The following is a 50,416-nucleotide window of genomic DNA, read 5'->3' as shown; positions in this document are numbered from 1 at the left end:
TACAGCGCGTCAAAACATACCTAAAAAGTTTCCGGGCAAGAATTGGAAGTCAAAAAACACTCCGGCTTGTATGTTTCGTTTTCGTTCTGATTCTCGCAACTCGCTTATCCATTCTCCTTTTTGGATATTTAGGTTACGTTTTGCGCAACAACGAACTGCCTGGCATCGTTGCCTCGTCCCGCATCATCTGGGAGCGATGGGATTCCAGCCACTACCTGTGGCTGGCAGAGAACTGGTACACAAACGCCGGTGAAGAGAGACTTTTCATCGTCTTTTTCCCACTCTATCCTCTTCTCATCCGACTTTTTCGCTTCGTTTTTCCAGACTATTTCCTTGCCGGCCTCATGGTCTCCATGGTGAGCCTCATCGTCGCCTGCACCTACCTCTACAAGCTTGTCCAACTCGACTACTCAATCACGGTAGCCAGAAAATGCGTCAAGTGGGTGCTCATTTTTCCCTATACCTTTTTCCTTAGTCTGGTTTTTACTGAGAGCCTGTTTCTGGCCCTGAGTGTCCTGTGCTTTTATGCCATGAGGCAAAAACGATGGGTTATCGCCGGCATTTTCGGACTCTTGGCTTCTCTGACCAGAAATTTTGGTTTTTTCCTCCTCATCCCCTTTTCCATCGAGTACCTGCAAGCCGTAGAGCTCTTCGGCCACGTCCGCAAGAGGACATACCAGGAAATAAAAAAGACCTTCGGGCAGTTTTTAACTGGATTCGGGCTCATCGTGCTGGGTATTTTCCTTTACCTCTTTTTGAACCGTGTGGTCACCGGCAACTGGTTCTGTTTTTTGACCTATCTTCGAGAACACTGGCATCAGGGTTTTGGGTTTTTCGCCGAGAACATCAAAAACCAGGTCATCATGGTCCTTACCTGGAAACCAGTTAATCGCGTGGCCCTATGGATTCCACAACTCTTCGTTCTTTTACTCTCCCTTATTTGTCTCATGGGCTCCCTCTGGCAGATGCGCCTTTCCTATGTGGCCTATATGTTCACCCTCCTTTTTATCTCTTTTTCCGCCACCTGGCTTTTAAGTGCTCCACGATACACGACGACCATGTTCCCCCTTTATATCTTCCTTGCCCAACTTTCCCAGAGAAAGATCTTGGATGAAATATTGACCTTTTTCTCTCTCACCATGCTCTGCCTCTACGTACTTGCTTACACCTGGGGGATGTACGTGATGTAACCCCAAAAGGGGGCTCTCGTACCGAAAAATGATATAATAAAGTAAACAAGAACCAAGGAGGGGATAGAGATGAAGTGTTTTGTTCTTACGTGTACCTTTCTGGTGTTCGCTCTCTCTTTTGGGGCGCTGGCAAACGAAAACCCTAACTTGCTGATTCTTCCTGACTCGACCGTCATCGATACCAAAAAGGAATCCTCGCTATCCATTTTAGGTTCAGGGAATCTTAATTCCGGGGAAACTCGCAGTGGGCTTCCCTCGTTTTCTCGTCCAGGAGAGCCACCTGGACTTCCTCCCATAGGTGGTACGACCACAGAACCATCGCCTGGTCTTCCTTCCCCAGGTGCCACCCCGCAAGCTCCATTGAGTTTACCGGCCTCGGGAGGGTTGCTTCCCAATCTCGGAGGACAGACTCAGCCAGGAGGGATTACCATTACTCCCCCCACCTCAGGTTACTATTCGGTGGAAACAGTTTGACCTGGGACGGGCCTTCGGATATAACCCCCTTATCAGGGGAGTGGTGGAATACCCGGACGGGTGGTTCATCAACGTCGATGTTTTTAATAAGTCTGCAGTATTTGCCGAAGATGCAACGGGGCTTGTGGCTTTGAACGCGTATCTTGCCATCCAAAACCCCATGATAAGAACTGCCGAAGAGTTGGCACAGCAAGTGGTGGGCATACTTTCCCAGAACGTGGAGAATCTTGCCATCCAGAGCCAGGATTTCAAAAGCGACCCCCAGGCAGCAAAATCTGGCCTCAGCATGACTTATGGCCAGGTGGTGTTAAGTGGAAATTATCAGGGAAGAAATATGACCATTGTGCTCCAATCGTACGTGCTATACGTACCCGTAGCGCAGTACTCCTTATCGGGAGCTCTTCTTTGCTATGCACCACAGGAAGTTTTCCAGGAAAAAATGCAAAAGTACTTCAACCACATGATTGCCTCCTTTGAATCCGTAGCGAAAGCGGGGTCAGCAACCGGGGGAAGCGTGCCCCAAATCAATTTGCCACAGTAAAAAGAGGCGTGAACCTTGAAAAAACTTTTTCTTCTTGTGGTCGTATTTTTTTCGGGTGTTGCCCTGGCACAACCCATCGATGGAGTCACCATCATCATTCAATCCGCGCGCATCCCGCCAGAAGAAGTCCCTGACTTTGCGACCACCCTGGAACGGGAGATTGACGGGCTCTACCTTGAGGGGAATTACTCCCAAGCTCTGGAGAAAGCCCGATATTTTATGATTCTCGGGCTTCTCCACAACAACGAATTGCTGCAAGCCCATTACGAACTTTTTTCAGCCCGGGCACTTTCCCGCCAGGGAAAATTTCAGGAAGCATTTATCCACCTTGCACAGGCCTATCCCATCTATACGAAGCTGCATCATGAGCAGTATCAATTTCTAGCCCTCGAAACCCTGGTGCGAGTCGCTACCAATCTCAATTACTGGGAAGAAGCTCAGAACTACCTTACAGAACTGGAAAAACTTGCCCAGCACCTCAAAGGGATGTACCAGGAGATGTACCTCTTCCATCTGGGGGTGATGCATTTCCATGAAAATCGCTTTGGTGAAGCCCGAAAAGACTGGGAAGAAGCCGAAAAGGAAGCGGTATTCTACCCTGAAACCCGGGGACTGACCCTCAACCACATGAGCCGGGTTTTTCTCCAGGAAGAAAACCCGGAAAAAGTCCTGGAATACGCACAAAGAGCGCTATCTTTCAGCACAGGAAGGAATCTGCGCTGGGTAGAGCTTGTGGTTCGCCTCAATCTCGCTCAGATCCTGAGCGAATACCTCGGGGAGGAAGATACCTCGGGGAGGAAGATGAAGCCCTCAAACACCTTCGGGTTGCTTTAGAACATGCTGAGGGAATGGACCTTCCTCAGGAAAAAGTATGGGCGCTCAATAACCAAGCGGTTCTTTTCACCCGATGGGGAGAATATGGCGAAGCCAGAAAAGCCCTGAAAGAAGCTCTGGAAATACAGGAAAGCCACCAAATGTCCGAAGACCTTGGAGTGTTGACCAATCTTGGGGTTCTTTCCTTCTACCTGGGTGATTTCGGGAACGCCGAGCGGTATTTGAAAAAAGCGTATGAGGAAGCATTCGGGCTCAAAGACCAGTACTCTGGTGGAGCGCTTATCCTTGGTAACTTGGGAATGCTCTACAAGGCTATGGGAAAACTCCAAGAAGCCCTTCCTTATTACGAACACGCCTACCGTATACTCAAAGAGCTCGATGCCAAAAGAGATACAGCTAACCTCTTGAACAGCATCGCCAGTCTCCATGTGATGACTAAAAACCTTGAGCGGGCCGAAGAGGTTCTGTATATTGCCCACTCCATTTATGAAGTGCTTGTTGACAAAGAAGGTATGGCTCAGGTGGAAATGAACCTGGGATACGTCAGGATGGAGAACAATGACCTTGATGAAGCACAAAGCCATTTTGAAAGAGCTTTACAGGAGCTCGAAGGGAGTGCCCTCCGGTCATTGCGTTTCTACGCCCTTCTGGGGCTTGGAGAAGTGGAGTTGAAGCGTAATGAGAAGGAGAAGGCCTTCATACATCTCCATGAAGCCATCGAAATCGTGGAGAAAACCCGTAATCGGATGGAGGAAGTGAGTGATCGCATTTGTCTCACCCAGAGCCGGCTTGCGGTATATGAGTTTCTCATGGAAGCGCTCTTCCGTGAGGGAAGAATCGAAGAAGCCTTCAATCTCTCCGAGCGAGTAAAAGCCAGGAGTTTCCTTGATGTGATGGTGGGACAATCGGTACAGGTGAAATCCAAAGACATGGAGGTAATGGAGAAGATCAAGGCCTGGGAACGGGAAAAAGCGCGTCTTGAAGCCAAAAAGGTCGAGGTAAGACAGGACACGATAGCACTCTGGAAAGTTACCGAAGAATTGGCCCAGGTGGAGAAAAAGCTCCATCTCCTCTATGAGGAACTAAAAATCTCTTCCCCGGAACTTCTGTCAATGGTCGCAGTCTCTCCTCTATCGTTTTACGAGATGCAAAAATCAATTCCCGAAGATGTGGTGGTGCTCGATTACTTTGTCCTTCCAGACAAGACCTTCGTCTGGATTATCACCACTTCGACCATCAGTGGCTTTGAACTCCCAGTGGGGGAAAACGTGCTCTACGAAAAAGTTGCTCTTTTGCGAAAGAAACTCGCCAGCCCTACAGAAGAAGACTTTGTCTCTCTTACCAATGCTCTGTGTGAAACACTCTTTGTTCCCCTGGAAGAACACTTCCAAGAGAAAACAAAAATACTCCTTATCCCCCATCGTTCCCTCTCTTTTCTTCCCTTTCAGGCCCTTACCCGAAGAGGGCGGTATCTCCTAGGAGAGTATCTCTTTTTCTACGCTCCCTCCCTCAATACCTACTTCTATTCTCGAAAGAAAGAGGGGAACCCTTCGGGGCGATTTCTGGGTTTTGGAAACCCAAAATTTTCTGATCCCGATATTCCCCCTCTTCCGGGGGCCGAGGAAGAGGTGAGAACGATTGGCCAACTATTCCCAAATCCTCTGCTCCTTTTCGGCGAAGAGGCTACAGAATCTGCCTTTTACCGATTGGTCCAACAAGCCAGCATCGTGCATCTCTCCACACATGGTTCACCAGACGAGCAATCCCCTCTTCAGAGCACGATTCTCCTTGCTCCCGACCGGGAAAACGACGGTTTCCTTCTGGCTGGAGAGATTTTTTTCACCACCTTGCAGACTGACCTCGTGGTTTTAAGTGCCTGCCAGACCGCTTTGGGGCAATACAGTCCTACTGAAGGACTCATTGGATTCACCCGTTCCTTTTTCTACGCTGGGACATCATCGCTCATCGCCAGCCTCTGGAGTGTGAGCGACCGCTCCACCAGAGACCTCTTCGTGAATTTTTATCGCCACATTGTGGAGGGACTTCCCAAAGCGGAAGCCCTCTGGCGAGCCCAGATTGATGTGGCAAACACGTATGAACACCCTTTCCACTGGGCTCCCTTCATTCTGATTGGGAAAGAACAATAAAGGAGGTTGATAATGATGAAAAGAATGGTTTTTCTTATCCTGGTCATCACCCTTTGCTTAGCAATCTTTGTTCAGGAAGCCTTTGGGGAAAGAGGGTTGACTCTGAATATCCCTCCTGGCTGGACACCGGTTGAACCCCTCACCCCGCAACAGAAATTGCGTGCCTTCCTCATCAATGAGCAGGGAATTGCGCAAGCCGAACTCATTTTTGCCACCGAACCGGTACCGGCTTCCCTCACTCTCCAGGACTACTTCCAGCAGGTGAGTCAATCCCTACTGACCCTTTTCTAAAGCTATACCCTTCAGGAAACCACTCCTTTTGAATGGAGCGGTCTTTCGGGCCTGCGTCACGAGTTTCTCTTTCGAGTCCAGGGGAACCCCAATGAACTACAAGGACTGGCGTTTCTTTTCCTCCTTGACAATCAAGTGTATACCCTTCTTTTCGACTGCCTGAGCACCCAATTTTTCCAGCTTGAGCCCCAACTTATTGAGATTACCCGCGGACTCATCGTCGTTGATAGCCTTTCCACAGCAACACCCTACACCCCACCATCATCTACCACAGCTCCATCCCAGGGACTTCCAAGTCTTAGTGTTCCAGAAACTACGAGTTCTGAGTATTGGACGTATCAGAACCCTCAAGGACGATTTCGCATTCCTCTCCCCCAGGGCGCTTCCCTTACCCAGAAACTCGATAATGGCGCGGTGTACGCCACCCCCAATCAGGGACAACTGGTGATTATGGCACTGGAGAACGACGCCGCAGTCCAGGGAATCGTGGCCCAGGCTGTCCAGGGGAAGAATTTTCACGGTGCCTCTCAGTTGCAAAGCTTCACGGGAAATCCCGTTCAGGTGGCCCTCTATAGTTCGAAAAACCCTGAAACCGGCGTGGAGTATGCCACATTGGTAGGGACCCTCTCTGGCAAAACCCTCCTTATCCTCCTTGTTTTACCGACCACCGAATACCAGAACGCTTCCCCATGGATTGAAGTGTTTTTTACCCGGATCGAAGCACAGTAAGGTTGAGGGGGTCAACCCCCTCAACCTGAGGAAAAGGTTACGGTATAATTAAAAGGAAATGCTGAAAAAGGAGGAATGGTAGTGGCGAAAATCAACCTTGAGGAATCGTTCCGGGTCCCGCTTGAGCTTCTGGGAAAAGTTCCAGTGATCCTTGTACCAATTGGAATGACCAGTGTGTTTATCCTGGTCCTTACTCTATCTATGCGAGGAGTTTTTGTCCGCTGGGAAATTTTCGTGATGAGCCTCATTCGTTTCGCAGTGATTCTTTTCGATATGGCCTGGGTGACTCTGCTCCTTGAGCAATACTTCCGAGGGGAAAAGGCCAACCTCCAGGAAACTTGGGTGAAGCTTTCCCAAAAACTGGGAAAGGTCATGATTGCCGTGATTCTTGTCACGGTGATTGTATCCCTGGGATTTTCTTTCTATATTGTGCCAGGAATCATTCTTGCCGCCCTCTTTATGATCACCGTTCCCCAGGTTGTGGTTGAAAAAACCACGTTTGACAAATCCATGGCCTTTATGTCCCGGTTCGTGTTTAGGGACAAAAATTTTCTTCCTCTCCTTCTCTATGTGTTCATTGCCTTTCTGCTTGGTCTCATTCCTACAGTGGGTTTGCTTCTCAACGCCTTTTTCCTCATGCTCTTCTTTCCCCACTTGTATCTTCGTTACGGAAGGGAAGAATCATAAAAATGGAAGGTGGCGAGTCAGGAACCAAGCGGTTTTTTGAAACCTCCAAGCTCATTCGACGTTCTTTCCTTGCAGTGGCCATCAGCTTAGGGAGCGTCCTTTCTGTTTTTCTCTGGATGCACTTCCAGGGCGAACAAACCACCTTGACACTCCGTTTCCCTTTTTACCTCCTGCCGGCTTTCACTTTTGTGTTCTTGTCCTGGTTCACCGACGCTCTACGATTAGTGTTAATCACCCGGGCCTGGCAGAAGGGCATTTCGTTTCGTAACGCCTTGACTGTGGTTTTATCAACCCACTTTTTAGCCGGTGTCACCCCCTCCAATACCGGCGGCGGAGCAGCAGAAATCTACCTGCTCCACAAACTGGGATTTACCTGGGGAGAGGCGGGGAGTCTTTCTTTGAGTTGTGGACTCCTTTACCAAGTGGGATTTCTGGTGCTTTTTCTCTTAGTCCCTGCTGCGGTTCCTTTTTCCCTCTTTTTCAGGACCATGCTTTTCATTTTTCTAGCCTACGGTATCGGTCTTGCCCTCTTTTTTGTCCTTTCTCAGAATCGGAGAATACTCCCGAGCCTCATCGAAAAGATGGTGAAAATCCCCAAACGATACTTTCCCCGCTACGCACGGTATAATGAGAAAATGGCTCTGGAAGCGGCTTTAGATTTTCTGAACGAATTTCGGTCAGGTTTTCAGCTCATCTTCTTTAAGAAACCGTACTACTTTGCTCTGAACATCGGATTTTACACCCTCCACTTCTTTTTTACTTTTGCCATCACGTATTTCATCATTCTCACCATAGGCGGGAACCTCCCTCTTTTTGAAGTGGTGAAACTCCAAATCCCTACCTTCTTCCTCTTCCGCTTGACCCCCACCCCTGGAGGAAGTGGAGGTATTGAATTGGCCCTTACTTCAACCTTCGCTCCCTTTCTGGGAGATACCCACGCTGGAACCCTGGTTTTCCTATGGCGTATTTTCAGCTATTACCTTACCCTGGTGGTGGGAGGTATCACTTTCTTACGGAGTATCCGCAAAGTTTAACTTTACAACGTCTTCCCGCGGTGCTACCATAGAGTAAGTTAAGGGAGGGATAATTATGAAAGTCATTTTTTTTCTTATTCTCCTTTTGGGAATTTTCTGTGCCCTGCCTCTTCTGGCACAGGACTCCTCGGGACCGGTTATCGTTTCCATTGTTCCAGCACCTGATTCGGTTGTACCGCTGAACCTTTCAGAGATAAAGGTGACTTTCTCGGCCGAGATGGTCAAAAGCGAAAACGTGGGAATGGCCCAGGACATCATCCAGGCTCCTTTTCGGATTACTCCCCACCTTCCCGGACAATTCCGGTGGGAAGACCCGAAAACGCTCTTGGTAAAACTTAAGGGGGCCCTGAAGGAAGCCACCATCTACACCTTCCGGTTCAACGACGATTTTGCCGACAAAGAAGGAAGGCTCCTCTCCGGACGGCACGATTTCACCTTCAAAACCGCACCCCTTAAGGTCAAAGAGGCCAAGCAGGTTGACTATAATCCGGACGGGAGCATCGTCATTCAAATCGATTTTTCTCTCCCGGTTTCGCCCCAGAAACTACGGGGGTTTCTCACCTTAAAGAATGAAAAAGGGCAGGAAATCCCGTACCAGCTTCCCCTTGGACCAGCAAGCACCAAGCTCTTTCTCACCACCTCACCCCTCCAAAGCCCAACTGTGTTTTTGGAGATTCTGGCAGGATTAACCAGCGAAAAGGGACCGCTGGGATTAGAAACAAATTACCAAAAGAAACTCGAAGCTACCTACGAGTTTGAAATCACCGGAAGCTACGTCTACTTTACAGGACCAAAGAATGTAACCATCTCTTTCAACACTTCCACACCGCCGGACCCTCGCACCCTTCACAGTTTCATCCAGATTGACCCCTCCACTCCCTTTACCGTGAGAACCACGTATTACGGATTTGAAATCACCGGCAACTTCGCACCTCGCAGCCGCCTGGTGGTGACCCTCAAAAAAGGGCTTAACGCTCAAACCGGGGCGAAACTTCAGAAAGATTTTGTCAAGGCATTCATCATCCCCGATGTGTATCCTTCGATTGCCTTCCCCACCCGGGGCATTTACCTTTCTCCAACCAGGGGTGCCCGTATACCAGTCGAAACGGTGAACGTTAATCGGGTTAAACTCAGTCTCTGGAGAATTTACGAAAACAATCTCCCACTGGCCTTCGCAGAAGTCTACGGTATACCCCCAGATCTTCTTTCAGAGCTCGTCTACGAAGAAGTTCTCTTTAACGACGCCCAGCCTAACACACTCACCCGCAAAGCCATTGATTTAGAAATGCTCACTGGTGGAAAGCGAGGAGCATATCTCCTCACCGCTGAAGACGAAGCCTCAACCTGGATTCGGGCGGAACAAATTGTGATTCTCACCGATATTGCCCCCACCGCCAAACTCTTTCCCCGGGGTATACTCATCTGGGTGAATTCTTTAGAAAAAGGCCAGCCTATTCCTGGTGCTGAAGTCAAGGTGCTTTCTCGTTCCAACCAGATTCTGGCCCAAGGAAAGTGCGACGCTGAAGGCGTACTCTTTTTAGAACGGGAAGAACCCTGGGGTGAAGGAAGTACGGCTCCATACGTGGTGATGGTTTCCCAAAACGGTGATGTTTCCTTTCTGGTTTTGCGCAACGAACTCTTTGCTCTGAGTGGATTTGACGTTACCGGCAAAGAGTATCTTCGTAGAGGGTACGAAACCTTTCTCTACCTCCCCCGGGGAGTTTTCCGACCGGGAGAGAAAGTCGACACTAAAGCTATACTGCGGGGACCATCGCTTGCACCACCATCTCCTTTCCCGCTTCTTTTCACCGTGGTAACCCCGTTTGGAAGAACCCTCATCCAAAAGACGGTACTCCTTTCTGAAGAAGGTGGTGCAGCCTTCGATTTTACTCTTCCCGAGAACGCTCCCACCGGGACATACCGTATCCGTTGCAGCCTCCCGGGAGGCGAAAACCAACCTCTGGGGGAGAAGAGTTTCCTGGTCGAAGAATTCACCCCACCCCGTATGCGTCTTTCCCTCTCCTGCGACAGGGATTTCTTAGGCCCGGGGGCGGAGGTTGACATTCTTCTTGAGGGTGAATACCTTTTTGGAACCAAGGCTTCCGGAATACCGTACACCGGTGAAGTGACTATTGAAGCCGATACCTTCACTCATCCGAACTGGCAGGGATTTCAATTTGGTAATCCGGAGATTACCTTCGCCACCCTGAAACTCCCTCTGGGAGAAGGCATACTGGATGAGCATGGAAGAACTTCCGTGCGTTTCCTTACCCCGGCTGACTTGATCGCTCCTCCCTCCCTGCGAGCCAGATTCACATTCACCCTGAACGACCCAGCCGGACGAGGGGTGAGCCAGCATCTTGTACTTCCCTTTTATCTCTACCCTTACTTTCTGGGTATCAAGTATTTCCAGAAAGACCAGGAACCTGGACAACCGGTTGATTTTCAGGTTGCAGTCGTTAAACCAGACGGGAACGTGGAAGAACGTATCACCACGCTCACTGCCCGGATCTACCAGGTCATTCGTCACTACGTCCTTACCGAAAGCGAAGGAAAAATGAGGTATAAGGCAGAAGAAGAACTCTCTCTGCAAAAAGAAGAGGCTATTTCACTTTCAAGAGGAATGGGGAAATACACTTTCACCCCCTCCAATTACGGTGAATACCTTCTGGAAGTGAGTGACCCTGAATCCGGCAACACCTCCACGCAACGTTTCTCTGTCTACGGGAAATACGGATTTCTCCCCGAAGGGGAAGCTCTGTTTGACCGGATTACCATGCAAAGTGACCAAAAGATCTATTACCCCGGTGAAGAAGCGCTCATCACCTATCAGGCACCATTTGCTGGGAAAGCACTCATCACCGTGGAAACCGATCGCATCCTCTTTCAAAAGGTGATTGACGTCGAGAGTGGAAAAGGCACCATCACAATTCCTGTCACCGAGGCCATGAGTCCCAATGCTTATTGCTCCATGACCATGGTGCGGAAAGCCGATGCGGAAGAACCGCTTCCTCGTCGGGCCCTGGGAACCATTCCCGTATTTCTTAACCGCATACCGACGCATCTTGTCATCACCATCGACGCCCCAAACACCATTCGACCCAAAACCACGCTTCCGGTACAAATCACCGTTCGGGATATATTTGGAAATCCGGTTCATGGAGTAGAACTTTCACTGGCACTCGTTGACGTAGGACTCCTACAGCTCACCGCAGAAAAAACTCCCGACCCCTGGACGTTCTTTAATGAAAAACGACAGCTCACGGTGGGAACCTTTGATCCTTACAACGACCTCATTGCTCCAGAACTCGCCACTACGCCACTCCTTCACCCAGCTGGAGGGGAAGCCGCAAAATTTCTGGCCGACGAATTTGCCCCCCTGCGACCCCGGGCATTCAAGATCGTTTCGTTCTTCCTGCCCACCCTCAAAACCGATGCGCAAGGGAAGGCCAGCGCCGAGTTTGAAATTCCGGACTTTGATGGGCGCTTAAAGCTTGTGGCCGTAGCCATGAAAGGAGAACGGTTTGGTTCCGGAGAAAAGGAGGTCTTAAGCACAGACAAGGTGGTCACCGAAGTGGTGGCCCCCAAAGCCGTCGCCCCAGGTGATGCCTTTGAAGTCGCCCTCTCCATCTTTTCGCATTCCGAATATACCGAAACGGTGGAAGTGGTAATGAGCGAAAATGGCCTGGTAGAAATTGAGGGTCCCAAGGAACTACGCGTGGAAATTACGCCGGGTGGGCGAATTATAGAGTTCATCACTATGAAAGTAAAAGACCTCTTGGGAGAAGGCATCCTCACCGTGAAAACCATCTTTTCTGGTGGTACCCGGGAAGACCGGGTTTCGTTCCTCATCCGACCAATCACCCCGAGAATCACCCTTGCCGGGGGCGGAAAAATCGAACCATCGGAACGAAAGCGGGTTGACCTTCCAACTGCCTGGCTTCCGGGAAGCATCAGGGGGTATTGCACCATTGCTCCATCACCCAGGGTGGACTTGACGCGCCTCGGATCATTCCTCTTTGAGTACCCCTATGGATGCGTGGAACAGACCGTTTCCTCAGCCTGGGGACTTCTGCTCCTCCCTGACCTTTTACGGGATGTTGACCCACTCCTGGTTAACGAAAGCGAAATTAGGAATGCCATGGAAAAGCGTATTCGACGCATTCTCTCCATGCAGACCTACGAAGGAGGTTTCAGCCCCTGGCCAGGTGGGTCGCAGAGCAGTTTCTGGGACTCAGCCTATGCGACTCATTTCTTGCAGGAAGCCCAAAAGAGAGGATGGCCTATTCCTCAGGAGACCCTTCAAGATGCCCGGAATTTTCTCCTCACCCTTTTGACTCTCCAGCCCTATTCTGAAGAGGAATGGTACCTGCGCAACCTCTTTTCATCCCAGGCTTATGCCGCCTATGTCCTTACCCTTCAGGGCGAAGCGCCTTTAGCCTGGATGGAACACCTTCGGGAAAAACGTTCGCTTCTCCATGAATCAGGACTTTTACTGTTAGCCCTTGCCTACGCTGAAGCTGGACAAAAAGACGTGGCTTTAGAGCTGGCTGGAGGGTATACACCAACTTTCGAAACAGCACCTCAAACCGGAGAGATTTACGAATCATCGCTGCGGAAACTGGCCCTGCAACTCCTCCTTACCCTCCGACTTGACCCATCTTCAGCCCAGGCTACCACCATCGTCAACCGCATCCGCGAGCTCCTCCCCCAAAGTGAATACCTCACCACCCAGGAAAGCGCCTTCTTGGTTCTGGCTCTCAGTGAGTACTTCGCAGGACAAACCTTCCTCCCCTATATTACTTTCACCATGTATGATACCACTGGCCGGGAAATCCAGCAGTTTGTGAACCAAGAAAAGGTAACCCTTTCCACGGAGACTCTTCCCTCCTCCTTCCAGATTGAGAACCAGGTCTCAGGAAGACTCTTTTATCTCTGGAATATCAGCGGATTCCCAATCACTCCCCAAAAACCATGGCAACATGGAATAGAAATCAAACGGACCTATCTCAATACTACTGGCAATCCCCAGAACCTTCAGAATGTGAAACGAGGAGAGATACTCGAAGTGCTCCTCCAGGTCGCCACAGCCCAGCCTTTAGAAAACGTGGTGATCGTTGATCCACTTCCTGGGGGACTGGAGGTGGAAAATCCACGCCTGGCCACAAGCGTCAGTTACGAGGGGGAAGAAGAGAGCTCCCCGCTCCATCTTGAAATCCGGGATGATCGGCTGATCCTCTTTATACCCAACCTTCATGGAACCTTTGAATACCGTTACACGGTACGGGCCATTACCGCGGGAAGGTTCGCCATCCCTCAGGTCAAGGCAGAGTGCATGTACAATCCAGCCATCTCAGCACTTGGCGAAGAGGGGAGCGTGGTGGTACGGAGAGAGTAAAAGGACAGAAGGATAAGTGGGGTTTCCTCTTTTTTGCCCCACTTATCCTTCTCGTGTTTCTTTTCCAGAGTATCTCGGTCAATCCAGAGCGAATCCTTTCCTACTCCTCTTCACCCCTGATCCTGAGTCAGGAAGGGAAAATCCTCCGGGTTTTTCGTTCTGTAGAGGACGAGTGGTGTATTCCGGTAGAGCTCGACGCCATGGGGAAGTGGCTTCCGCTCCTTGCAGTCGAAATCGAGGATCGCCGTTTTTTCCGCCACCGGGGCTTTGATTTTCTATCCCTGGGGAGAGCCTTGTTCCATAATTTTCGGGAACGACGTATCGTTTCCGGTGCTTCCACCATAACGACTCAGCTCATCCGCATGACCCATCCTGGGGAAAGGAGTATCTTCCAGAAAACGAAAGAAGTCGTGATGGCCCTGAAATTGGAACGGCGTCTTTCCAAAGAAAAAATCCTCGAAACCTATCTAAACCGGGTCCCCTTAGGCAAGAATATCCGGGGGGTGGAAGCAGCTTCCCTTTTCTATTTTGGGAAAAATGCCCGTAACCTTTCCCTCGGAGAAGCTGCAATCCTCATCGGCATGCTTCCCGAGCCAGAACGGCTCCGACCCGATAAATACCCGGAACGGGCAAAGAGGAAACGCCTTATCATCCTTGATATCCTCTATCGGCGTGGGGTTATTACCACAATCGAGTACGCCATGGCTACCAAAGAATCCCTTCCCCCAAAACCAGCCGGATTCCCCCGGTATGCTTACCATGCAACCGAATTCCTCCGCACCCTCTTCCCTTCCCCGGTTTTTTCCTCTCTTTCCTTTGAACTCCAAATCTGGCTTGAAAAAGCGATGAAAGAAGCCGTTGCCACTCTTCCCAAAGAAGTGACCGCCTGTGCCCTGATCGTGGAGAATAAAACCGGACAGGTTCTCGCCTATGTGGGAAATGCCCGATTCGAAGAAGAGGGAGACTGGGTAGACTGTGTGCAGGCCCCTCGTTCACCGGGTTCAGCACTCAAACCTTTTGCGTATGCTCTCGCTTTTGAGGAGGGTCGCTACACCCCTTCATCACTTCTTGCTGATACTCCACTGGGTCTGCGAGGGTATATCCCGCGTAACTTCGACGAGCGGTACCGAGGTCCGGTGAACTGCCGTACCGCCCTCTCCTATTCTCTCAACGTTCCAGCGGTACGGGTTATGCGTGCGGTGGGTGTTTCACTTTTTCTTTCCACCCTGCAACAGCTCGGTTTCACCTATATCAACAAAAACCCGGAATACTACGGTGATGCTCTGATTCTGGGAGGGTGCGAAACGACCCCACTGGAGATGGCTCGAGCCTATCTTACCTTAGCTCGTGAAGGAGAAGCCATCGAGCTGAGTTTTCTCCGCGATGCACCACCGAAAAATGGAAAACGTATATTTTCACCGGCTACCTCCTACCTCATCGCCGACATTCTGGCCGATCGCACCAGATTTTCCCCTCTTTACCACAAAGAAGGGGGCTCAATCCCCCTTTTTGCCTTTAAAACCGGTACCTCCTATGGCTTACGGGATGCCTGGACTATAGCCTACAATCCCGATTACACCGTAGTGGTCTGGTATGGGGATCCCTCCGGGAAACCCCACCAGGAACTGGTGGGACTGCAAACCGCTACCCCCCTCGCAGTCAAAATTATGCAAAAGCTCAGCCAAGGAAAAAGTACCTGGTACACTCCCCCCGATACCATCGAATGGCGAGAAGTGTGTTCCATTTCCGGCAAGCTTCCCTCTCCAGCTTGTCAGAACCGCAGCAAAGCTCCCTTTATCAAAGGAGTGTCGAGATTGGAAATTTGTAACCTGCACCGCTTCGACAATGGACAGGTGGTCACTCTCTGGCCCAAAGAATTGAGCCTCTATCTGGAAGATCAAAAACGCTCTTCACCCATCACAAGTCCGACAATCTCGCTCACCATTGCTTCCCCAGCGGACGGGAAACGATACCTTCCCAACCCCCTTACCCGGGGTCTACGCCTTCCCCTTCGAGCTGAGACCAAGGAAAACGAAGTGTACTGGTTCGTGAATGGAGAATTTGTGGGAAAAAGTAAGAGAGGTGCTTCTCTCTTTGTCACCCTCTCTCCGGGAACCCACACCATCACGGCTTCTTCGCCCTCTGGAAATACCGATACCGTGACCATCGAAGTGGGGTACCCATCGTTGACCCTCAAAGGCGAAGCGTTATTTTAACGTCTTTCAGCACGCGTTCACCAGTGGGATAAAAAATATCCCATTTCCCGGCGCTTCCCGAAGAAAGTACCTCAAAGCTCCGTTCCCCATGGTATAACCATTTTTTCGCTATCCCTTTGGTGCATCCCCGAACCATCACCGCGATTCCTTCCCTGATTCGCCCTTTCTTTTCCCGGACCGGCGATTCGTTATCCAAACTAAAGTAGCGTAAATCACTCGTTACGCACCACAACGGTAGCCTCCATTCTCCAGATTAACATCGATGTCATCGATCACACTCATCCTTTCTTTCCCTAAAAAACCCACGGTCTGCTACAATAGGATAGGAAAAAGAAGGGGGTGAACGTATGGATTACACCTATGTGGAAATCAAAAGACAACCTCAGAGCTTTCGCGAAGCCTTATCCACCGTGCAGGGGATGAAGTCGGATTTGCGTGCCCTTTTTACCGAATCGGTCGACGAAGTGGTTTTTGCTGGGTGCGGTACCTCCTATAACCTGGCTCTCTCCGCCGCCCATACTTTCCAAACCGTGACCCAGATTCCTGCCCGGGGAGTTCCGTCTTCAGAAGTGTTTCTCTTCCCGCAGGGAATTTTTCTTCCCTGCCGGCGATATCTTTTAGTGGCCGTCTCCCGGTCCGGAGAAACAAGCGAAACGGTGCAAGCCTTGCGGTTTTTTACCGAAAACTACCAGGGGAAAACCTTAGGGGTCACTTGTGAACGGGATTCACATCTTGCCCGGATATCCTCATTAGCTCTGGTCCTTCCCTTTGCCCACGAAGAGAGCGTGGTGATGACCCAGTCTTTTTCCACCATGCTCCTTTCCCTCACCGCTCTGGCCCTGCTCCTTCAGGAAGAAGGAGAAAACCTTGATTTGCTCCCCGAATTACTTCAGCAAGCCCTCAACACTCATGAAGAAACCGTAAAGAATCTGGCTGAGCAAGATACTTTCACCAAATTCATCTTTTTGGGCAATGGTCCCTATTACGGAATAGCCTGGGAAGGCTCTTTAAAACTCAAGGAGATGAGTCTCACCCCCACCGAGACCTTTCACTTTTTAGAGTTCCGTCACGGTCCCAAATCCATCGTGGATGAACAAACCTTAATCATTGCCCTGACCTCTGAAAGGGCGTTTGCGCTGGAGAGGGAACTCCTTAAAGAGATGATCGATCTGGGTGCTATCCTTTTCCATCTGGGAAAAGTAACTCTTCAGCTTTCCCAGACGGTAGAAATCCTCTTTCCCGAAAACGGCATCACCGATATTTCTTTACCCCTTCTCGACGTACCTTTTCTGCAACTTCTGGGATACTTCCGAGCCAAGAAGCGTGGTCTTGACCCGGACCATCCCCACAACCTTACCAAGGTAGTCAAATTATGAACCATTTTGCCCTGCGGGGAAACATCGTCGCCAAAGAGAAGATCCTGGAAAATGGCCTTGTAAAGGTCCAAAATGGGCTCATCAAGGTTCTTTTCAGTGAAAAAGAGAGTCAAGACTGCCAAACACCCACCCTCTCTTTCACCGGGTGTTTCATTTTCCCTGGACTCATTGACCTTCACATCCACGGTCTTTTGGGGTTTGACGTCACCGAACATGGCGTACGAGGTGCTCAAAGACTGAGCGACCACCTCCCCACCTTTGGGGTAACCGGGTTTCTCCCCACCACCCTCACCACGTCCTGGGAACGATTGCTGGCTCTCCTCAACGAATTTAAAACCTTTTTGCCTCCGTCACACGGCGCCCAAATTTTTGGGCTCCACTTAGAAGGACCCTACCTTTCCTTGGAGCGAAGAGGTGCTCATGACCCCAATTATCTTCGGACTCCTCGAAAAGAAGAAATAGCGTCCCTTCTAAATTGTGGAGAGGGAACCATCAAACGAATCACCATTGCCCCAGAATTAGAAGGAGCCATGGAAACCATCGAATACTGCACAAACCAGGGAATCCTCGTTTCTCTTGGACACTCCACCGCCTCTTACTGGACCACCCAAGAAGCCTTCCAGCGGGGTGCAAAGCTCATCACCCACCTCTTTAATGGGATGGACCCCCTGTACCATCGCAAACCCAACCTCCTCGCTTTTGCCCTGGAAAAAGAGGAAATATATACCGAAATCATTGCCGACACAATCCATGTGAGTCCAGAAATTTTGCAGCTTGCACTGCGGTGCAAAACGCACCACAAACTCCTCCCGGTGAGTAATGCCATCAAGGTTGCCGAACCCCCAGATGGGGTATACCCGTATCAACCTGAAGACGTGATGCTCATCCAGGGAACGGCAATCCTTGCCAAAAGCCAGAGTTTAGCCGGAAGCACTCGCCCTCTCAACCAAGCATTGTACCACCTTCATCGGTATACCGGACTCTCATTTTCTCATTTAGCCACCATGGGAAGTCTCCTTCCGGCAACACTTTTGGGCTATGACCACCTCCTGGGAAGTATCGAAAAGGGGAAACAAGCCGACCTTGTGGTTTTCGACGCAATGCTGACCTCTCAGGCAACCTTTATCAAGGGAGAAAAAGTCTATGAGCGAGTTTAACCTCACTCTGTGGAAACGCCTGCAGGAAGAACGATTACTGCAGCAGGAACGAGAACGAATGAAAACTCAATCTCAAACCATTTCTCTCCTTCGGGCTTATTTTTCCCGAAAAAGGGTACGAGAAGTGTATCTCACCGGTTCTCTCCTCCGGGAAGGAAAATTCCTTCCCTCTTCGGACGTCGATGTGGCCGTCTTGGGACTTCAGGAAGACTATTTCAAAACCCTGGCGGAGTTAGAACACTTGCTTGATCGAAGCGTGGACCTCATCGAGCTGGAAGGATGTCTCTTCCGGGACGACATCGTAAAACGGGGTTTACGCATATGGTGAAGAAAGAACCTCTAGCTCTTCTTCTGGGGTATCTCAACAACCAGCTGGAAATTTTCCACCGGCTCCTTGCGGTGATCGAAAAAAAGAACACCACAACCGAAGAAGAAACCGTGTACCTGGGCTACCTCCTCCACAACCTCTATTGCGCCCTGGAAGACCTCTTCCGGGAAATCGCCAAAACCTTTGAAAATACCGTGGACGAAGATCCTCTTCGCTTCCACCGCCAGCTTTTGAAAAGAATGAGCCTGGAAGTCCCCCGGATCCGACCCCGGGTTCTTACCGCAGAAAGTTATGCCATCCTGGATGAATTGCGGGGATTTCGGCACATCTTCCGCCACTCCTACGCTTATAGCCTCTCCCCTGAAAAAGTCCTCCATCTCAAGGGAAAAATCTGCACCCACTGGAACACAATTGAAAAAGACCTCCTCCAGTGGAAATCATTTCTGGAAAAGCAAATCGAGGAATAAAGATAACCCCTCACCGATGCTCACTCATCATCTTAAGGATGGTTTCTTTGTCTTTCACTCCCCTGGTAGTCCCAATCTCCATAATGCAGTGCGCCGCAACAGCATTGGTGAACTGGGCACACCGTTTGATACTGAAACCAGAAAGAAGCCCACAGATAAACCCAGCACAAAATGCATCTCCGGCACCTGAGGTGTCAACCACGTGTTCCAGCCGGTAGGAAGGGACATAAAAAGCTTCGTTTTTTGAAGCCGATGCCACATAGCACCCTTCCTCCCCTAACTTAATCACGACGTTCTCCACTCCCCGAGCGATAAAAAATCTGGCTATTGTCTCCGGATGGTCATGGCCACTTAAGACTTTCGCCTCTTCGTAACTGGGCATAAACAAGTGCAGGTAAGGCAGGGCACCCCCGATTTTCTGAAACCATTGACCACTTGAATCCCAGGCAGTGTCCATGCACACGAGGATTCCTTCCTCGCGAGCAAATCGTGCCAGCCAGGCTGTACCTTCACCATCGAAAAGAGGCATAAGAAAAGTGCCAGCAATCAAGAGCGCTTTGGCATACCTGACTAAATCGAGGTTAATATCCAGAGCGGCAAATTGGGCACTGACTCCCAGAAGGTGAACGATGGATCGTTCACCCTCCTCGTCAATGAGCACTACCGAAGCCGAGGTTGGGGCTAAGGGATCAATCACCACCCCCTTACATCGACCCCCTCCCTCTTCAGTGTCTCCAGGAGATATCGTCCAAATCCATCGTTCCCCACCTTGCTCACGATGGCAGTGGAAACTCCTAATCTCGCAAGGTCGATCGCTGCATTCAGGGCACACCCTCCGGATTGAAGGGTGAGTTCTTCAACGAGTTGGAGCTTCCCTCTCCCTGGAAACCTGGAAATTGGCTTTACCAGAACATCAGCACAGGCAATCCCCACACAGACAACCTCGAACATTCTTCACCCCTCTGGTTCAGATTATACCATGTTTAGAGGTATAATGGTGATGTGGTCTATTGAGGGAGGCGAAAGGGGTGGAACAAAAAGAACGAATCCTGAAGATGTACGAAATGATGTACCGCATCCGGAAGTATGAAGAACGGGTCAATTCCCTTTTTCTGCAGGGCATATTACCCGGTACCATCCACCAATCTCTGGGGCAGGAAGCCTGTGCCGTGGGAATGTTGTTTGACCTTGAGCCAAGCGATTACGTGGTTTCAACCCACCGGCCTGCGGGTCATGCCTTGGCTAAAGGGGTTCCGTTACGTTCTATGATGGCCGAGATGTTTGGGAAATCAACCGGTTGTTGCCGGGGAAAGGGTGGCTCCATGCATGTTGGGGATATCAGCGTGGGAATGCTTCCGGCTATCGCCATCGTGGGAGGAGGATTGCCCATTGCGGTGGGTCTGGGGTTATCCTGCAAGATGAAAGGAACCAGACAGGTGGTGGTCTCTTTCTTTGGCGACGGGGCCAGCAACGAGGGGGCTTTTCATGAAGCGCTAAACGGTGCTGCCATCTGGAACCTTCCGGTAATTTTTGCCTGCGAGAATAACCATTATGCTGCTTCGACCCGGGTGGACAAGGTGATGAAACTCAAACACGTTGCTGAGAGGGCTTCTGCCTATGGGATGCCTGGTCAAATTGTGGATGGGATGGATGTCCTGCAAGTGAACGAAGCAGCCCGGATAGCCATTGAACGGGCTCGAAGTGGTGGAGGACCGACCCTACTTGAGCTCAAAACCTATCGCTTCTGTGGTCATTCCCGAACTGATTCCTGTCGATATCGAGATAAGATGGAAGAAGAGTACTGGTTGTCCCGGGATCCCATTCAAACCCTCCGGATTCACATCCTTCGAGAAAAAATTGCCGACGAGGAGAGCCTCCGAACCATTGAAAATCGGGTGACAGGGGATATCGAAGAGAGTGTACAATATGCGCTCTCCTCTCCCGATCCAGAACCGGCGGAAGCCTTACAACACGTCTTCTATGGAGAGTGAAACCATGGCCAGGATGACCATTGCTGAAGCTCTGCGACAGGCTATACGGGAAGAAATGAGACGGGACCCAACCGTTTTCTGTATCGGTGAAGACATCGGTATTGAGGGTGGATTTGGTGGAGCCTTCACCGTCACTTTGGGATTATCCGAAGAATTCGGACATGGGCGAATTATCGACACTCCGGTCTCTGAAATCCTTATCGCTGGAGCAGCCATCGGCGCAGCCATAGGGGGAATGCGCCCCATTGCCGATGTGCAGTACAGCGATTTTATCTTTTGCATGATGGACCAGATTGTGAACCAGGCAGCCAAAATGACCTACATGTCGGGGGGAACCGTGAAAGTGCCCATGGTTCTGCGTGCTCCAGTGGGTGCCACCACCCGTGGTGCTCAGCACGCTCAGAGCATCGAGGGATTTTTCACCCATGTTCCAGGGCTCAAAGTGATCTGCCCCGCCACACCCTACGACGCCAAGGGTCTCCTCAAAACGGCCATACGAGATGATAACCCGGTGCTGGTTCTGGAACACAAGCTCCTTTATGGAAGCAAGGGAGTGCGTTCAGAAAAGGCAGCTCTGAGTCTCGTGGAAGACGTACCAGAGGAAGAATACTTCATCCCCTTTGGTCAGGCAGCCATACGGAGAGAGGGTAAGGACATCACCATCGTAGCGAACCTCCTCATGCTCTACCGCTCGCTCGAAGCCGCAGAGGTTCTCTCTACAGAGGGAGTCAGTATAGAGGTGATCGATCCCCGAACCCTGGTCCCTTTTGACTACGAGACCGTCATCGCCTCGGTCAAAAAAACTTCTCGACTCATGATCGTTGAGGAAGATACCCGGAGAAATGGGTGGGGCGCGGAGGTGGCTGCTCAGATCGCTGAAGACGCACTGTACTACCTGGATGCTCCGATAAAGAGGGTGGCTACCTACGATGTTCCCATTCCCTTTGCCCCGGTGATGGAACGCTACGTCGTTCCATCGGTGGAACGAATCATCCAGGAAGCAAAAGCTCTCATGCACTCATAAGAAAGGGATGACCGTACCATGGCTCTTTATTCAATGAAGGAACTGGTCGAACATGCCTGGAAAAACCGGTATGCGGTGGGATATTTCGAATCCTGGGACCTCATATCCACTCTGGCCGTCATCGACGCCGCCGAGAAAATGGCTGCGCCGGTCATTATCGGTTTTAACGGCGGTTTCCTGGTGAACCAGGAACGCAATGTGAAGGAAAACGTCTTTCACTACGGAGCAATGGGAAAAGCCATTGCCCACCATGCTCGAGTCCCCGTGGCGCTCCTTCTCAACGAGTGCCAGGATTTCCCCACCATGGTTCAGGGTATCCTAGCAGGTTTTAACGGAGTGATGTACACCAATGACCGGGGGCTCTCCCTGCAAAAAGCAATAGCTCTCGTAAAACGTACCATCGACGTGGCCCACACTTGCGGAGTGTACGTGGAAGGAGAAGTGGGTCACCTACCCACAGCCGATGGAGAAGAAAGATTGACAACAAAAGCTAACTTGAGCGACCCGGAGGAAGCCATCCAATTTGTGCGGGAAACTGGCGTAGATGCCCTCTCTGTCTCGGTGGGCAATGTCCATCTTTTGGAAAAAGGGAAGGCCCGTCTCAACCATAGCCTTATTGAGGCGATCGAAAAAGCCGTGCACGTTCCTCTGGTGCTCCACGGAGGAACCGGTATTGATGAACATGATATCAGGACCGCAATCAGCCTGGGAGTGAGCAAAATCAACGTGGGAACCTTACTCAAGAGGGTGTTTCTGGAATCACTCGCCAGTTCTTTCGCCGACCCCCAGGTGGAACACACCAATGTCCATGACCTTCTTGGTAGGGGCGGCAAGGACGATATTTTGAGCCGGGCCAGAACAAGGCTTGCCGAAGAGGCGTCTCGGTTCATAAGCCTTTTTGGTAGTGCGGGAAGAAAAGGTTTGGGGTGAAGTGCACATATGGTTACCGAAGTGGTGATGCCTTCCGCCGGACAGATCAGTGACAGGTTGCGGATCATCAGGTGGTGTAAAAAGGTCGGCGACGAAATCAAAAAGGGTGAAATCCTTTTTGAGATTGAAACCGATAAAGCCACCATGGAAATCGAGAGTTATCGGGACGGAGTGCTTCTGGCAGTGCTCTATCCCGAAAACCATTTGGTGGAAGTCGGGCAAGTGGTGGCCTATATCGGTGAAAAGGATGAGTTACTTCCCGAAAATGTCAGTCAGAGAGAAAAACCGGAAAAGAAAACGTCTCTTGTAACCCCAGAGCCAGAGATAAAAAGGGAACCAAGGGGAAAACCGCTGGCCTCTCCTTTAGCCAAAAGGCTGGCTCAAGAACACCACCTTGACCTCAGGGATATTTCCCAGATTTTCCCCAAAGCAGCTCTCAAAGGGGATGATGTGCGAGCGTTCCTCCAGAGAAACCCGAAAGAAAAAGCCAAAGACTGGTATTCCTTCCCCCTTTCTCCCGTACGAAAAGCCATCGCCCAGAGGGCGGTGCAGAGTGTTTCCTCTATCCCTCACTACACCATCTCCATCGAAGTGGAGATGTCGGAATGCATCAACCTGAGGCAGTACTTCAAGGAGAATTTCCAGATGAGAATCTCCTATAACGACCTCATCATGAAATGCGCTGCCCAGGCAGTGGAAAAATATCCTCTGGTAAACGCCGCCTTCGAAGAGGAACAGGTAAAGGTGTATACAAGTGTCAACTTTGGTCTGGTGGTGAGGGTGGAGGATGGGTTACTCATCCCGGTGGTCAAAGAAGTGGGTCGAAAATCGCTCCTTGAAGTTGCCCAGGAGAATGAAAAAAATATCCAAAAAGCCCGCAACGGAGAGTTAACCCCTGAAGACCTGGCACTGGGAACCATCACTCTTTCCAACTTAGGGATGTACGGCATAGACCGCTTCGTGGCCATCATCAACCCCCCACAAACCTGCATTCTGGCCGTAGGAAAGATTGCCGAACGCCCGGTTTATAGAGAAGGAAAAATTGTCGCTCGCCCCCTTGCGACCATCACTGCCTCCTTCGATCACCGTCTTATCGATGGAGCCTATGGGGCTGAGTTCTTGGTTTTGGTTCAAAAATTGCTGGAAGACCCATGGTTTCTGGCCGGAGAGTGAGGGTTTTTTAAAGTAACGAAGGCAAAAGGTCTGAGGGCAAAGCCTTCAAGCCCTTTTCTCTTTGGCTTTTTTGTTCTCGTACATCCTCCAATCGGCCACCTCCATCAAGACCTCCAGGGTTTTGCCATCCTCAGGGTACACACTGACTCCGGCCGAAAAACGAAGCGAGATGACCTCTTCCCCTTCCTCAAGGAAAAGGGGCTACGCTGCAGGCGTTCCAGAAGCTCCTGAGCCTTTTCTCCCGGAGTTTGGGGAAGTAAAAGCACAAACTCATCTCCACCGAAACGGGCCAGAGGGTCATTACGGCGGAGGTTAGCTCGAAGATGTTGTACAAAGAATGACAGCATCCTGTCACCAAAAAGATGGTCAAAGCGGTCGTTGATGGATTTAAAGTCATCCACGTCCAGAAAAACCAAAGAAAAAGGCCACTGATACCGTTCGACAAGAGGCAAAATTTCCTTTCCATTCTCCCGAAAAGCCTTGTGGTTCAGGGTCCCGGTCAGGAAATCATGAGAAAAAAGGTGGAGGGGTTCAGCTTCGGTTTGCATTCTATAACGGAGGAGTTCGAAGGTTTTCTGGAGTACTTGCACCCGCTGTATGTTTATGCCAGTGAAAGACTTCCCTCTCCTCCCGAACAGGAAAAGACTTGCAAGCTCACCAGATACAGTGCTTCTCTGTCCGTTTCTTCCGTCCTGCTCCGCTCCCACCACCACAAAAACTCTCTCCGTTCATCCTCTCAAGATACAAGGCTTCTTCCGCATCAAAAACGGACTTCAGCAATGTCACCACCTGACGCCAGAAAGCACCTGACCTAACTGAATCTCCCGTTAGTGCCCGATGAATAAGGTCAAGGAGGGTCCGCTGAAAAAGATGGTCACGCTGGAGTTCTTCCCAGTGGTACATTTCCTGGGTGACATCGATACCCGAGAAGGCAAAACCCGGCACCGCACCAGCTGAATCCAAAAGAGTCCGGTAATTCCAGCGGATTGCCGCATTTCGCCCCTAGTATTGAGAATCTTGATAAAGCGCTCACGCTCGGGAATTGGTTCACCCTCCCGAAGTTTGCGAAAAATCAACTCTCCCTGCACCCGTTCTCCGTCCTTGAAAAAACCTTCCAAGGTCTTTCCCAAAATAGCTTTTCTTTTAAATCCCAGAGGAACACTCCCTGTCCGATTGATGTACTGCACTTTCCCCTCTTCATCAAGGATAAGGAAAATATCCCGCACGGCTTCCAGGTAGTTTCGCAATCGTTGCCATTCCCGATAGAGGGACAACCAGTGACTTTGGCTCTTCGCAACATCTTCCAGTTCAAAAATGATTCCGGTTTCATTCTCAGGCATGGGGAAAAGAGGAGTGACTCGCACCAGAACTTCTTTTCCTTCCTTAGTCCTCAGCCAGAGCAAGACACGTTCACTTTTCCCCTCCCGAATTTTCCAAAAATAGTCCCAGGCCTTTTCCTGTATTGCCGAGGGAAGAAACTGGACAAAAGAACGGCCTTTAAGGTCTAAAGGCATATATCCCAAAAGGTTGGTGCCTTTTTCGTTAATTCCCTGAATCCATCCTTCTCGGTCCAGAAAAAGAGCCGGCTTATTTATTTGTTCCAACAATGCTTCGATCCCTAGATACAAAGATTGCTTTTTTTCCTGTCAGACCCCCAGAAGCAAAAACAGGGACCCACCTACAAGTAGCGCTCAATGCAAGGCTTCCTGTAACACTAAGAGCGACGGATACTCCAGGAGGAAAAGCGCTTCTCCTAAAAAACAAACCGCAACCCCATCCAGAAAATGTCGAACGGAAGACTCCAAAGAGGCACCAGTACGAGAAAAATGCCAGCAAAAGAATCACCAGGCTATTCACCATAAACCGCCAGGACAGAAGAAAAGTCCTACTCAGGACCAGAAAAAATCCGTGAAAAAGAAAAGTGGCAACGAATAACGAAAGCAAAAAGAGCGTTTTTTTCTTTCTCTTCTCTTGAGAGAACTCCTCCGGAGAACGATAATGCCTTTCCACCTTGTCCCCCCAACTTTCTTCCCCGGAATCCATATTATATTGTATTTACCAAACCTTTGCAGAACAAATCACGCGGCTATCGTTTCTCGTAAGGCTTGTAATCCGAAGGTGGAAGCGCTTTTCCGACAAACCCGCAAAGCACCAGAATCGTCACCACATAAGGAAAAAGAAGGATAATCTGCGAGGGAAGGACCCCCAAAGCCTGCACACGCATCTGCAGCGCATCGGTGAAGCCAAAAAGGAGGCTGGCCAGAAAACACCCCAGAGGTGTCCATTTCCCAAAAATCATGGCTGCCAGGCCCATAAAGCCCCGGCCACTGGTCATGCCCCAGGCAAAGAAACTAAGGTGCGCAAGCGACAGGAATATTCCCCCCAACCCCGCAATTCCTGAACCGAGGGTCACGAAAAACATCCGGTAACGAAAGACATTGACTCCCGCGGTATCGGCTGCCTGAGGATTTTCTCCTACCGCCCGGAGCCGCAATCCCCAGGGAGTATGAAAGAGAAAAAGGTGAGAGAGGACAATCAAGAGGAAAGCAATATAGACCAGGGCTGTGTTTTCACCCAAAAGCCGTTCAAGGTACGGCATCCGAAAAAGTGGTAAACTCACCACGCTCCCCGAAGCCCCTCGAGAACCCCAGATTTTCTGACACAGAAACGCACTAAAACCTAAACCAAAGACATTGATTCCGGTTCCCACTACAACCTGGTTACCATGGTATTTGACAGTGAGAAGAGCTATCACAAAACCCAAAACAATCCCAGAAAGGACTCCGCTTGCCAACCCTATCCAGGGATTTCCGCCCAGGAAAGTGGCTAAAACCGCAAAAAAGGCAGAATTGAGCATGATTCCCTCAAGACCAATATTGATCACCCCGGCCCGCTCGCAGAACATCCCTCCCAGCGCGGCGAAGAGCACCGGCATGGACATCCGTAGCATAGCCTGGAAAAGACTTAAACTCAAAATCTCCATTTTTTACCGACCTCTACTCCGAAAGAGCAAAATCTGCATTAAGCGGGGAGCAGCGACGAGGAGAATCACCAGAGCCTGGATGATGAGAGAAAGGTCAAGCGGTACCTTGGTGACCCGGGACATGGTCATTCCCCCAGCCCGCAACATGCCAAAAAGAAGGGAAGCCAGAATACACCCCAGAGGATGAAGTCGCCCTACCAGACTCACCGCAATACCGTCCCAGCCGTATCCAGGGGAAAACCCATCCACGAACTTTCCATGTACCCCCAGTACTTCTCCGGCTCCACCGATACCAGCCACGAAGCCACTTAAAAGGAAGGCCAGAATCTGACGCGAGGGAACCGAAATCCCCCGGTTCTCCGCCACCAGAGGATTCAGACCCACTGCCCGCACCTGAAAACCAAGATAAGTCCGGAAAAGAAAGTAAAAAACGAGTATCGAAAAGATGAGAGCGAGAATAAAGGCAAAAGAAAGCTGCGTCGGTGGAAGAATCCGGGGAAGAAGGGCTGTGACCCGCACTGGATTAGTCTGTGCCACCCATCCAGGGGCCTTCAACGGATAATTCACGAAATAACTTGTAAGATACGAAGCGATGTAACTCATCATCATGGTGGTGATGACTTCGTGGGCCCCAAGGTAGGTCTTAATGAGCGCAGGAATCAAGGCCCACAGTGCTCCTCCCATCCCCCCACCAAGAAGTGCTAAAAGCAAATGCAGAGGGAATGGTAAAGAAGTAATCGCCGTTCCCAGAATCGCTGCCAAAAAGGCTCCGATAAGAAGTTGCCCCTCAATCCCAATGTTGAAAATACCGGCTCGAAAAGAAAGCAAAAACGAAAGCGAAGTGAAAAGAATGGGCGTGGCCTGGGTCAGAGTTTGTCCAAAGGCGTTGCGACTCCCAAAGGCTCCCCGGAAAAGGGCGGAAAAAGCCCGTAGAGGTGGATAACCGGTTACGAAAAGCACCAGAAACCCTAAAAGAAAGGCCAAGAGAATGGCCAAAATTTCTAATACAAATGGAAACTCAAAAAAGCGCCGGCTACGAAGCCGCAAAGGACTTCCCTCCCATGAGAAGCCCAAACTGGTACTCGTCACTCTCTGGACTCAGTTCCCCGATAATCCTTCCTTCATAAAGTACCAGCACCCGGTCACTCAAAACCCGAATTTCATCAAGGTCAGCAGAAATAAGGATAATTCCCTTTCCCTGGTTTTTCAACTCCAGAATCTTCCGGTGCAGGTACTCCGTGGCTGCCACATCAAGGCCTCGAGTCGGCTGACAGGCCAGAAGGACCGAAACTGGATGGGATAATTCCCGGGCTAGAACCACTTTTTGCTGGTTTCCTCCGCTTAATGTCCGCACCAGGGCATCGCCCCCGGGGGTGGCAATCTCAAACTCCTGGATGAGCGAAGAGGCAAACTCTTGCAAGGTTGGCAAATGCAGTGTGAGAAAGCTTCGCCGCAATGGTGGCTCATCTTCAAACCCCAGTATCATGTTCTCCATCACGGTAAAATCAAAGATGGTCCCCCGACGATGGCGATCTTCCGGGATGTGGGCTAAACCCCTTTTAATTCTCTCTTTGACTGAAAGGTGCGTGATGTCTTCCCCATTGAGCACCATTTTTCCTTGCCTCACCCGACGAAGTCCTACAATGGCCTCGGCAAGCTCAGTTTGCCCATTCCCCTCCACCCCAGCAATCCCCAAAATCTCATACCGGTGAACCTGAAAGCTCACCCCCCGAAGCGCCTTACCCTTCTCAGGCAATGTCGAGATACCCTCAACGGAAAAAACCACCTCTTCACTCGGCTTTTTTCCCCTGGGAAGCTCAAAAAACACCCTTCGCCCCACCATCATTTCCGCCAGACTCTCCGGTGTGGCTTCCTTGATCGCACAGGTTCCCACCTTTTTCCCCCGGCGCAGGACTGTCACCCGATCACAGAGGGCAAAAACCTCCCGCAACTTGTGGGAAATAAAGATAATGGTCTTCCCCTGCTTTTTGAGAGTCAAAAGGTAGGCAATAAGCTGATCCACTTCCTGTGGGGTAAGGACAGTGGTGGGTTCGTCAAAAATCAAAATCGACGCCCCCCGGTACAACATCTTGAGGATTTCCACCCTCTGCTGTAGGCCAAGGGGGAGGTTGCTGACTCTTTCGTTCAGGTCAATACGAAGTCCGGTTTGGTGAAGTAGCTCTTCAATGCGTCGCAAGGCTTCCTGACGTCCGAGGAATATTCCCCGTCGTGGTTCCTGCCCCAGAATGATATTCTCAAACACCCGAAGCTGGGGAACCAGAGTCAGGTTCTGGTGAACCATACCAATCCCAAGGCGAATGGCCTGGGAGGGGCTACCGATGGAAACCTCCTGACCTCGCACGAAAATCCTACCTTCATCGGGGCGGTAAAGCCCGTAAATCACACTCATGAGCACCGACTTTCCCGCCCCATTTTCGCCTAAAATTCCGTGAATTTCTCCCTCTTCGATATCGAGGTCAATATGGTCGTTGGCCAGAACCCCCGGAAAACTCTTAGTAAGGCTCCGAACCTGTAACGCAAAGGCCATCTTTCAATCTTTACTGGAACTCTGGCGGACGAGGAACCTTGATTGCTCCTTGGGCCACTTTTTCTCTGGCTTCGAGCACCTTGTCCATCACTTCTTTGGGAATTGCTACCGCATGGGTAAATCCGAACCGTTCCTCCCACAGAGGTTGTTCCTCAGGGATCCGGCAATTGCCGATCCATCCTTCAGCAATTCCCTTTTCAAAGATTCCTCCCTGGAACGTTCCGGAGAAGGCTGCTTTGATGGTCTCATACACTGCCACATCCACTCGCTTGGTCATACTGGCAAAAATATGGCTCCCCAGGTAACATTGGCAGGCATCCACCCCCATGGCAAAAACTCCTCGCTCTTTGGCTGCCTCCAGAGCTCCCAAACCGCTTTTTCCAGCCGCCGCCCAGATGACATCACAGCCCTGGTCAATAAGAGACAGAGCTAGCTCCTTCCCTTTGGTGGGGTCAGCCCATCCCCCCACATACACCGTGGGTAACACCACCGCTTTCGTATTGGCCCACTTCACTCCTTCTTCAAATCCGATAAAGAAATCCCGAATCAGGGGGATGTCCATACCACCCACGATGCCGATTTTCTTGGTTTTAGTCATATACGCTGCTTCCACTCCTAACAGGAAACCACCTTCGTTAGCCTTAAAAAGAAGAGAGGCCACATTGGGCTGGTTGACCACCATATCCACAATGGCAAACTTCTGATTAGGAAATTCCTGGGCAATCATATTCAACGCATCGGCCTGGTCGAATCCCACACAGACGATGATTTCGTATTCCCCTGACGAAGCAAAATCTCTCTGATACCCCTCATACTCAGCAATAGCTTTTGGTTCTACGTAATCGAGTTCCACCCCTAATTCTTCCTTCGCTTTAAGTGCTCCGGCATAGGAAATATCATTAAACGATTTATCCCCCAGACCACCGGTGGCTAAGATCAACCCAATCCTTCCCGCTCCTTCAGCAAAGGCAAAAGAGAAGAAAAGCAAACCAAACAAAAGAACTGTGATTAAACCTTTTCGTATTCCTTTCATTCCCATTTCCCTCCCCACTACCTGGATTTTTTTCATTGTATATCTCCATCTCCAAAAACACAAGGAGAGGTTCAGCTGGCTCCCTGGTCATGCGTTTCTCCTCTTATGAGAATTGAGCCACAAAATGGTGTCTTTAGCGTAAACCCTGAACACGGACAACGTTGAGAAACAAAAAGCGGAGAAAGAGGACTCGTCCTCTTTCTCCGCTTCAGTAGTGGTTGGATAAAACCAAATCTACCTTCTTCCCTGGCGATTCTGCTCTCGACCAGCTTGGTTTTGCTCTCTTCCCCACTGATTACCGCTTCCATCCTGGGGACCACTCTGGTGGCCCTGGCCTGAAGCGTTCCCGTTACCAGCATTTCCACTGCCACCATTCCCACTACCGGAACTTCCGTTACCAGCACCATTGCCATTGCTGTTGCCACTCCCATCCCGCAGGGTCACTCGATTGCGGTTTCGATACTGGTTTTTGGTTTTAGGGCCAGGTGTTCCACCCCAGACCGGCTTCCCGTTGGCATCACGCAGGGTTAGGGTTACGGTATTACCATTTTGATTTTTGCTCACGCTGTAAGCCACGAACGTATTTCCGCTAGTGCGTTCTCCCACGACGGTGACCTCATCTCCCACGTTTACCGAGAACTCCCCCACAAACCATGTCGGACCAAGCTCAACCGTAAGAATTTCCTCACCCACCCGAACCTGCAAACCGGTGCTAGGAGCTACCAAGTCAATACTGATGACGGTCCCAGTCAACGATTCCGTATTACCGGTAAGATTCTGGCCCCAGTTGTTTTGAGCTAAAACCGAGGCCGAAAGTCCCAGCACGAAAAGGCCAGCGAACACCACTCCTAGAAAACGATTCTTCCACACTCCCGTTCACCTCTTTCTCATTTTTTACGAATATCTTAAAAACAATGTTTGACCAAAAAAAGAAGAAATAATGACAGAATTGTAAAATTCGCTGGCTCTCTCCATAGACGAAGAAATCGCAGTCAAAAAAATTTTACGTTCGCTTCATGTTCGCTTAAGGGAAGAATTTTATACTCTTCCCAACAATAGAAAGGAGGTATTTTCATGCGGCGCACAGTGTGGATTGTTTTCGTGTGTGTCTTGGTGTTGTGGGTTAACCTTGCAGGAGCCCAGGAAAGTTTTCAGGGCGTGGTGTTTGAGGATCGGAACGGAAACGGTCTTCGGGATGCTGGTGAACCCGGAATTCCCAACGTCTGCGTCTCGAATGGGGTTGAAGTGGTGGCAACCGATGGCGAAGGTCGTTATAGTCTTCCCCGAAAGGACGAGATGGTGGTTTTTGTGATTAAACCTGCGGACTACAACCTTCCGGTCAACGCAAAGAACATCCCTCAGTTTTTCTATGTCCATCGACCCAATGGTTCACCTGATTTTATCCAGGATTACGAGGGATTTGCCTCCACTGGGGAGCTCCCTGCCTCGGTGGACTTCCCGCTCCTTCCTGGGAAAAAGAACGATTCTTTCAAAGCTCTTATCATCGGTGATACTCAAGTGACCGACCACCGGGAAATCGGGTACCTGCGGGATTCGCTGGTCAAAGAAGTTCAGGGAACCGATGCCGCGTTTGCCCTCGTTCTTGGGGACAACGTTAATGACGTCCTGGGACTCTATGACCGGTACCTTCAGGTTATGGCAGGAATGGGTATTCCCACCTTTTACGTCCTGGGTAATCACGATATAAACTTTTACTCTCAAAATGACCAGTACAGCGCAGAAACCTACACCAAGATGGTAATGCCCCCATACTACGCCTTTAACGTTGGTAATGTCCACTTTGTGGTCCTTGACAATGTGGTATGGGATGGCAAAGCCTACTATGGAGCAATCAGCGAAGAACAACTCAACTTTCTAAAGAATGACCTGGCCATGGTTCCAGCCGACAATCTCCTCGTGATTGCCATGCATATCCCCCTTATCTCCTATATGGATCGGAATGCCGAGAAACACCAGGTGAAAAATCGGGAAGATCTCTTTACTCTCCTTCAGGGAAGAAAAGTACTCTTTCTCGCTGGTCATACCCATACCTTAGAACGATTGTACCCTGAAACTACGATCGACGGATGGTCACCAAATCTTCCTTTCCCCCAGATCATTCCTGGTGCAGCTTGCGGTTCCTGGTGGAGTGGTCCTAAGGATAAATATGCCATTCCCTTCGCCTATCAGCGAGACGCAGCCCCCAAAGGGTACATGATTTTCGAATTTGAAGGTGCTAATTGGAAAGAAACCTATAAGGTTCTGAACCAACCCTTCGAAGACCAAATCAATATTTCCTTCTTCATAAATGACCGGGTGGAGCGAAGGCTCAAGGAACCGGCGCTTCCCGAAAGCACTTTCCTGCGCGGCGACCTCATCGGAGTCCACGTGGTGGCGAATGTGTTCTGTGACGCTACCGAGGTACAGTGCACCGTCGACGGTCAAATCACCCATACCATGACCCGTCATTCTCTCCCTGACCCGATCATGAACTGGTACATGAAAGACCTCCCCGAGTGGATGCGACCAGTCGGTTCCACCCACACTTACTGGGCTCCGCTTCCTTCCACTCTTGAACCAGGAATCCATACCGTTACCGTCACCGCCAAAGACCGTTACGGCCGGAAATACCAGGAAAAACGCCTTTTTGAAGTGTGGTAAAGAAAAGGAGGAGGGCTCTGCCCCTCCTCCTTTTCAACTTCTTCCAGCGTTTTTGAGCCCCTTATACCCTCAAAGCAAGGAATTCACCACCCCCTTCTTCGGTTATACACAAAAAATGCACCAGTAGAGGAGGTTTTACCGATGTGCACCATGAAAAAGGTCATCCGGTTTTTAATGGCTTTTCTCCTACTGTTCTTGACTCTCCCCCTTTGGGCAATCAATATGGGAAACACCATCCCCCCCTTCGAAGTCCTCTCTCAGGACGAAGAACCACTCACCGAAAAAGACCTCCTGGGTAAAATCACAGTCCTCTTTTATGATAACCGACGCACAGCTGCAGTGAACAATGACCTTAAATACGAAATCAGCGACTTTCGGGAACAAAATCTTCCCCTTCTTGAAAACCTTCAGGTGGTACAGGTAGTCGACGCTTCGAGTGCCAATTTTCTTACCCGAACCATCTGGAAACGGAAACTGCGCGAAAATGCCAGAAAATATGGCGTTGACCTCTATGCGGACTGGAACGGAGCCATGCGTCAGTCCTTCGGTTTCGATACCAAGGAGAGTAACGTCCTTGTGGTTGATCCGCGGGGGATGGTACGTTACGCCCTCCTCGGGAAAGTGGCTACAAGCGAGAAAGAGAAGCTCTTAATCCTTCTCCTTGCCATAGGAGAAGAGAGTGAAAAACAGAAAAGAGCGCAAACCAAAGAGGTGACAATCCCCTGACTTGCCTCTAAACACCTGGACAAGACGAAAGCCGATTCTCGTTCTAAAGACCCAAATGGACAAAGAAACTGAAAAATCGACAATGATGGTCTAAAAACGACGAGCAAAAGTACGCTCATACAGGACCACAATGGCGGTGGTTACCAAAACGAGCACCACCGCCAGAGCATTGGCTTCCTGAAGGTTAACCGAGATTTCGGACATCTGGGTATAGATAAGAAGGGGCATGATATTCACGCCCGTTCCCACCAGGGCAAAAGCAGTGCCAAAGGCACCCATGGAAACGGCAAAAAGCAGACTCGACCCCGCCAAAAGCGAGGGTCGAACCAAGGGAAAAATGACCCGGAAAAAGGCTTTAATCCGTTCCATCCCCAAAATTTCTGCCGCTTCAAGAAGGCTCCAATCTACCTCTGACCACGCCGCAATCATGACCAAAATCATGCGTGGAATGAGAAAGTAAAGATAGGCCACAACCAGTCCCCGCCAGGTAAAAAGGAACGACGAAAACTCAAGCGTATCAATACCAAAAAGCCGTGAAAGCAGGATGGTAATAAACCCGGAGTTCCCCAAAAGAATGATGAAGGCGTAGGCGATAACCAAGCCGGAGAAGGTAAGTGGCAAAGCTAAAAGGGCCAAAAAGACTTCCTTGGTTTTGGGGTCGGTTCTATACAGGGCATATGAAAGCGGCAAACCTATAAGCGTTCCCAAAAGCGTCGTTGAGATGGAAAGAAGAAAACTATTCTTGAGCGACTCCCTATACAGCTTTCTGGTAAAAACTCGGGTATAGGCACTCCAGTCCAAACCTATCTCCCCTCGGATACTCTCCCAGACTACAAATACCAGAGGAACGACAAGAAAGAAGAGAAACCAAAATCCGACAGGGAGTAAAAGCCACCATACCCTTCTCCGGCTCCACATGCTATTCTTCTCCTAACACCTTGCTTCCCCAGAGTTTTGCCGCTTCAGGCTGAACCTTTTGTGCCTTCACCCAATCGATATCAATTGCCTTTGCATACTCCTCGGCTGGCAAGAACTTACTCTGGACTTCGGGTGGCAATTCCACATCATCAAGAATCGGACGGACAAACCCTTCGGCAAAGGTGAGCTGGCCCTCACGACTCATGATGAAGTTAAGCCATAACTTCCCAGCGTTCGGATGTGGCCCACCCTTGACGAGACTGATAGCGTATGGCGCAGTGATGGTCCCCTCTTTGGGAATCACGATCGCCACATCATCACCCAGACCTCCGATGTACTTTGCCCGATACCCGTTGAAGTCATACGTAATCCACACCGGGATTTCCCCCTTCACGAATTTATCGTATTCGGTGGTCTTTTCAATGAGACGAATGTTTTCCTTTTGCAATTCCGCAAGGTAAGAAATACCTGGCATGAGGTCATCCACGCTTCCACCTAAGGCGTGCGCCGTCGCCAAAACGATGGCAAACCCAATCCCGGTAGTGCGCGGGTCAAGATACACCACGCTCTTGCGGAAAGCCGGGTCCAGAAGGTCCTTCCAGCCCTCCGGTATTTTGCGAACCAACCTGGTATTGACCACAAAGACCACGGTTCCCTTGTGAATACTGAACCAATGCCCTTCCGTATCGCGCAAGAGCTCTGGAATTTTCTCAAAGTTGACGGGAATGAACCCTTCCGTCAAACCCTTCTCTTTCGCTGAAGCCCCAAAGGGCATAAAATAATAGGCGGTATCAGCATTGGGACGATTCTTCTCCTTTTCTAAACGAACGACAGTAGCACCACTTCCCAAATCGTTATAGACGATTTCGATGTCGTAACGCTGGGTAAATTTTTTGAACACTCCCGCCCAGTTCGCCCAGGTCGGACCGGTATCATAGCTCACCACAATGCCACCCTCGGCCCTGGCTTTTTCCAGGAGTTCTTTTTCTCCCGGATAAAGTTCTTCTTCTAAAGCCAAAGCGACTCCCAAAAACGCCACGACCAAAATCACACACAGAACCAAACCCACGTACTTGCGCATGCCTATCGCCTCCCTTTCAAACGAGGTATATCCCGACACTCAGTTCCGTTCACGTTCAAGGAGATAGTGAATCGACTCTGGAAGAAAAGTAACCATCACCTCCTCTCCCAAATGGAAACGGTTTTCCTCTCGATTCTGCACATCGACAAGAAACTTCACTCCTCTTACCTCAACTGCTACCCTCACAACGGATCCCAAGAAAACCTGACCCAGGATCTTTCCCTGGAGTGCATTATTCCGAGAAGAAGCCACCGACGAAAAGCGGTCTTTTGACAGGACGTTGAGATTCTCCGGTCGAAGGAGGATCAAAAGCTTTGCGCTTTCGCGAGAAAGTGGCAATCCCTGTAAGGTATGGTCCATCCAACGCAATTTTCCCTCGTCTGGCGATACGACTTCCACCTCCAAGAGCGTAGAAATTCCGATGAATTCAGCAACAAAACGGGTACGGGGACGGGAGTAAACCTCTTCGGGGGTGCCTATCTGCTCTATGAGTCCCTGATGGAGCACAGCCACCAAGTCCGAAATGGACAGCGCTTCTTCCTGATCGTGCGTAACATAAATGGTGGTGATACCCATTTCCTTTTGAATGCGCTTGAGTTCATAGCGTAACTCCAGCCGCACTTTAGCGTCCAAAGCACTCAATGGCTCATCCAGAAGGAGCAACTTCGGTTGAACCGCTAAAGCCCGTGCCAGCGCTACCCGCTGTTTCTGCCCGCCGGAGAGCTCACTCGGCATGCTGCGCATTTTCTCCCCTAAGTGGACCAGGGCGAGCATTTCTTTCACCCTTCGGTCAATCTCGGATCCTTCCATTTTCCGGGCTCGTAAGCCAAAAGCCACATTTTCATAGACGTTGAGATTGGGAAAAAGAGCATAGTGCTGGAAAACCATGCCGATGTTCCGAAGGCGGGAGGGGACCTCGGTGACATCCCGTTCGTCGATGTATACCTGACCCGCATCAGGGCGTAGGAAACCAGCGATGATTCGCAAAAGTGTGGTTTTTCCCGAACCACTTGGACCAACAATGGAAATAAACTGTCCTCCCGGAATCTCGAGATGGACCCCTTCTAAAACCGATGTATAGCCAAAACGCTTTGTAATTCCAAGCAGTTTCACGCTCACCGCACTCATTGCACCACTCGGATTGAAGAGAAACGACTAAAAACCCATAGCGTCATCCCAGCCACCAAAACGAGCACCATCACCGCCGCACAAGCAAAACCGGTGCTCACGTAGAACGCCTGATATAGAGTAACTGGGTAGGTTTGGCTTTCAGAACTCGTGAGAATGAGAGCCAACTGGAACTCTCCAAAAGAAAAAGCGAAAGTCATAATTGCCCCAGAGAGGATACCTAAGCGCAAGTTCGGGAGGAGCAATCGCCGAACAATGTACCACTGGGAAGCACCTAAACTTTCGGCGGCCTCCTCTAGGGTTTTCCAGTCGAGCATTTCCAGATTGGCCATAATCGGTTTCACCATGAAGGGAATGCTATAGATCACGTGAGCGAAAAAGAGGAGTTGCCACGTCCCTACCAGGGACAAAGAAGGCCAGTTGTAAGCCTGGACGAGGCCAATACCCAAAACAATGGGAGGCAAAGCAATCGGTAAAATCACCATGGCATCGAAAAGAGAACGCAAAAGCTTCCTTCCCGAAATATGCACCGCGTACACGGTCGGAATAGCCAAAAGTGCCGTGGCAATGACGGTTAATACTCCCACCAGAACACTCATCTGCAAAGAACGGAGGTACATTTTTTCGGAAAAGAGGGTCCGATACCATTCAAAGGTGAACCCCTGGGGGAAAAGGGTACCAAACCATTTCTCACCGAAAGAACCGACGAAGAGGAGGAGAACCGGTAGCAAAATGTACACGACCAAAAAAGAACGGGAAAGACGTAACCAAAACTGCGATAGACCAAAATGGTTCTCGCCGATCCAAAACATGGAATCCTATCTTTTGTTTCTCCTAATTTTCCCATCTCTGTTCATAACACAAAACCAGGGGAGTGTCAAATTAAAAATTTTTAACCAGAAATAGGCACCGAATATGGAACTCCACCAATTGATAGTATTAGTATGGTGTTGTAGTATTAGTATGGTGTTGAGTGGAAAACTCATGTTCGGGATGTGAAAACAACAGAATGCCCTGTAAAAAATGTGAAACCATTCCATGGGAAAAGCCTGCAGGAGTACGCGATATTGTCATATACGCAAGCCATGAGTACCTACTCCAAAAGTTCTACGAAAATTTGAAGCACGCTTTTTCAATCCAGCGTTACAATGAGTGCCTGATGCTCAAAGAGGACTTCGATGATTTCATGCAAACCGTGTCCATTACAAGCTCAGGGGTATTCACACCATTGGAACTACAAAACATCTCCATCATGGTGTGTAAAGATGTGAACTTTTTGAAGTTCAACGACTTCAAAAGCGTAAGAACGCTCGAGCAATGGATACACATTCACCAGGCAGAGGAGCTGAAGTGGATTCTAGAACACAATGCTATCGTGACCTATTTCCAGGCCATAGTGGACGTGAGTAACCGAGAGATAGTCGGATACGAATGTCTTTCAAGGGGAATAAAAAGGGACGGAAGTCTCCTTTATCCCGAGACCATGTTTCGTTTGGCTGAGAAAGCCGATTTACTCTTCTACTTAGACCGCCTTTGTAGAATAAAGTCGCTTCAAAGTGCCAGAGAAAATGTCATCACCAAGATGATCTTTGTTAACTTCTCACCCAGCGCCATATACAATCCTGAATTCTGCCTCAGATCAACGATCAACACCGCTAAAGAGCTCAATTACGATGTATCAAAAGTGGTCTTTGAGGTGATTGAAAGTGAAAAACTCGAAAACCACGAGCATCTAAAAGAAGTGCTCGACTACTATAAAAAATGGGGATTCAAAGTAGCGCTGGATGACGTTGGTGCTGGATATGCGAACCTTGAAATGCTTGTCCAGCTCAAACCCGATATAGTCAAAATCGCTATGAGCTTCGTGAGGCATGTTCATCACGAACCAATAAAAAAGTCAGTCATCACAGCCATTACCACGCTGGCAAAAGAAATGGGACTCAAGACCATCGCCGAGGGCGTAGAAACGGAAGAGGAGTTTTCCACCGTCAAAGATCTGGGTGTCGATTACGCCCAGGGATACCTTTTTGGAAAACCCACACCAACGATTTAACTCTTGATGTGTGCTGTCATTTAAGACAGAAGCGTGCAATGCTCACCACCACGGGCGTATTCCACCCGAAAGTGTTTCGAGTTCCCCCCTTACACCTTCTCCACTTTACCCGAGCAATGTAAACAATTTGTCACTTTTCGCAAATCCACCGACCGGTTTCAGTTCTTCCGGGTCTCTTCGATCTTTCCAAAAAAGATCCTACCCGTCTATAAGATGCTCACGTGGATCACTGAATTTCCAGGAAAATCGTCATTCCACCACTTGCATAGCTTCCACGCAAAAGGAGTCCCGTATCCGGTTCATATTCGTACTGGGCCAAGGGGTGCCCTGATACGGTTATGGTCACCAGCACTCTTCCCCCTTGACCATAAGAGGTAACGTCCATAGAAAAACCAATCTGAGGGACAGTGAATATGGCGCTCTCATTCAAAAGAACAGGATTAATATAAAAGGGACCAAAGTACGCATCTCCCACCACTTTTGAAGTGGAAGTTCCGTAATTTAAAGTAGCAGTGGAATCGTAATGCGTGATTTTACCTTCTACACCCACAAATCGATAGATCAGCGTTCCTACATAGGACATCATACCCATTGCGCCACTACCCACCGCATAGGTTACATCCCTTCGGGCCACCTCGGGGAGTTCAACATTCCGGGGTAAGGGCAGATTAGCGATGTCAACGAGAACCCTATCCCCGGCCTCGGCCCCGTTTGGACTTTGACGCGTGATGGTCGACTTCTGGATAATACCATCGCTTCGAAACTGGTCTAAAGTGGTGGTGACTTCATCCTGAGACCTCGTTGTGATTGCAAAATAGTACAGATCATCTCCCGCATATCCTCCCTCGACAGTCGTCCCATAGCGGGCATAGAGGTCACGATCGTTCAGAGCCTTTTCTACTACTTTTGGATGGAGATAAAAACCCGAACCCAGGGTGTTCAGTACCTGGAATCTCGGATTGATACTCCATTCTCCCCTTAAGGTGTCAGCGAAAACGTCGAATATGAACCCATAGACTCTTTCTCCCTGTATACTCGTCGCGATATATATGGAGTAACCAGAAAGTGTAGTCGACGAACCCTCCGCTCCCGATCCGACACGGCCTCCGAATTTCGTTTCGTACACCGCACATACGCCTTCCTGTAACCATGAAGGAATGGGCATAAGAACTTCTTTCGGAAAAGAATCGAAAGACGTTTGAGCAAAGGAAATCTGGGCACAGAGGACTGTAATCAAAAGCCCCAAAATGACCACCTTTTTCATGCTTTCACCCTTTCTACTCAATCTCCCCTTATCATTATATAGCCAAAAGATGGACGATGAGAGAGAATGCGAAGAAAATTACCATTAATTTTGTGTTCTTTTGAATCAGGCGTTATGAATGGGGCTCTCTCCAGATGGAGCGTAAACAGGATAGTTTTCCAACAGGTGTTATCTTCCCAAATGAAACCGCAACGTACCTTGCTACAAAATACCCCACTTTCCGGAACACGTAGAAATCCCCTACCTGTGCGTCATCGAAGAGGTGCGTTCACCCATTTAAAGAGTCTCCCGCTCCAAAGAGAAAAGAAAATGAAAAGAAGCTTTAGAAGAGAGAGATTTTGTCGTGCCTTCCATGCCATTGACCGAGAGAAGTGCTTGAAACTCGATCGGGAAATCGCCTTCGAGTGCGACATCCACCAAGACGCGGAAAAAGCGAAAATGTGGGGAGAAAAGGGGCCGGATGACCGCCGGTGACATCGCTGCCTCCCATCTTCAGGATAGTTCAACCGAACGAGGAGCGTTCATCATTGCAGGCATCTTAAGGATAGAAGGTTCCCTTCCGTTCCTTTCTCAAAACAATACCCCAAGTAGCAATCTCAAAAGGACCCATAACACCCTCTACCACGTTCCCTCGCAGGGGAACAAGGTCCTCTTCCTCCTCTACCAGCGACAATCGCTGAATCGCAATTACCGGAAGGGTGAAAGAAAGGCGAAAGCGTTGAGGGGACACTGTGGGATTATACATCCGGATAACCATACCATCACCATTCTCTTTCCGCTTCAGAGCACTCAAAACAAGCACCGGATTGTCACACTCAAAGGGTGACCAACCATTCAGGAAGGATGCTTCATTCCCCTCAACCTGCAAAAGAAGCGGAGGACGGTTAAAAATCCGAGCTTCCCGATTCAGGAAAAGTTGCCAGGCAGGACCTTTAGCGAAAAGAAGCGCCAAACGAAAGCGATGGTTTCCCAAACACTGGGCTCCCTCTGCAGGCAGGCTCCAACCAGCGTCCCCTTTGCGAGTTAAGAGGTCATCCCGTGAGAGCCATCCCACCGCACGCAGAAGGGTAACAGCTATCCGTGTCCCCTTTTCCTCTGGAGATACTTCATATTCCCGAAGTCCCTGGTTGAAGAGGGCAAAAACCTTTTCCCCATCTTCTACGAAGACAAAGTCATTTTGGGGGTGGGATTTACCGTCATTTTCCCGCTGCAGAATGGCAAAATGGGCATCGACAAAGTGGTGTGCTGTCCTGAACGGCACGTCGAAAAGGATTCGTAACCGGTGGTCTCTGGCAGTGTTTTCCAAACCGATATCAAGGTCAATCCTCCGAGATCCACTATAGAGACGAACATCCATGGTAATAGGAACAACCACTCTTTCCTGGCTTCGCCCTTTCCGGTCGGGGGTAAGGGAACGAGGAACCGTCATACTATAATGAAGGCGAACGCTCTGGAGGTATCGGTCCTTTCTCACCCACGAAATGGCAGGAGAAAGGTCACTGCTGTGAATAATTTCGTCATTCTCGCATGGTGAGTAGTCATACTCATCGCCGGCATCGGCACCATCTTCAAACACAGGACCCAAGACGCCTTCCCAGGAGAGTTCATGAGCAAAGAGACGAAGGCACCCCGACGGTTCCACCACAATCCGATAGAACTCGTTTTCTAAAACATTCCTTTGGGGAAAGATCGAATGATTCTCCTTTGCAATGTTTTTGGGAACGATGCGATAAGCTCGAAAACCAAGGGGTGGGAGGTGGTGTACTGTAAAGCCAAGAAAAAGTCGCTGTGCTCTAAAAATTTGAGGAAGGGTATGGGATGGAGTGGCCATAAACGTAACCCAATCGTTTTCGATGATTTCGGGAATCACGGTTTCTTCCCGGCTTTGGAGCTCCAGGACACGGTAAAGAGCGCCCTCCTCAGGTTCGTAAGAACGAATTTTACTCACCTCAAAGTCCACTTCCCGTATCTTCGCTTTCTGAAGGTACACCTCACCTTCAAGGTACGCATCCACCGGATAGGGATAGGGATTAAAAATGAGGAGGATATCTTCATCACCACGGCAACATTTTTCCAGAGTATCCCTCGCCTCTTCCAGAAGCTTTCCCCCCAAGGTTTCAATCTTGCGATACCGAAGCATCATTTCCTCATGCACTGCGTCAATACTGCAGCCACAGATAGAGTCGTGGGGAGAGTTCTGCAAAAGGAGCTTCCAAAGGTAAGCGAGGTATTCCTCAGGATAAGGACCACCCAAAAGAGAGATAACGGTATATAGGGGTTCAAGCCATCCCTCAAGAAGGGAGGAACACTGATGGTGCTTCTGTTTTAAATACACTCTGGTTGAGAGTGTTCCTCCCAGAAGGTAGTTGAGGTCATCAGCCCTCCATTCACCCTCATAAATGGATAGGGTCGGAGCTTCTTCCTCGATTTTCCGGAAAAGATATCCTAGATGGGAGTGGAGAATAACATGTTCGGGAAACCTTTTGCGAAGGAGATCGAGTTTCTGAGGAAGTTTTGGGTCTGGCTCCACGTGGTCACTTCCGTTCATGAGTAGAAGATGCGAAGTCGTAGCGAAAGGGGTGAGTTTCTCCACAAGTCCACCAATTCTTCGCATGAGTTTCTCCTCGTCGTCTGGAAGATCGGTGGCAATGCCATATCCAAAGGGCATGTACAGGGTTAAAACCTTTGAACCATCGGGAGCTTGCCAAAAGAATTCACTCTTTTGTACCGTTTTCGGCGCTCCTCGCCAAAAGGTAGCATGGGGAATACCACTTTTTATGAGTATTTGGGGCATCTGGGCAATGTGACCAAAAGAATCGGGAAGGTAACCAACCCTATTGTCTCCACCAAATGCCCGCATCATGTTCCTACCCAAAAGAAGGTTTCGAATGTGGGTCTCACCACTCACCAAGAATTCATCGGTGAGGACATACCATGGACCGACGAATAACCGCTCCCCTTCAATGTACGACTTAAGTTCACTCTGTCGAGCGGGATTGACCTCCACGTAGTCCTCAAGGACTATCGTCTGGCCGTCCAAGAGAAAGTACCTGTACGCCGGCTCCTCTCGAAAAACATCAAGGAGGTGATCAATAAGCCGTACAAGACGAAAACGAAAGGCATCAAAAGTTTCGTACCACTCCCTGTCCCAGTGCGTGTGGCTTACAAAATGCAGGTACACGTCAAACACCTCCGAAGGGAATTATCGCCTTCCCAACTCCTCACAGAGAGCAAAGTAGTAAAACACATTTTCCGGGGGAATGGTGTGGGTAAGGTGGTTTGAAACACAGTAAAAATACCCGGGACAACTTTTGCCAAAGCGGGTACAACGCTCAACCTCTCTTCGAATATCTTCTTTCGTCCCCTCTGCCAGTATCCGTCCATCGATGTTTCCAACCATGACTTTTTCCTGCCCGTACTTACGAGCCAGTGTCTCAAGGTCCGTATAACTTTCGGCAAAAAATCCATCCGCCCCACAAGCAAGCACATCGTCAATGACACAGTCAAGATTTCCGTCGGAGATAAAAATTACCTTCTTCCCTTTCCTTTTCAGAGGGTCCCATAACATTTCGTAGTACGGATAGAGGTTCTTTCGATACCATTCTGGGTTGAAAATTGGCCCCCTGGCGGTACACAAATCATCGTGACTCGTGAACACCTCGATATCGGTCAAAGAAAAAGCTGAGGTCACCTTGAGGGAGATTTCGGTAAACCCCTTCCAGATTCTCTGAAAATCCTGGGGATAGAGGTAAGCGAGTTCTGCAAAAAACTCCCATCCAAAGAGCATGAGCGGCCACATGAGAAGCGTTCGGTAGTAGTGACCGGGGACCAGAGCCCTTTCCCCCACAAGATCCTGAAGACGATGAAAATCCTCGTTGAGTTTCTTCACCATCTCCTCAAGTGGTAGATGGAAAAACTGCTGGAGCGGGTCTATATCCTCAAATACCTCCTTCGACTCTTGCTCTAAGAACATCGATACCGGATCAAAATGCAAAACATCCTCAATAGAATGAAACCAGGACCCGTGGTCCCATTCCCAGGTAATCCCACTTCCCCATTGGCTCACCTTTTTGCCTCGTTCATTGACGATGGTTCCGTTTTCAAGGATCTGAAAAGCAGAGGGAACATCAGTGCGAGGAGGAATTTCCACATCGATGGGAAGGAGTTCCAACGTACGTAATCGTGCTTTTTGAGGATGCTGCGCTGGATCGATTCCCGTCAACTGCAACTCAAATGCAGGATTCGCCAAAAATTCCCAGTGGGGAATACGGTCTGTAGGTTGAAGGAAAAAAGCTGCCCTAGCTCGACTTCTACTCGCCATCCTGTTCACTCCAGCGCGCAAAAATACGATAAATCTTTTCCAGTTCGTCTCCGTTCCAAGCCATGTCATGCCCAAGGAGAGAATTCGTGGTATCCACGAGCACATAGAGACCGGCCACATTGTTCCCCCAACGCTCAAGATGGGTTAAATAGTGAAAAACGCTCTCAAAAACCACATCTTTATTCAACCCTACATGTGGAGAGAGCACCACCCGGTTCCCAAGTTTGCCTACCACCTCTTCAAACGGTGTTTCGGTAGCCCCGAAATTGATCCCTTTGAGGTTTTCAATTTCAAGGAGTACTTCCAGGTTATGCACAAAATTTCCACAGGAATGGATGAACACTCCACCAAACTCCCGCGAAAGAATGTTGATGTATGGGAGAGCAAACTCTCGGTAGAGTTCCGGAGAGAGAAGAGAGAGAAGGTCCTCGCTTACACAAATCCCTTCCCCCCAGGGGAGGTAATGCTGGAGATGACAGGGAATGAATTCCGCACCTTGTACTGCGCTTCGCTGCGCATGGACAAATTCGATCATAAGTTCGGTGACCATCCCAAGGAGGTGGTGAACAGCCCGAGGAGCATCAAAAAGGGCCAAAAAGAAGTCGTTACTCTCCCACAAGAGGTAGGCTACATCCATCGGCCCCTGGAGATCGGTCATCTTGATGGGTAAAGTTTCCCGGGTTGCGCCTGCAGCGAAATGAGTGAAATCGAGGACTACCCCAAGAAGCCCATCCCGCACTGAGGGTTTCTTCAACGCAAAAACCTTTTCGGAGTCATCAAAGAGTACCGGTTCTCCCCAGGGATATCGACCCTTCGAAAAATGGAGTGGACATCCAAAAGCGGAAGGAAAAATGCTGGTCCCAAAATCCGTCCGAATAGCGGGAACGTCAAAGTCAAGGATATGTGTGCGGTTTTCAATGCGCCGAAGCTCCGCCTGGAGCATGGCCTCAAACGAGGGAATCGTACCCTCTTCGATTAAGAGTGCTTCTCCCGGAGAGCCAATATACCACACCGGACCCTTTTCCTTTCGTTGCCAAAAACGCCTGAGATACCCTTTTTTTTCCTCCATAGAGGAGCGTGATGGAAGCACGATTTTACCACTCCTTTTTCACTTAATAGCCCCTCGGGTTAGACCCTCGATGATGGTTCGTTGAAAGAGAATCACAAGCACAATGACAGGGATAATCATCACCACACTGAGAGCACTCATGAGGTCCCATGGTTTCCCATAGGCCGTTGATTCCAAAGCCACCTCGGTGAGACCAACGGTGAGGGTCTTGCTCCGCGCATCAACGGCAAAGACTAAAGGGTAAAGGAGTTCGTTCCAGCCGGTAATAAAGTTGATGACAAACATCGTGCCCACCGCAGGTAAAATCAGAGGGAAAGCAATCCGAAAAAGAATGTGCAAAAATCCAGCACCATCGATGGCTGCCGCCTCTTCAATTTCTGCCGGAACCTGCTTGATAAAGGAAATGAGAATCCAGATGGTAAAAGGGGTGATGAGGCTTGACATTGCCACCACCATCCCCTCAATTTTATTCAGAAGGCTAACCCTTCCATAGAGTTCGTACAACGGGATTACCGTGGTAATTGGTGGCAGGGCAATGCTCAAGAGAAAAAGGAGTAAAAGAATATTGCTCCCTCGAAAGCGAATTCGAGCAAATGCATAAGCAGCAAAGAAACTCAAGAAAACGGAGACCGCGCTTGAAGAAAGGGCAAAAATAAGGGAATTCCGAAGGTACGATGAGAAGGGAATGTTGCCCGCCATCCGGAGAAAATTCTCCGTGGTGAAATAGGAAGGAAAGTACAGGGGCGGAATGGAAAAAAGCTTATGTTTTGGGGTCACCGAGGAAATAAAAATCCAGTAGAATGGGAAAATGGTAATGAATATGTACACACAAAAAAACACGTAAACCATGACTGCATTAGTCCACAAACCATCTCTGTGCACCCAAAACTCACTCCTTACAGAAGAATTTCAAACTTTCGTGAAATGAAAAGGACAATGGTCCCCAAAATCGCCACCAGTAAAAGTAATGCCACGCTGATGGCCGAAGCGTACCCAAAATTCATATGAGAGAAAGTTTCCTGGTATATCTTATACGACATAATGGCCGTGGAAAACCCAGGGCCACCTCCGGTCATACCGTATACGATATCGAAGGTTGCCAGGTACCACACGGTAAAAAAGAGCACTGTGGTAATGACAATTGGGGAGAGAAAGGGAATCGTAATATATCGAAAACAGTGCCATCCAGAAGCACCATCCACCCTTGCCGCTTCATACAGTTCCAGAGGGACACTTTGTAGACCAGCGAGGAGCAACATCGCCACAAATGGGGTATTTTTCCAGACATTGGCAAGAACAATCGCCCACCGTGCTCCCCAAGGGTCCACCAGCCAGGCAAAACGCACCCCTACAAAGCGGGCGATGAGATCGGCAATGACCCCGTATTCGCTATCGAACATCCAGCGGAAACCCAGCGCCACAACAATCATGGGAATCGCCCAGGGGACGAGATTAATGGTACGCGCGAAGTAGCGAAGGGAAAAACGCTTATTCAGCAAAAGAGCCACCAAAAGTCCCAAAAGCGTCTGAAAAGCAATGGAAATAAACGTGAAAAACAGGGTAAACAGGACGCTCTCACGAACCACAAGGTCAGCAAACATTTTCTGAAAGTTTGCCAATCCCGTGTAGGTATAGGCACCAACGATGGGATTGACCCGAAAAAAAGAGAGGTAAATCGTGTACACCACTGGATAGAGAGAGGTAAATAAACGCAAGACTAACGCAGGAAGGATGAGGATTATGGCATAATAAATCTTCCGCCGGGATGCTTTCTGAAAGTTCACGAAACTTGTCACTCCTTTCACCCTGCTCGAGGGTATACCCTCGAGCAGGGGTAGCGTGCTCTACTGTCCTCCGAGTTCAGCCATCATCTTCTTGCCCTGTTCCACCGCTTCATCCAAGGTCATCTGACCGATGAGATACGCAGATACCACATCGTCCACGATGTTCTGTGCCTCAGCCACCCTGGGGTGGTACGGGCGAGGAGCGGGAACATTGTTGTCGCTATACCACTTCATGTACTTCGCTAAGCCCTCATCACCCAATTCGGCCATGACCGAGTAGCGAGGGTTCATAAACCAGCTATTGGCTCTTGCCAGTTTAGGAGCAATCTCCTTTGAAAGGATGAACTGGATGAACTTTTTGGCCCCTTCTTTATTCGGAGCAAACTTGGGAATCTCCCAGCCCCATCCTCCTGCCCAAGAGGCACTACTCACCGGACCACGAGGAGGTAACGCAATCTCGGCCTTTCCTTCTCTGTACCACTCAGCGTTCCCCCGAGTGACACTATAGAAGTACGGCCACTGACGCATCATGGCTACACGGTCATTCATGTAGTCCTCGTTAATCTGATCGTAATTTTTGTTTAGAGCTTCTTTGGGGAAAATCTGGTGTTCGTAAATCATGTCATGGATAAATTTGACCGCGGTCTTGAATCCCTCATCGAAGGCAAAGGGATTGCCTCCTGCCTGGAGCGTCAAGTAAGCGACGTACACGTAGAGGAGGGCTGGCTTACTGAGGGCGTCTTCAACCCCTATTTTGCCCTGAGCGGTAAATTTCTTACCAACGTCGACCATCTCTTCCCAGGTTGCGGGGGGCAAAAGACCCATGGCGTCGAACCAGTCTTTTCGATAGAAAAAGTAGCCGAATTCAAAGCTGTGCCGCACCCGGTACACTTTTTCATCTAACCAGTTCCAAGCCTTTTCTGACTCTAGCATGCTCGGCGGAAAGTCTTCAAAGAAATCTGCAGGTAGAACGTCGTTCAGTGGTTCAAGCCATCCAGCACGAGCAAAAGCCGGAGACGCCTCGTCTGAATCACTGACCACGTCATAAGGGCTTTGACCAGCCCGATAGTATGTCGTGAGCTTAGTCAGGGCGTCCGTTCCCGAAGAGGGCATCGATTCCAGAATCACCTTGATTCCCGTCTGGGTTTCAAACTGTTCTATGAAAGGCTTCAGCGCTTCATGGGCAAAACTCTGAATAGCTACATGAACCTTTTCTTCCCCAAAAGCGGCTAATCCCCATACGAAAATAACCACCACCATGACGCTTACACCCAAAACCAATAATCCTCTTTTCATGCTCATCATCCCCCCAGAATGCTCTTTGTCCTCTCTTTCAGACCGATACACCACATTTGTCCTTAACAGGACTCCCGAATCACAAGTTGAGGTTCCAGCACTTTGGAATTTGCTCTCACCCCCTTATCGACAAGGTCAAAAAGCACGGTCACCGCCTCTTTACAGAGTTCATACACCGGTTGCCGAACCGTGGTGAGCCGAGGATGGGAAAGACGGGAAAGCCAGATGTCATCAAAACCGATGACGGCAACGTCCTGGGGGACACCGATACCCCCCTCTTTAAGTCGCTCTATTGCTCCAAGGGCGATCAGGTCGTTAGCCGCAAAAATGGCATCAAAGGACTCTCTCCTTTCAAAAAGCATCTCAACAGCCTGGTATCCCCCCTGGAAGGAGAAATCTCCTTCAACGATAAGCGCAGGGTTTACTTGAAGCCCATTCTCCGCAAGTCCCTCGCTATACCCCTGGAGTCTCTTCTGATATACGTCCACACCTTTCCGCCCGCCCAGAAAAGCGATTCTCTGTCTTCCTTTGCGGATAAGGTAAGAAGTGGCAATTTTGCTTCCCTGGTAGTGATTCGTAGTCACGGTGGGTAATTCCGTTCCCTCGATACTCCGGTCCAAGAGCAAAAGAGGAAGGGTATCAAGAAGTCTCGATCGCCTTTCGCTAGTAGAGGGAACCAGGATTACACCTCTCGCTTTACTCTGACTTAAGTAATAGATGAAATTCTCCTCCAGCTCCGGGTTATTCTCGGTATTACACAAAAGCAGAAAATATCCATACCGGAAGAGGAGAAATTCCAGAGACTTGACCAAGCTGGAAAAAAAGGGATTTTCAATATCGGGGATAATGACTCCCACCACCTTCAGCCCTTTACTCCTTTTCCAAACCTGGTGTCCCTCATACCCCAATGACGCCATAGCCTGGTGGATTCGTTCCTGCACCGGGGAGGAAACAGAACCCTTCCCGCTGAGAAACTTTGATACCGTAGAAATACTGACGCCTGCTTTTTCTGCCACATCTTTAAGACGTACCATCACACTAACCCCCATTCCTCTCACAATTCTACTACTCTTTGGAAAATTGAGCAACATTTTCTGCGAAATTTTCTATAAAATTTTTTCCTACTCTGAAAAAAAGGGGGTTCCTAAAAACAACCATCCGCCTCTCAGGACTTACTCGGAACAGAACCCCAAAAAAATTAAGACAAGTCCATATAGAGAGAGAAAAACTGAATCCCCTGTAAAGACGTCAACCAATCGTTGACTTTCTATGGGTTGGCATCGACTTTTCGCTGGTCACTATATGAACTCAAGGATTTCTTCATCATGGGCCTTCGTAATGAACCGTGGCTGCTACAACCTCCCCAAGACACCCATGCCCTTTTTATTTCGTTCCCTGAAATCTCAGAAAAACACGTCTCCTCTTGACCAACGTTAAGCCAAAGACTACCAGAGGTATACTGACCCCCGAAAATCAAGACAGTTTTTCTCCATTTGAGAGTTAGAGCTCATATCTAAAAAATTATCTTTACCATTTGCCCCAAGAGCAAAGATCTCGGCATGGT

43 protein-coding genes and 1 pseudogene are annotated in these 50,416 nt (G+C 49.7%); 23 read left to right on the top strand and 21 right to left on the bottom strand.

Going from position 1 to position 50,416, the window contains the following annotated elements; genetic code table 11:
- From ABDK92_01575 to pbpC, 11 genes are all read left to right on the top strand, one after another.
- The coding region (locus ABDK92_01575; protein ID MEN3185312.1) for a hypothetical protein at positions 1 to 1,190 on the top strand (1,190 nt) is incomplete at its 5' end.
- 69 nt (positions 1,191 to 1,259) lie between these two features.
- Positions 1,260 to 1,664: a hypothetical protein gene (locus tag ABDK92_01570; GenBank protein MEN3185311.1), complete on the top strand. Its 405-nt coding sequence runs from the start codon at positions 1,260 to 1,262 to the stop codon at positions 1,662 to 1,664.
- 40 nt (positions 1,665 to 1,704) lie between these two features.
- Complete coding sequence (locus ABDK92_01565; GenBank protein MEN3185310.1) at positions 1,705 to 2,205, top strand: hypothetical protein; 501 nt, start codon at positions 1,705 to 1,707, stop codon at positions 2,203 to 2,205.
- Between the two features lie 15 nt (positions 2,206 to 2,220).
- On the top strand, positions 2,221 to 3,039 hold the full coding sequence (locus ABDK92_01560; GenBank protein ID MEN3185309.1) for a hypothetical protein: 819 nt from the start codon (positions 2,221 to 2,223) through the stop codon (positions 3,037 to 3,039).
- A gap of 14 nt (positions 3,040 to 3,053) precedes the next feature.
- On the top strand, positions 3,054 to 5,186 hold the full coding sequence (locus ABDK92_01555) for a CHAT domain-containing tetratricopeptide repeat protein (protein MEN3185308.1): 2,133 nt from the start codon (positions 3,054 to 3,056) through the stop codon (positions 5,184 to 5,186).
- A 12-nt stretch (positions 5,187 to 5,198) separates the two neighbouring features.
- Entirely contained in the window at positions 5,199 to 5,477 is a 279-nt protein-coding gene (locus ABDK92_01550; GenBank protein ID MEN3185307.1) for a hypothetical protein, read from the top strand.
- Between the two features lie 135 nt (positions 5,478 to 5,612).
- Positions 5,613 to 6,206, top strand: a complete 594-nt coding sequence (locus tag ABDK92_01545; GenBank protein MEN3185306.1) for a hypothetical protein — start codon at positions 5,613 to 5,615, stop codon at positions 6,204 to 6,206.
- Positions 6,207 to 6,287: 81 nt separating this feature from the next.
- On the top strand, positions 6,288 to 6,893 hold the full coding sequence (locus ABDK92_01540) for a hypothetical protein (GenBank protein MEN3185305.1): 606 nt from the start codon (positions 6,288 to 6,290) through the stop codon (positions 6,891 to 6,893).
- Between the two features lie 2 nt (positions 6,894 to 6,895).
- Positions 6,896 to 7,927 (top strand): lysylphosphatidylglycerol synthase transmembrane domain-containing protein, encoded by a 1,032-nt coding sequence (locus tag ABDK92_01535; GenBank protein ID MEN3185304.1) that lies wholly within the window; start codon positions 6,896 to 6,898, stop codon positions 7,925 to 7,927.
- 55 nt (positions 7,928 to 7,982) lie between these two features.
- Positions 7,983 to 13,325: an MG2 domain-containing protein gene (locus ABDK92_01530; GenBank protein ID MEN3185303.1), complete on the top strand. Its 5,343-nt coding sequence runs from the start codon at positions 7,983 to 7,985 to the stop codon at positions 13,323 to 13,325.
- Positions 13,259 to 15,541 (top strand): penicillin-binding protein 1C, encoded by a 2,283-nt coding sequence (gene pbpC, locus ABDK92_01525; GenBank protein ID MEN3185302.1) that lies wholly within the window; start codon positions 13,259 to 13,261, stop codon positions 15,539 to 15,541. Before ABDK92_01530 ends, pbpC begins: the two co-directional genes overlap by 67 nt.
- Here the strand turns inward: pbpC and ABDK92_01520 are convergent.
- On the bottom strand, positions 15,519 to 15,773 hold the full coding sequence (locus ABDK92_01520) for a hypothetical protein (protein ID MEN3185301.1): 255 nt from the start codon (positions 15,771 to 15,773) through the stop codon (positions 15,519 to 15,521). The genes pbpC and ABDK92_01520 overlap by 23 nt on opposite strands.
- A 115-nt stretch (positions 15,774 to 15,888) precedes the next feature.
- Between ABDK92_01520 and ABDK92_01515 the strand changes: the two genes are divergently transcribed.
- The 4 genes from ABDK92_01515 to ABDK92_01500 are packed head-to-tail and all read left to right on the top strand — an operon-like array spanning position 15,889 to position 18,869.
- Positions 15,889 to 16,917: an SIS domain-containing protein gene (locus ABDK92_01515; GenBank protein ID MEN3185300.1), complete on the top strand. Its 1,029-nt coding sequence runs from the start codon at positions 15,889 to 15,891 to the stop codon at positions 16,915 to 16,917.
- On the top strand, positions 16,914 to 18,074 hold the full coding sequence (gene nagA, locus ABDK92_01510) for an N-acetylglucosamine-6-phosphate deacetylase (GenBank protein ID MEN3185299.1): 1,161 nt from the start codon (positions 16,914 to 16,916) through the stop codon (positions 18,072 to 18,074). Before ABDK92_01515 ends, nagA begins: the two co-directional genes overlap by 4 nt.
- The gene (locus ABDK92_01505) at positions 18,061 to 18,402 is read left to right on the top strand and encodes a nucleotidyltransferase domain-containing protein (GenBank protein MEN3185298.1); all 342 of its coding nucleotides are present in this window, start codon (positions 18,061 to 18,063) and stop codon (positions 18,400 to 18,402) included. Before nagA ends, ABDK92_01505 begins: the two co-directional genes overlap by 14 nt.
- Positions 18,396 to 18,869: a hypothetical protein gene (locus ABDK92_01500; GenBank protein MEN3185297.1), complete on the top strand. Its 474-nt coding sequence runs from the start codon at positions 18,396 to 18,398 to the stop codon at positions 18,867 to 18,869. The genes ABDK92_01505 and ABDK92_01500 overlap by 7 nt, the downstream gene beginning before the upstream one ends.
- 10 nt (positions 18,870 to 18,879) lie before the next feature.
- Here the strand turns inward: ABDK92_01500 and ABDK92_01495 are convergent.
- A pseudogene (locus ABDK92_01495) lies at positions 18,880 to 19,820 on the bottom strand (carbohydrate kinase family protein).
- Positions 19,821 to 19,897: 77 nt separating this feature from the next.
- On the opposite strand from ABDK92_01495, the gene ABDK92_01490 reads away from it, so the two are divergent.
- From ABDK92_01490 to ABDK92_01475, 4 genes are read left to right on the top strand one after another with little or no spacing between them, the layout of a single operon-like run.
- A complete protein-coding gene (locus ABDK92_01490) occupies positions 19,898 to 20,860 on the top strand; it encodes a thiamine pyrophosphate-dependent dehydrogenase E1 component subunit alpha (GenBank protein MEN3185296.1) in 963 nt (320 codons plus the stop codon).
- 4 nt (positions 20,861 to 20,864) lie between these two features.
- Positions 20,865 to 21,884 carry an alpha-ketoacid dehydrogenase subunit beta gene (locus tag ABDK92_01485; protein ID MEN3185295.1) on the top strand — a complete coding sequence of 340 codons (1,020 nt, stop codon included), beginning with the start codon at positions 20,865 to 20,867 and terminating at the stop codon, positions 21,882 to 21,884.
- A gap of 18 nt (positions 21,885 to 21,902) precedes the next feature.
- A complete protein-coding gene (locus ABDK92_01480; protein MEN3185294.1) occupies positions 21,903 to 22,814 on the top strand; it encodes a class II fructose-bisphosphate aldolase in 912 nt (303 codons plus the stop codon).
- Between the two features lie 9 nt (positions 22,815 to 22,823).
- Positions 22,824 to 23,987, top strand: coding sequence for a dihydrolipoamide acetyltransferase family protein (locus ABDK92_01475; GenBank protein MEN3185293.1), 1,164 nt, complete (start codon positions 22,824 to 22,826; stop codon positions 23,985 to 23,987).
- A 104-nt stretch (positions 23,988 to 24,091) separates the two neighbouring features.
- Here the strand turns inward: ABDK92_01475 and ABDK92_01470 are convergent, their stop codons facing one another.
- The 7 genes from ABDK92_01470 to ABDK92_01440 all read right to left on the bottom strand — a co-directional run bounded on the left by ABDK92_01470 (position 24,092) and on the right by ABDK92_01440 (position 31,421).
- Positions 24,092 to 24,700, bottom strand: coding sequence for a GGDEF domain-containing protein (locus ABDK92_01470; GenBank protein ID MEN3185292.1), 609 nt, complete (start codon positions 24,698 to 24,700; stop codon positions 24,092 to 24,094).
- A gap of 114 nt (positions 24,701 to 24,814) precedes the next feature.
- Positions 24,815 to 25,591 carry a PAS domain S-box protein gene (locus ABDK92_01465; GenBank protein ID MEN3185291.1) on the bottom strand — a complete coding sequence of 259 codons (777 nt, stop codon included), beginning with the start codon at positions 25,589 to 25,591 and terminating at the stop codon, positions 24,815 to 24,817.
- Positions 25,592 to 26,073: 482 nt separating this feature from the next.
- Positions 26,074 to 26,970 (bottom strand): ABC transporter permease, encoded by an 897-nt coding sequence (locus ABDK92_01460; GenBank protein ID MEN3185290.1) that lies wholly within the window; start codon positions 26,968 to 26,970, stop codon positions 26,074 to 26,076.
- Positions 26,971 to 26,973: 3 nt separating this feature from the next.
- On the bottom strand, positions 26,974 to 28,017 hold the full coding sequence (locus tag ABDK92_01455; protein ID MEN3185289.1) for an ABC transporter permease: 1,044 nt from the start codon (positions 28,015 to 28,017) through the stop codon (positions 26,974 to 26,976).
- Positions 28,004 to 29,518: an ABC transporter ATP-binding protein gene (locus tag ABDK92_01450; protein ID MEN3185288.1), complete on the bottom strand. Its 1,515-nt coding sequence runs from the start codon at positions 29,516 to 29,518 to the stop codon at positions 28,004 to 28,006. The genes ABDK92_01455 and ABDK92_01450 overlap by 14 nt, the downstream gene beginning before the upstream one ends.
- Positions 29,519 to 29,528: 10 nt before the next feature.
- Positions 29,529 to 30,551 (bottom strand): BMP family ABC transporter substrate-binding protein, encoded by a 1,023-nt coding sequence (locus tag ABDK92_01445; GenBank protein ID MEN3185287.1) that lies wholly within the window; start codon positions 30,549 to 30,551, stop codon positions 29,529 to 29,531.
- A 234-nt stretch (positions 30,552 to 30,785) separates the two neighbouring features.
- Positions 30,786 to 31,421 carry a hypothetical protein gene (locus ABDK92_01440; protein MEN3185286.1) on the bottom strand — a complete coding sequence of 212 codons (636 nt, stop codon included), beginning with the start codon at positions 31,419 to 31,421 and terminating at the stop codon, positions 30,786 to 30,788.
- Positions 31,422 to 31,625: 204 nt separating this feature from the next.
- Between ABDK92_01440 and ABDK92_01435 the strand changes: the two genes are divergently transcribed.
- Positions 31,626 to 33,212 carry a calcineurin-like phosphoesterase family protein gene (locus tag ABDK92_01435; protein MEN3185285.1) on the top strand — a complete coding sequence of 529 codons (1,587 nt, stop codon included), beginning with the start codon at positions 31,626 to 31,628 and terminating at the stop codon, positions 33,210 to 33,212.
- A gap of 141 nt (positions 33,213 to 33,353) precedes the next feature.
- A complete protein-coding gene (locus tag ABDK92_01430) occupies positions 33,354 to 33,938 on the top strand; it encodes a YtfJ family protein (GenBank protein MEN3185284.1) in 585 nt (194 codons plus the stop codon).
- 90 nt (positions 33,939 to 34,028) lie between these two features.
- Here the strand turns inward: ABDK92_01430 and ABDK92_01425 are convergent, their stop codons facing one another.
- From ABDK92_01425 to ABDK92_01410, 4 genes are read right to left on the bottom strand one after another with little or no spacing between them, the layout of a single operon-like run.
- Positions 34,029 to 34,856: an ABC transporter permease subunit gene (locus tag ABDK92_01425; protein MEN3185283.1), complete on the bottom strand. Its 828-nt coding sequence runs from the start codon at positions 34,854 to 34,856 to the stop codon at positions 34,029 to 34,031.
- 1 nt (position 34,857) lies between these two features.
- Positions 34,858 to 35,937, bottom strand: a complete 1,080-nt coding sequence (locus tag ABDK92_01420; protein ID MEN3185282.1) for an extracellular solute-binding protein — start codon at positions 35,935 to 35,937, stop codon at positions 34,858 to 34,860.
- A 39-nt stretch (positions 35,938 to 35,976) separates the two neighbouring features.
- Positions 35,977 to 37,050 (bottom strand): ABC transporter ATP-binding protein, encoded by a 1,074-nt coding sequence (locus ABDK92_01415; protein MEN3185281.1) that lies wholly within the window; start codon positions 37,048 to 37,050, stop codon positions 35,977 to 35,979.
- 11 nt (positions 37,051 to 37,061) lie between these two features.
- Positions 37,062 to 37,877 carry an ABC transporter permease subunit gene (locus tag ABDK92_01410; protein ID MEN3185280.1) on the bottom strand — a complete coding sequence of 272 codons (816 nt, stop codon included), beginning with the start codon at positions 37,875 to 37,877 and terminating at the stop codon, positions 37,062 to 37,064.
- A 197-nt stretch (positions 37,878 to 38,074) separates the two neighbouring features.
- On the opposite strand from ABDK92_01410, the gene ABDK92_01405 reads away from it, so the two are divergent.
- A complete protein-coding gene (locus tag ABDK92_01405) occupies positions 38,075 to 39,118 on the top strand; it encodes an EAL domain-containing protein (GenBank protein ID MEN3185279.1) in 1,044 nt (347 codons plus the stop codon).
- Between the two features lie 226 nt (positions 39,119 to 39,344).
- Here the strand turns inward: ABDK92_01405 and ABDK92_01400 are convergent, their stop codons facing one another.
- Complete coding sequence (locus ABDK92_01400) at positions 39,345 to 40,382, bottom strand: hypothetical protein (GenBank protein ID MEN3185278.1); 1,038 nt, start codon at positions 40,380 to 40,382, stop codon at positions 39,345 to 39,347.
- 309 nt (positions 40,383 to 40,691) lie between these two features.
- Here ABDK92_01400 and ABDK92_01395 point away from each other — a divergent pair, with 309 nt between their 5' ends.
- Entirely contained in the window at positions 40,692 to 40,856 is a 165-nt protein-coding gene (locus ABDK92_01395; protein MEN3185277.1) for a hypothetical protein, read from the top strand.
- 64 nt (positions 40,857 to 40,920) lie between these two features.
- Here the strand turns inward: ABDK92_01395 and ABDK92_01390 are convergent, their stop codons facing one another.
- The 7 genes from ABDK92_01390 to ABDK92_01360 all read right to left on the bottom strand — a co-directional run bounded on the left by ABDK92_01390 (position 40,921) and on the right by ABDK92_01360 (position 49,886).
- Positions 40,921 to 43,563 carry a glycoside hydrolase family 38 C-terminal domain-containing protein gene (locus ABDK92_01390; GenBank protein MEN3185276.1) on the bottom strand — a complete coding sequence of 881 codons (2,643 nt, stop codon included), beginning with the start codon at positions 43,561 to 43,563 and terminating at the stop codon, positions 40,921 to 40,923.
- 21 nt (positions 43,564 to 43,584) lie between these two features.
- Positions 43,585 to 44,703: a uroporphyrinogen decarboxylase family protein gene (locus ABDK92_01385; protein ID MEN3185275.1), complete on the bottom strand. Its 1,119-nt coding sequence runs from the start codon at positions 44,701 to 44,703 to the stop codon at positions 43,585 to 43,587.
- A complete protein-coding gene (locus ABDK92_01380) occupies positions 44,693 to 45,793 on the bottom strand; it encodes a uroporphyrinogen decarboxylase family protein (protein ID MEN3185274.1) in 1,101 nt (366 codons plus the stop codon). Before ABDK92_01380 ends, ABDK92_01385 begins: the two co-directional genes overlap by 11 nt.
- An 18-nt stretch (positions 45,794 to 45,811) precedes the next feature.
- Positions 45,812 to 46,654, bottom strand: coding sequence for a carbohydrate ABC transporter permease (locus ABDK92_01375; protein MEN3185273.1), 843 nt, complete (start codon positions 46,652 to 46,654; stop codon positions 45,812 to 45,814).
- 14 nt (positions 46,655 to 46,668) lie between these two features.
- Positions 46,669 to 47,556 carry a sugar ABC transporter permease gene (locus ABDK92_01370; protein MEN3185272.1) on the bottom strand — a complete coding sequence of 296 codons (888 nt, stop codon included), beginning with the start codon at positions 47,554 to 47,556 and terminating at the stop codon, positions 46,669 to 46,671.
- A gap of 60 nt (positions 47,557 to 47,616) precedes the next feature.
- Entirely contained in the window at positions 47,617 to 48,852 is a 1,236-nt protein-coding gene (locus ABDK92_01365) for an extracellular solute-binding protein (GenBank protein MEN3185271.1), read from the bottom strand.
- A 62-nt stretch (positions 48,853 to 48,914) separates the two neighbouring features.
- A complete protein-coding gene (locus tag ABDK92_01360; GenBank protein MEN3185270.1) occupies positions 48,915 to 49,886 on the bottom strand; it encodes a LacI family DNA-binding transcriptional regulator in 972 nt (323 codons plus the stop codon).
- Positions 49,887 to 50,416 lie beyond the last annotated feature (530 nt).

The sequence above is a fragment of the Atribacterota bacterium genome (genome assembly GCA_039638595.1).
GTDB classification, from domain to species: Bacteria; Atribacterota; Atribacteria; order Atribacterales; family Caldatribacteriaceae; genus Profundicultor; species Profundicultor thermophilus.
The sequence above is the reverse complement of the archived record's forward strand: the minus strand, read 5'-3'. Positions and strand labels throughout refer to the sequence as shown.

What these genes read in the sequence shown, in the direction of transcription:
- ABDK92_01570 (MEN3185311.1), top strand. Translation starts at nt 1,260, where the DNA reads ATGAAGTGTTTTGTTCTTACGTGTACCTTTCTGGTGTTCGCTCTCTCT.
- ABDK92_01555 (MEN3185308.1), top strand. Translation starts at nt 3,054, where the DNA reads ATGGACCTTCCTCAGGAAAAAGTATGGGCGCTCAATAACCAAGCGGTT.
- ABDK92_01550 (MEN3185307.1), top strand. Translation starts at nt 5,199, where the DNA reads ATGATGAAAAGAATGGTTTTTCTTATCCTGGTCATCACCCTTTGCTTA.
- ABDK92_01535 (MEN3185304.1), top strand. Translation starts at nt 6,896, where the DNA reads ATGGAAGGTGGCGAGTCAGGAACCAAGCGGTTTTTTGAAACCTCCAAG.
- ABDK92_01530 (MEN3185303.1), top strand. Translation starts at nt 7,983, where the DNA reads ATGAAAGTCATTTTTTTTCTTATTCTCCTTTTGGGAATTTTCTGTGCC.
- ABDK92_01515 (MEN3185300.1), top strand. Translation starts at nt 15,889, where the DNA reads ATGGATTACACCTATGTGGAAATCAAAAGACAACCTCAGAGCTTTCGC.
- nagA (MEN3185299.1), top strand. Translation starts at nt 16,914, where the DNA reads ATGAACCATTTTGCCCTGCGGGGAAACATCGTCGCCAAAGAGAAGATC.
- ABDK92_01505 (MEN3185298.1), top strand. Translation starts at nt 18,061, where the DNA reads ATGAGCGAGTTTAACCTCACTCTGTGGAAACGCCTGCAGGAAGAACGA.
- ABDK92_01500 (MEN3185297.1), top strand. Translation starts at nt 18,396, where the DNA reads ATGGTGAAGAAAGAACCTCTAGCTCTTCTTCTGGGGTATCTCAACAAC.
- ABDK92_01485 (MEN3185295.1), top strand. Translation starts at nt 20,865, where the DNA reads ATGGCCAGGATGACCATTGCTGAAGCTCTGCGACAGGCTATACGGGAA.
- ABDK92_01480 (MEN3185294.1), top strand. Translation starts at nt 21,903, where the DNA reads ATGGCTCTTTATTCAATGAAGGAACTGGTCGAACATGCCTGGAAAAAC.
- ABDK92_01475 (MEN3185293.1), top strand. Translation starts at nt 22,824, where the DNA reads ATGGTTACCGAAGTGGTGATGCCTTCCGCCGGACAGATCAGTGACAGG.
- ABDK92_01460 (MEN3185290.1), bottom strand. Translation starts at nt 26,970, where the DNA reads ATGGAGATTTTGAGTTTAAGTCTTTTCCAGGCTATGCTACGGATGTCC.
- ABDK92_01450 (MEN3185288.1), bottom strand. Translation starts at nt 29,518, where the DNA reads ATGGCCTTTGCGTTACAGGTTCGGAGCCTTACTAAGAGTTTTCCGGGG.
- ABDK92_01445 (MEN3185287.1), bottom strand. Translation starts at nt 30,551, where the DNA reads ATGAAAGGAATACGAAAAGGTTTAATCACAGTTCTTTTGTTTGGTTTG.
- ABDK92_01435 (MEN3185285.1), top strand. Translation starts at nt 31,626, where the DNA reads ATGCGGCGCACAGTGTGGATTGTTTTCGTGTGTGTCTTGGTGTTGTGG.
- ABDK92_01430 (MEN3185284.1), top strand. Translation starts at nt 33,354, where the DNA reads ATGTGCACCATGAAAAAGGTCATCCGGTTTTTAATGGCTTTTCTCCTA.
- ABDK92_01425 (MEN3185283.1), bottom strand. Translation starts at nt 34,856, where the DNA reads ATGTGGAGCCGGAGAAGGGTATGGTGGCTTTTACTCCCTGTCGGATTT.
- ABDK92_01420 (MEN3185282.1), bottom strand. Translation starts at nt 35,937, where the DNA reads ATGCGCAAGTACGTGGGTTTGGTTCTGTGTGTGATTTTGGTCGTGGCG.
- ABDK92_01410 (MEN3185280.1), bottom strand. Translation starts at nt 37,877, where the DNA reads ATGTTTTGGATCGGCGAGAACCATTTTGGTCTATCGCAGTTTTGGTTA.
- ABDK92_01405 (MEN3185279.1), top strand. Translation starts at nt 38,075, where the DNA reads ATGCCCTGTAAAAAATGTGAAACCATTCCATGGGAAAAGCCTGCAGGA.
- ABDK92_01400 (MEN3185278.1), bottom strand. Translation starts at nt 40,382, where the DNA reads ATGAAAAAGGTGGTCATTTTGGGGCTTTTGATTACAGTCCTCTGTGCC.
- ABDK92_01395 (MEN3185277.1), top strand. Translation starts at nt 40,692, where the DNA reads ATGAAAAGAAGCTTTAGAAGAGAGAGATTTTGTCGTGCCTTCCATGCC.
- ABDK92_01385 (MEN3185275.1), bottom strand. Translation starts at nt 44,703, where the DNA reads ATGGCGAGTAGAAGTCGAGCTAGGGCAGCTTTTTTCCTTCAACCTACA.
- ABDK92_01365 (MEN3185271.1), bottom strand. Translation starts at nt 48,852, where the DNA reads ATGAAAAGAGGATTATTGGTTTTGGGTGTAAGCGTCATGGTGGTGGTT.
- ABDK92_01360 (MEN3185270.1), bottom strand. Translation starts at nt 49,886, where the DNA reads ATGGTACGTCTTAAAGATGTGGCAGAAAAAGCAGGCGTCAGTATTTCT.